This is a genomic window from Nonomuraea sp. NPDC049400, assembly GCF_044466425.1.
GTDB lineage: Bacteria > Actinomycetota > Actinomycetes > Streptosporangiales > Streptosporangiaceae > Nonomuraea.
Genome location: NZ_JBITMP010000034.1, coordinates 57,672 through 113,909, shown reverse-complemented (window position 1 = coordinate 113,909; position 56,238 = coordinate 57,672). Strand labels below are relative to the sequence as shown.

The window sequence follows — 56,238 nt, the reverse complement described above, 5'->3', positions numbered from 1 at the left end:
TGGGGCCGTACCTCTCGGATGACCTTGACCAGCTCCCCGGCCGCCTCGTCGAGGTCGGCGCGCCAGAATGCCTTCGGATGGTCGTTGGACGCCACCCCCATCATCCCGGAGTCGCGCCAGCGCCCGGGCGCGCCCAGGAATCGGTGGTCCTCGACGCCGAGCGCCTGGCAGGCGGCGGCGAGCTCACCGATCCGGTACGGCCCGAGCGCGTCGTCCTGGTCGGCGGCCAGATGGGCGAGGTCCTTGGGGATGATCTCGCCTTCCTCGCCGAGCGTGCAGGTCACCAGCGTGACGTGGGCGCCCTCGGCGACGTATTTGGCCATGGTCGCGCCGGTGCCGATCGACTCGTCGTCCGGATGGGCGTGCACGAGGAGAAGGCGTCGATCAGTCACAAGGCAAGAGGGTAACAGTGACTCCTCCGCTCGCTTGGAGGGAGCGGCTTCTCGCCAGACCACAGCTTCGCCCAGGCACGCCCTGCCCTCAGCATGTTGATCGCCGCGTTCGCATCGGTGGGTGTTGGCATGCCCGCACTCTGGGGGAGGCGGCACTCTCGCACTCTGGGTGAGGCGGCGGCATTCTCGCACTCTGGGTGAGGTGGTATGCCCGCACTCCGGGTGAGATTGTCACGTGGGCTGCCCCTGCATCCGGTTGTCCGACGGTCCCGTCCGCCTGAAGGTGCCTTCAGCGTGCCCAGGGCGAGGGCGGCGATGCCAAGGCCTGAGACGGCGGCGGCGCACAGGATAGACGCGGTGGACGGCGTGACGACGGTGATGCCCGCTAGGGCCAGCGCGGAGACGGCCACGGCCACGGTCACGTAGAGCCAGGTGGCCAGGCGTACCCAGCGGAGACGGGCGGCCTCCTGGAGCAAGGTGCGGGACAGGAGCCAGGACAGGGCAGGGAGGAGCAGGACGCCGTGCATGAACACGGCGTGTGCGGGCTTCAGCGTGGTGGCCACCGAGTACGCGAGCTGCTGGTTGCCCGTCACCACCTCGATGACCCCACGGGCGATCATGACGGCGCCGAAGGCCATGGCGGCGAGCAGGGTGGCGAAGCCGGCTCGTACGGCCAGGCGCATGCTCGGCGGCACGTCAGGATTGGGGCGGAATGCGGCGATTGTCATGGTGATCGCGATGGCGATGAGGACGCCGCCGCCTGCCGCCAGGGTCCTCGCGACAGTGGCGTCAAAGGCGGTCTCCATGTTGAAGTGCGACGGGACGCCCCGCCATGCCTGAACGGTGATCAGGGCCACCTCTAACGTGGACGCCCCGGCGAAGGCACCCAGCAGCAGCGGGCGGGCGCGGAGCCGCACGAACTGGGAGACCCACGTCAGGCTCAGGACGCTCAGCCCGAACGACACGCCGAACGTGAACGGCTTGCGCCACGACACCGCGCCCTCCCACGGCCCGCCGTCCACGACGAAGACGCCCAGGTGAACGAGGCCCGCGAGCACCAGCAGGACTCCGATGAGATACCAGAGGCGATTCATGGCGCCATGGTGGCAGGAGGGGGAGGGCCGGCGCGTCGGCCCAGGGTTTGGATCGTGTCTACAACTGTGGTCGTACGGTCAGGGTGGTGCGGCGCCGGCCCCACGTCGTCCGTCCCGGGCGACGGTCGGACCTGGATAGGTCGTACGGACGTTAATAGGTCGGTCGTACGTTCGTGCGTTCCGGAGTGCCTCCGGGGCGTGCCGGTTGTGGGCTTTGGGTGCCCGCAGATCGTGCCGGTTGTGCGTTCTGGGGGTGCCCTGCGGTTCGGGCCGGTTGTGCATTTCCAGGGGGGTGTTCGGGGCCGGCCGGTTGTGTGCTCTGGGGGGTGTGTTCAGGTCCGGTCGGTTATGCGTACCGGGGTGATCGGATCGGGGCGGTTGTGCGTTCTGAGGTGCGTTCGGGCCCGGCCGGTCATGCGTTCGGGGCGCATTCAGGCCGGGCCGATTGCCCGTTCCGGGATGTGTCCGGACCCAGGGCCTCGGTCAGGGGGTCAGCTTGAGGGCGTGGACGGCCGCCTTCTTGACCGACTCAGGCTTCGAGTACATCGGCAGCAGTTCGCCCCTCGCCCAGGCCGACGTCTGGTCCCAGTAGTTGTCGTGGAAGGCGTGCCCCGACGCGCCCGTCAGATTGATCCACTGGGACTTGTCCGGGTCAGACAGATCGACGATCATGCGCATCGACGGCACGGCGGTGATCTCGTACCCGCTCTGAACGTTCCAACCTGTGGCGTTGACGGCGTCCTTGCTCCCCGCCACTGCCAGCGGTCCCCGGTTGAACATCGCCTCCACCGGCCCTATCCCCGATGTCCCGAGCGAGCCGTTGACCAGTTCCAGCTGGTGCAGATCCCCCCAGCGCCAGGACTTGACCTCCGGTCCGAGCCGGTCGGACAGCTCCTGGTACGCCGAGGCCAGCGCCTGGCGGAGGATGTCGTCGCGAGTCTCCTTGCGGTTCTTCGTGGTCACGTCATCCCAGAAGGGGTCGTCCGGAAGTTCGAGCAGGCGCCCGACGACGTCATACCAGCGGTCCCCTCCGGCGGGCCTGGCGCCCTCCGGCAGTTCGTCGTTGAACGTCAGCACGAGCACCTGGCGCCATACGGCGTTGAAGTAGGCGGCGGGGGTGGAGTCGAGACCTTGCGTGCGGTCCCACGTTTTCAGCAGTTGCCTGGCCTCGCCGCTCGGGCCCGCGAGGTCGACCTGCATCAGGGCCGGGACCAGCGTGTCCGCGAAGCCGTTGTACGTGTCCTGCTGGATCGCCGACATGGTCGCCGCGTCGACCGGGCCCTTCTTGAGGGCTTCCTTGATGCGGTCGCGAATGCGCTGGGAGCGGTAGCCGTGCGCCCAGTCCTTGGTCAGCAGGGGTTTGTAGCGCTTCGGGTCGATGACGGCGTTGTTCGCCGTGACGATGAACCCGTCCGCCGGGTCCTCCACCGAAGGTAACTGGTCGTACGGGATGGGGGCCGCGTTCCAGTCGTACTCGCCCGTCCATCCCGAGACCGGCCAGGTGCCGTCGCCCTTCTCCCGTACGGGGATGCGCCCCGGAGCCTGGTAGCCGATCTTGCCCGTGGTGTCGGCATAAATCAGGTTCTGGGAGGGCACGTCGAACAGCGACGCCGCGGCCTTGAACTCCTCCCAGTCGCCCGCCTTGTTCAGCGCGAAGACGGCGTCGGCCGTCTTCCCCGGTGTCAGCGCCGTCCACTGCAGCGCCACCGCGTTGGCGTCGCCGCTGGGCCGGGCGTCGTCCATCACCTCGTTGATCAGCGGGCCGTGCCGGGTGCTCTTGACGGTGATCGTGACCGGGGCGCCGCCCGCCACCTTGATCTGCTCCTGCCTGGTCTCCAGCTTGACCTGCTGGCCCTTGTACAGGTACGTGTCGCCCTGCACCTTCTCCAGGAACAGATCCGCCACGTCGGGCCCCAGGTTGGTGAAGCCCCACGCGATCTTGTCCGTATGTCCGATGATCACGCCGGGAACGCCCGAGAAAGTGAACCCGGTCACGTCGTACGCGCAGTCCTCCGTGATCTTCCTGCAGTGCAGCCCGGCCTGGTACCAGACGGAGGGCATCTGCGGAGACAGGTGCGGGTCGTTGGCCAGCAGCGGCTTGCCGCTCGCGGTGTACTCGCCGGAGATCACCCACGAGTTGGATCCGATGCCCTCGCGCTCCTCGGTGCCCATCGTGCTCGGCACGGCGTCCAGGGTCTTGGCGGCCTGAGAAAGTGCTCGGGGGGCGCGGAGCCGCGGCTCGGCGCGTTGGTCGAAGCGGCCCTGGTCGACGGTGCCCTCGGTGACGATCGGGGAGTGGCGGTCGTACGGGTAGTCGGGGTAGAGCTGCTCGACCCGCTCCTTGGGCAGCTTGGTCAGCGCCAGCGAGCGGTCGATCTCGTCCTCCATGTTGGAGCGCAGGTCCCACGCCATGGCCTTCAACCAGGACACCGAGTCGGCGGCGGTCCACTTCTCCGGCTGGTACCCACCGTTCTGGATCTTCAGGATGGAGTACTCGAGGCTGCGGTCGGAGGCGTTCGGGTTGGCGCTGAGCCAGGCGTTCACGCCCTTCGCGTACGCGTTCAGGTAGTCCTGGGTCTGCTGGGACAGCTCGGACAGCTCCTGCTCGGCGACCCTGCGCCAGCCCATGGTCCTGATGGCCTTGTCGTTCTCGACCGTGGCCTTGCCGAAGAGCTCCGAGAGGCGGCCTGAGGTCAGGTGGCGGCGGAAGTCCATCTCGTAGAAGCGGTCCTGGGCGTGGACGAATCCCTGTGCCATGAACAGGTCGGCGGCGGTGTCGGCGTAGATGTGCGGGATTCCTGATTTATCCCGATAAATCTCCACATTCCCCTTCAGGCCCGGCAGCCGCAGCGACCCGTCCACCTGCGGGAACGACCTCCGCACCGTGTAGACGAGGACTCCTGCCAGCACCAGGACCAGTGTGACAAGAACGGCCAACACCCGAGTGAACCACCGCAACGGCCGCGGCATCCACGCATAGGGCCTCACCGACACCTCCATCTCCGCCGAACTGGCACTAAGTCTGTCAGTCCGGGATCACTCCTCCGGACGACTTCGCAAACCCCCGTCGAAGGACTTTTGGGGCGCTGGTTACGGTCGAGAACGACCACCTCACCCACCGCACCCGTCTTGCGGCGTGGGGTGGTGGGGTGGGATGCGGGCCGGGACTGTTCGCGGGCGCGGGGTGGCTCGCGCTCCTGGCGCGAGGGGCGTGCTGCGGGTGCGATGAGGGCGCGCCAGCCGGATGCTGCGGGTGTTGCGCGCGTGGTGTCGGCGCGGGGCATCGGGTGGGGCTGTGGCGAGCTTGGGTGCGCGTTGTGGGCCCGTCGGCTGGGTGCAGTGCGCGTTGTGGGCTCGTCGGCTGGGTGCTGTGGGCGTTGCGCCGGGCTGCTCTGTGCGTTGTGCCGGGCTGCGCCGTCCCGCGTCTAACCGACGCGGCGCGGCAGGCGGTGGTCGTGCCCGGGCGACGTGGCGTTGCGTCGGGGAAGCGGCGCAGGTCGCGCGTCGCCGGCGGTGCCTCACGGCGAGGCATCGCAAGCGGCGCAGGTCGTGCGTCGCCGGCGTGCCGCACAGCGAGGCGGGCGTCGTCAGGGTGAGGCGTCCGTCGCTGTGCGCTTCAAGCGGGCGGGTGTCAGGACCAGGTTTGGCCATCGGGGGTGTCCGAGACGCGGACCCCCATCTCCGCCAGCAAGTCCCGCAGCCGGTCCGACTCCCCCCAGTCGCCGGCCTCCCGCGCCCGGCCGCGCGCCTCCAGCAGCTCGCCGGCCCCCGGAGGCAGCACCCGCGCCTTGCCGATCTCCGTGGAGAGGTCCAGCCCCAGCACCTGGTCCACATGCAGGAACGTCTCGAACTTGGCGCCGGGCGCCACCGACGCGTCACGCTCCAGCTCCCGCAGGATCCGCAGGGCGGACGGCGTGTCCAGGTCGTCGTCGAAGGCCGACTCGACCCGCTGCGCGTACTCGGAGGCCATCGGCGCGCTGGGCGACTCCGACCACTCGGCGACCCGCGCCCGCCACCTCCGCACCGTACGGTCCGCGGCCCGCAACGTGTCCCACGTCAGGTTCATCTGCTGCCGGTACCGATGTTCGAGGAACGCCATCCGCACCGCGAGCGGGTCGAGACCGGCCGAGACCACATCCGACAGCAGCACCACGTTCCCCGTGGACTTCGCCATCTTGCGCCCGTCGAACAGCAGGTGCTCCCCGTGCACCCAGTGCTGGACGACCTCGTGCCCGGCAGCCGAGTTGGACTGTGCCCGTTCGTCCTCATGGTGCGGGAAACGCAGGTCGATCCCGCCGACGTGGACGTCGAAACGCGAGCCGAGAAAGCGCAGGGACATGGCCGAGCACTCGACGTGCCATCCGGGAAAGCCGCGGCCCCATGGCGAGTCCCACGTCAGCTCTCCGGAGAACGGCTTCCACAGCGCCCAGTCGGCGTGGAAACGCTTGCGGGGGTCCACGGCGTCGATGCGGTGGGCGGGCTTAAGTGAATCCAGGCGATTTCCGGAAATATCGCCGTAAGTGGGGAAAGTTCGTACATCGAAGAACACCGACCCGTCCGGCACCGCGTACGCGTGCCCACGCTCGATCAGCTTGGCGATCAGCTCGATCATCAGGTCGACGGTCTCGGTCGCCCGCGGCATGTGCTCCGGCGGGCGGATGTTGAGCGCCGCGGTGTCGTCCTTGAAGGCGTCCTCGTAGAAACGGGCCAGCTCACGCACCGAGCGCTCCTCGGCCCGCGCCTGCTCCAGGACCTTGTCGGCGCCCGAGTCGGTCAGGTGGCCGACGTCGGTGATGTTCTGGCAGGCCAGCACGCGTACCCGCCGCCGCTCGAGGACCCGCCTGATCAGGTCGGACAGCAGGTACGTACGGAGGTTGCCCACGTGCGCGTGGCGGTAGACCGTCGGACCGCACGTGTACATGCGCAACGCCCGCCCCACGCCGATCTCCTCGACCTGCCTGGCACGAGTGTCGTAGATCCGGAGCATCCTCCGAGCTTAACCGCCCAGGAAGAGCCGGACCGCCGACCACGAGCTCGACCGCCGACGAAGAGCTCGAGCGCCGTCCACGGGCTCGACCGCCGACGAAGAGCTCAACCGCCCAGGAAGCCGAGGATGTCCCGGTCGCCGCGCTCGCGCAGCCTGGCGAGCACCTCCTCGCGCGTGGCCGTGTCGGGCATCCCGATCCTCGCCCCGATCAGCCGCAACCCCTCCATCTCCGAGCTGATGGGAGCGGTGTAGCCGATGAGGTAGAGAGCCCGGTTCACCGGCGGCATCCCGACCGGCGCGGCAGGCAGGTAGCGGGTCAGCAGCTCGCCGCCGTCCGACACGGTCATGAACACGTGGTCGCCCTCGCTCGCCTTGAAGTCGGCCAGCACGTTGCGGATCGACCCCATGGTCGGCTGGTTGTGCCAGCTGATCACCACGTCCCCGGACGGGGTCGAGGCGGTGAGCTGCCCGCCGGGCGCCATTCCCAGGTACGCCGCGAAGCCGGTGGGCAGCGGCGAACCGGACCCGCGCAGGTGCTCGGCGTTGACGTCCACCCGGTGCCACCAGCGGCCGTCGCGGGAGCGGAAGCTGCGCCGCGTCTCCGACACGTCCTTACGCGGCTGGTACGGCTCCGCTTCCCCGCTCGGCGAGGTGCCCGCCACCCTGATCCAGCCCCGCTGGGTGCGCTCGAACCCGGGACCGCCCGAGTACGCCCGCACCGAGCTCTCGCTGACTTCGTACTTCGAGGTCAGGTTCGTCACGATCGTGCTCACCGAGGCCTCGCCGCCCGCCCGCTCGATCTCCCTGGCGATCATCTCCCTGATCCCCAGGTACTCGTCGCCGCCCCACCGCGTCAGGCCGTACTTGTTCCTGTCGACCCGGCGGAAGCGCTCGTCGGCGGTGAGCTGGTTGCGGATGCCGACCAGGCTGTAGTCCTCGCCGATGCGCTCCTGGATCTCCTCGGGAGACAGCGGCGTGCCCGCCACCGCCAGCACCGCCTCGGCCTTCTCGTTGATGCTGCGCGGCCACGGCACCACGTGCTGGCCGAGCACGCGCAGCTGCGGCACGGCCAGGATCCACCGCTCGGCCACGTCCTCGCGCACGCCGAGCTGGGCGACCATGGCCACCGCCTCGCCGAGCGGCCGCGGCCCGTCGGCGAACAGCTGCCGCGTCTTCTCCCTCAACTCGTCCGCGCCGCCCGCCACGAGCCACCCGTCGGCCTGCTCGTAACCGGTCAGCAGCGTACGTACGAACCGCCACGCCGGGATCCCCAGCGAGCGCAGCTCGGCGCGGTGCCACGGCACGGCGACCTGGAGATCGTCGGCCGGGACCGCGGACCCGAGCCGCCCACGCAGCCAGGTGACGTGCGCCATCAAAGCGGCGGCGTCCGGCTTGTTGAGCCAGGCGTCCACGTGATCGCGCAGGTCGCGCTCGATCTGCCTGATCCGCTCCCGCGTCACCGAGAAGCGCTGCGCCAGTTCGTCGAGCGTGGCCCGCTGCGCCGCGTAGAGCCGGTCGCGGGCGATGGCCCGCTGCCGGTCGTCAAACGCGCCGAAGAGGTCGTCGATCAACTCGGGCAGCGGCCTGTCCGCCCTGGACGGCGCGGGCACCGCCTCGGGCGCGGGTTCGAGCAGCCGCTCGAACACGCCGCTGAAGAGCTTCTGCACGACGTCCTTGCCGAGCATCTCCGGCGTCCGCTCGGACTCGGCGGGGTCGGAGAAGCGCAGCAACGGAAGGATGTCGCCGATCATCAGATGACCCCAGCAGGCCACGGCGAGGTCGGCCAGGTGGCCGGCCACGGTCTGCGTCCCGACGATGGCGCACGCGCGATCGAGAGGGATCGCCTGCCACCAGGCCTCGGGCAGCTGTGGCTCCTCCACGATCGGCGCGATTTGACCAGGGGGGGTCCATCGCAGGGGTGGCGCGAGGTCGCTCAGGCTGAGGTTCATTGAGGTCCAACCGGCAATGGGAAGATATATCCGCAGTTCAGACTATGTGATTAGAGTGACAAAAACGGGCTGCCTCTTCCGGAATGGGAGATATAGAGCATCGCCCGCGCACGTGTGCAGGCGACGAACAGTATGGACCGTTCACGCTGCAGGGCACGAGCCCTCGCGTCAGGCTCTTCCGGCGGCGGCTCGGGCACCACGCCCTCCGCCACGCCGATGAGCGCCACCCGCTCGAACTCCAGCCCCTTGAGATGCTGGAACGTCGACGCCTGCACGTCCAGTCCGTCCAGCACCTGCCTGGCCTGCCGGACCAGTCGCGAGTTGCGTGCGCCCACGGCGATCTCATCCGAGGGCACGCCGTCCGCCAGCCACGACTCGACCGTGCTGCGCAGCCCGGCCAGCTCCGACTCCGGCGTGTCGTACGCCCTGACGATCGGGCGCTCGCCGTTGCGCGTCGCGCGCAAGCCGTACATATCGGTCATGCCCTTGACCAGGCCGCTGGCCGGGCCGCCGCGCATCCGCATCGCGAACGACAGGAGTTCCTCGGGCATCCGGTAGGAGAGCCTGAGCGTGTGCTGCACGGCGGGGATGCCCACCGCGCTGAGCGTCACCCGCGTGTCGGTGACCCGCTGGTGCGGATCGCCGACCACGAACAGGTCATCGGGCGCCCGCGGCACAGCCGCGCGCAGCAGCCGCCACTGCGCCGGGCTGACGTCCTGCGCCTCGTCCACGACGATGTGACGGTACGGCTTGCGCCCGGGATCCACGTCGTCGAGCAGATCGCCCGTCGCCAGGGAGAGCAGCCTGAGCGCCTCGTCCGTCAGCTGGGCCAGCGTGCGCGCCCCGGGGCCGACCAGCGCCGGGCGGCGGCCCTCCGCGTCGGCCACGATGCGCAGGGCCAGGCGTTCGGCGTTGTCCACTTCGACCCGCTTGCGGATGACCTCGTCCTCGATCAGCAGGTCCAGCTTCGCCGACAGGTCCTCGGCCAGCCCCTGCGTGAACGTCACCAGCAGCACAGGGCCCGACCCGTGCGCGGCCAGATGGGCGGCCCGCTGCAGGGCGACGACCGTCTTGCCGGTGCCCGCCCCGCCCACGACCAGCACCGGGTGCTCGTACCGGCCGGCCCTGGCCAGCCGGTTCTGCGGCGGCTGCAGGAACGTGCACCATTCGGGGGCGTCGAGCGCCCGGTCCAGCTCCATCTTGTCGGTGACGAACACCGCCCTGTCGGGGCTGCGCCGCAGTGCCGCGTGCAGGTCCTCGGGGTCGATCGGGCCGGGCTCCTCGTCGGTCGCGCGCCAGGCGTCCAGCTCACGCCACGCCTCGGAGAGCGTGCCGCCCCTGGCGAGCACGGCGAGCGGGCCGTGCTGGGTGGGCGGGAGGAGCGGTTCGAGCGCGGCCACGTCGGCCTCGGTCGTGATCAGCCGGAACAGCGGCAGCGCGTGCACGTCCAGGCCGAGTCCCAGCAGGTCGCCGTCGCAGATCGGGTCGAACAGCCCGGCGGACCTGGCCGACCTGCGTAACGCCGGCTCGACGCGTTCGAGCGCCTCGGCGTCCCACTCCTCGACGACGCCGAGCACCGGGTTGACGCCGTACCTGTGGCGGCGGGCGTACGACCAGGCGTCGGGGTCGGGCAGCACCGTGCGCAGCCAGTACACGTCCCGCTGCCGCACCACCACCCCGCGGTGCCCCCCGGCGAGCCGCAGGGTCGCGACCCTCGGGTCCCGGCCGCCCCTGACCCGCTCGGGGTGCGGGGCGCCGGCCACGTTCAGCAGGAACCGGCGCAGTGCGACCACGGCGTCCCTGCGCACCGGCTGGGCCAGTGCGCTGAGCTCCCTGGGAAACTCAGGGCCGATCGCGAGCCGCGGCACCGGCTCAGTCCAGGAGTTCGAGCAGATCGCGGTCCCCGCGTTCGCGGAGCCTGGTGAGCAGGTCGGGGAGTGCGACCGGTCCGGTCATGCCGATCCTCGTGGCGATCACCCTGGCCGCCTGATCTCGGGTGCCTCCCGGAGCCGTGTAGCCGACCAGGCGTAGCGCCTTGGTGATCTTCTCGGCGCCCTGCGCGGCGACCGGGAGGTGCCTGGCCCTCAGCACGCCCTCGTCCGACAGCGTCAGGAACAGGTGGCCGCCCTCGCGCGCGCCCACGTCCACCAGGAGGCGCTCGATGGACTCGAGCACCGGTCTGCCGTGCCACGCCATGGTCAGCTCGCCGGCTGCGCTCCTGACCGTCCTGCTCTCGCCGGGCGAGAGGCCCAGGTACGACGCGAACCCCGTCGGCAGCGCGCACTCGCCCCCGGCCAGTTGCTCGGCGGTCACGTCGATGCGCAGCCACCACCGGCCGTCGGGCTGCCTGAAGCAGCGCATGGTCTGGGAGACGTCCTTGGGCGGCTGGTGCGGCTCGTGCTCCCCTGAGTTGCCGTTGGCCTCCTCCGGCGCGGGGGCGGCCGGGGCGAACGCCTGGAACTGCGGCGGGCCCGGGGGCGGGGACTGCACCTGGACCTGGCCGAACGCCGACTGCGGCTGGAGCTGGAGCTGTGGCTCCCGCCGGGGCGCGAGCGTGGCCAGCACGAACTGCCAGGCGGGGACCTCCAGGGCGCGGATCTCCACGTTGTGCCAGTCGGCCGCGCCGATGAGCTGCTCCTTGCGGACGGCCGGGCCCAGGGTTTCGCGCAGCTCGTCCAGATGCGCCCGGTACGGGGCCGCCTCTTCGCTCGCCAGCCAGTGGTCGAGGCGGGTGCGGAACTCGTCCTCGGTCGCGGAGATCTCGGCCGGGGGGACGGCGAAGAGCTTGGCCAGCTGGTCCACGGCGGAGGGCTCGTCGGTGAAGACCCGGTTCTGCGCGACGGCCCAGCTCTTGTCGTCGAGCCCGGCGAACGCGGCCTCGATGAGCTCCGGCAACCCCTGCTCCTGCCCGACCGGCTCCTGCACCGGGGCCGGCTCCGGCACCGAGGCGGACTCCTGCGCTGCGGCGGGCTCCTGCTCGGGGGTGGACTCTTGCGCTGCGGCGGGGTCGTGCGCTGGGGCAGGCTCCTGCGCGGGGGCGGGGTCCTGCCCTGCGGCGAGCTCTTGGGCTGCGGCCGGCTCCTGCTCCGGAGCCATCGCCTGGGCGGGCTCCGGCTGGGAGGCCGGTGCCTCGGAGGGCTCCGCTTCCTCGGCCGCGCTCTCGGCCTCCAGGGCCGACGCCTCCTCGGCCGCCGGCTCGGGGGCGGGCTCCTCGGCGGCGTCGAGCACGGGCTGCGGCTCGGGCTCGCGTCCTTCGTCGGAGACCGGCTCGGCGTCGGCGTCCAGCACCGACTCGGGAACCGCCGGCTCGCCTTCGCGATGCGCGGCGGCCTCTTCGCGAAGTGCGGCGGCCTCTTCGTGATGTGCGGCGGCCTCGTGGGGCTCGTCGGCCACGGGCTCGCCCTCGCCGGTCTCGCCGGTCTCGCCGGTCTCAGGCGCGCCCTCGTGGGACGCCGCGACCTCATCGTGCACAGGTCGCTCCGCCTCGACGGCGTGCTCGGCCCCGTCGCGCTCCGGGGCCGCGGCGGGCTCGGGAGCCGCGGCGGCGTGCCGGGGCTCGGCGGGCTCCGGGCTGTCGGCGGCGTGCTGGGCCGCGGCGGGCTCCGGAACCGGGGCGGCGTGCCGGGGCTCGGCTGGCTCCTGGGTCCCGGCGGTGTGCCGGACCTCGGCGGCCTCCGGGGTCCCGGCGGTGTGCTGCGCCGCCTCCTCGGCCGCGCTCGCCACGGGCTCGGGGTCGTCGATGACGGAACCGGCGGGGGAGAAGTGGGCGGCGGGCTCGGGGTCGTCGATGACCGACCCCGTGGCGGCGAACCGGACCACGGGGTCGGGCTCCTCCACCGGCTCAGGCGCGGACTCGGCCGCGACCGGCTCAGGGGCCGCCTCGTGGGCCTCGATCGGCTCAGGTGCCGCCCCGTGCGCCACGGCCGCGTGGGCCGCCTCGTCGGCGCTCTGCTCGCGCTCTTCGGCGGCGTGCGACGGCTCCACAGCCGCACGTGGCTCGGCGGCGTGCGCGCCGGCGGGCGCAGGGTGGGCCGGCTCGGCCACCTGCGGGTGCGCGAGACGTCCCAGGGCCGCCGAGAACAGTGTGTTCAGCACCGGCCGCGCCTGGATGAACGGCTGGTCCACCAGCTCCCTGCTGGTCAGCGTCAGCAGCCCGGCCCACGATCCGGCCCGGTCGAGGGCGATCGCGACGGCGGGCTCGTCGGCCTCATCAGGGTCGAGCACGTACAGCGCAGGCAGTACGTCGCCCACCGCGGCAGCGGGCCAGTGCTCCAGGGCGATCTCCGTCAGCAGCTCGCCCAACGCCTCGGGGCCGATCGCCGTGAGGACGTGCGGCATGGGCAGGCTGCGCCACCACGCGTCCGGCAGATCCGGCTGCCCCGTGAGCAGCGTGATCGTCGAGGCGTCGCTCCACCTCAACGGTGGTACGAGGTCGCTCAGGCAGAAGTTCATCCCGTTCCGTTCACCAGCCCCTCACGCCGCCGCAGCGGTGCAGCCTAATCTCGCCGCCTCGGAAAAGACCATAGTCCGGCAAAACAGCCCTACGCATCATGTACAACGCATCAACGCCGAACAGCGGCAAAGCGTAGGCGCACGTAGTCGGCCATCCAGCCAGTCTCCCTGCGGAGCGCGGGCGCGGCCAACTCGTTCACGCGATGGAGCAGGGGCTCCACGATCTCCGGCGGGAGCCCTTCGAGCACTGACGCGGCGAACATGCGCACCCAGTCGGCGGCCCCTCCGGGGCACTCGTCGAGCGGGGTCGGCCGGTCGAAGTATTCAAGCAACCGCACCACGAACCCCTCCTGCTCGAGGCGCCGGGCGTACTCGGCGGGGGTGGGGAAGTACCAGGGCAGGTCGGGTTCGCGCAGGCCGTACTCGCGCCAGGCCGTCAGCATCGCGGCGGTCAGCTCGGCGCAGTTGCCCGCCCCGCCCAGCTCGGCGACGAAGCGCCCGCCGGGCGTCAGCGCCTCGCGCACGCTGGCGATCACGGCGCTGGGGTCGCGGCTCATCCAGTGCAGCGCCGCGTTGGAGAAGACCGCGTCGTACGGGTCTACCACGGTGAAGTCGTGCCCGTCGCCGACGGCGAACGTGATCCCCGGATACTGCGCGATGGCCTTCTCGATCATCACGCGCGAGCCGTCGATGCCCAGCACGTCCGCGCCCCTGAAGGCGATCTGCGCGGTGAGCACGCCCGTGCCGCAGCCGAGGTCGAGCACGCGCTCTCCGGGCCGCGGATCCAGCAGATCGACCAGCGGCGCGCCCTGCGTCGAGACGTAGCCGAAGCTGCTGTCGTAGGCGCGACTGTTCCACCGCTCCAAGCTCGGTGTGTCATATCGCAAGACGATCAGCTCACATTCGATCAGACATCGGGCCCCCCTGGCCGTGCTGTCTGCTCACTTTAGAGCCTGAACGTCCCTACGACATATCAAGTCACATCGGACTCATCCGACACTCTTCGTCCATTCCTGCTTGAGATACGCCTTCGCCGCGTCTGCCTGCGGAATCGTCATGAGCACAGGACGGCCCGGCGCCTTGGGAAGTTTCGCGGCCTGCTCCGAGTCGAGCGTGCCCTTCATGAGCATCGCCTCGCCGCGCGCGGGGCGGGCGAAGCCCTTCTGGAGCAGGTTCTGGCCCTCGTCCGAGAACACGAACTCCTGCCAGAGGCGGGCCGCGGCCGGGTGCGGGGCCGCCTTGTTGATGGCCTGCATGTGGTAGTCGCCGAGCGGGGCGTCCCGCGGGATCGTCACCCGCCAGGCGTCGGGGTGGGCGGCGCTGCGGGCCGCGTTGAGGTGGTCCCAGGCCACGACCACGTTGGCCTTGGTCAGATCGGTGAGCCGCCCGGCCTGCTTGAGCCTGGCGAACAGCGCCACCCCCTGCTCCGGCCGCGGCGCCCCTGCCTGCATGGAGGCGGCCATCACGCCGTCGAACGCCCCCTCCGAGCGCAGCGGGTCACCGTCGAGCGCGACCCGGTACTCGGGCTTGAGCAGGTCGGCGAAGGAGGCGGGAGGCTTGACCGCGCGCGGATCGTACCCGATGGACATGTAGCCGCCGTAGGCGGCGTACCAGGCGCCGGCGGGATCCTTGACGTGGTCGGGCAGGTCCTGCCAGCCCTGCACCTTGTACCGGGCGAACCGGTCGGCTCCGGAGACGGCCACGTCCATGGTCAGGTCGAACACGTCGGGCTTGAGCTGCGCGGCGGCGTCCAGTTCGCGCTTGCTGCTCGCGCCCGGCTCCAGCTCGTTGACCTTGATCCCGTACTTGTCGGAGAACGTGTCGATGACCTCGCCGTAGTTGACCCAGTCGCGGGGCAGCCCGATCACGTTGAGCTGGCCCTCGCGCTTGGCGGCCTCGACGAGCCGGTCGATGTTGGTGAAGCCGGCCTTCATCGAGTCCGCCTGGACGTTGACCGGCGGCAGGCTCTTCGGCTGGGTCGAGCTGTGGTCTGTGGACGACGCGCCACATCCGGCGCTGGCGAGGATGGCTGCTGCGGCGGCGGCGCAGGTACGTACAGTCACAGTACGAATACTTACTGTTGCATCCGCCCAGGTCGAGGAGGCGCGGCCGGAACGACCTTGGCCGCCACCAGTGTCTCTTCAGGGATCTCCACTACCGTGCCGTCCTTTTTGCGAACTTTTAGAAGTCCGTCCTCCCACGACACGAGGATGCCCACAGCGTCGCGAAATCCCCCTGGAACGCGCCTACGGGTGGTGATCCGTGCACCTATATCCTGACTTGTGATCGCGATGACGAGGCGTGCGGCCACGACTTTGCCACCCTCCGTTTCGGCCAGCTGGCAAGCACGGCAATACTAGGGCGTAGCAAACCGCGGTCAGAGTCATGCCATGGTGCTGGAGAAGAAGGAGCTCGAGGTGACCTACGTCATCGCGCAGCCTTGCGTGGACGTCCTGGACAAGGCGTGCATCGAGGAATGCCCCGTCGATTGCATCTACGAGGGCGAGCGCATGCTTTACATCCACCCCGACGAGTGCGTGGACTGCGGCGCGTGTGAGCCTGTATGCCCCGTCGAGGCGATTTTCTATGAGGACGACCTTCCCGAGCAGTGGAAGGACTTCTACAAGGCGAACGTGGACTTCTTCGAAGACCTCGGCTCGCCGGGTGGCGCTTCGAAGGTCGGGAAGATAGACAAGGACCACCCGGTGGTGGCCGCGCTGCCGCCGCAGGGCGAGGACCACTAGCCGGTCCCGGTCTACGCCGCACGGGGAGCATCCGGGCGCGGATGCGCCCCGTTGGCGTGCGCTTTTTTAGTACGGCAACACACAAGCCCTGGAGAACCGTGAACAAGCTGCCCGACTTCCCCTGGGACCGTTTGGAGCCGTACAAGGAACGCGCGCTCGCACATCCCGACGGCATCGTCGACCTCTCGATCGGCACTCCGGTCGATCCCGTGCCGCAGATCGTTCAGGACGCCCTCGTACGGGCGGCCGACAGCCCCGGCTATCCCTTCACCCACGGCACCAAGGCGCTGCGCGAGGCCGCGGCCGGGTGGCTGCGGCGCAGGCACGGCGTCACCGTCGACCAGCAGGACGTGCTCCCGCTGATCGGCTCGAAGGAGTTCGTCGCCTGGCTGCCCACCTACCTGGGCGCCGGGCGGGTCGTCTTCCCCGAGCTGGCCTACCCCACCTACGACGTGGGCGCCCGGCTGGCCGGGGCGGTGGGCACGGCCTCCGACAGCACGCTCGCGCTCGGCCCCGAACGCGTGGACCTGCTCTGGGTCAACTCGCCGGGCAACCCCACGGGCCGGGTGCTGCCCGCCGAGCACCTGCGCAAGGTGGTGTCCTGGGCGCGCGAGCGCGGCACGGTCGTGGCCTCCGACGAGTGCTACATCGAGCTCGGCTGGGAAGAGGAGCCGGTCTCGATCCTCCATCCCGACGTCTGCGGCGGCTCCCACGAGGGGCTGCTCGCGGTCCACTCGCTCTCCAAGCGCTCCAACCTGGCCGGCTACCGCGCCGGGTTCGTGACGGGCGACCCCGTTCTGGTCAAGCGGCTGCTGGAGACGCGCAAGCACGCCGGCATGATCATGCCTCAGCCCGTGCAGGCCGCCATGACCGTCGCCTTCGGCGACGACGAGCACGCCGACCGGCAGCGCGAGCGGTACGCCGCCCGCCGCGCCCTGCTGCGGCCCGCGCTCGAGCAGGCGGGGTGGCGCATCGACCATTCGACGGCCGGACTGTACTTCTGGGCATCGAACGGGCAGAACGCCTGGGATCAGGTAGCCAAGCTCTCCGAAATCGGTATTTTGGCCGCACCGGGAGATTTCTACGGATCGGCAGGTGAGCGGCACATCCGCATCGCCGTTACGGCGACTGATGAGCGGATCGCTGCGGCGGTGCGCCGCCTCCAGTAGGATCGCCCGTCATAAGCCAGCCGTACGGGCTTGATCACATAAATCGATAAGGGCTTTTGCCGAGACAGACCGCGAGTGGAGCGAGCTGATCGATGAGCATGACCTCCATGGTCGTACTCGGGCTGAGCATCGCCACCGTCCTGCTGCTGCTCGGGGCCTTCCTGGCCACCCTGCGGCGCGACGGGAAGGGCCGCGCGAGCGCGCCGCCGGCTGAGGTCGCTCCCGTCGAGACCCCGCTACCGGCGCCGGTGAGCGCGCCCGGGCAGGCCGGCACCGACTACATCGACCCTCGCACCATCCGGGTCGGCGACCGGATCGAGGTGCACGGGTCTCCCGCACGGGTGCTCGGTGCGATGCACATCTCGTGGCAGGGACATGAGTGGACCGAATACCTCCTTCGGGACCGCGCGCGCCGCTTCCAGTGGCTGTCCGTGGAGCTGCACGCCGGTGATCCGCCGCACCTGGAGGTGAAGCTCTGGACCGACGTGCCCACGCAGGGCATGGTGCCGGCCAAGAGCATGCTGATCATGGAGGGCGTGGAGTTCTTCCCCGTCGAGCGGGGGACCGCGGCCTTCCGGAGTGAGGGCGACACGGGCCACCCTGAGCGGGGACTGCTGGACTTCGCCGACTACCGCGCCCTGGACGGGCGGCTGCTGTCGTTCGAACGCATCCAGGGTCAGTCCTGGACGGCCAGCTACGCCCAGCCCCTGGCACCCGGCTCCATCACCATCGTCCGCCGCGCCTCCTGACCCCGGCGGGCGGGCGTCAGGAGAGCTCCACCCGGGTGGCGGTGGCCTTGCCGCCCGTCTGCCAGCCCTCGAGGTTCATGTCGTTCGACCATGTCGCCCCCGCGTACCCCACGCGCCGCAGCGCGTACTTCTCGGCGTGGGCCACCGACCAGGCGGCGATCAGCCACCCGCGTTTCTTCGTGGTGATGGCCGTGCTCCCGAGCGCCCTGGCCAGCTGCTTGCGCGCCTCTTCCGCACGGGGCTGCGGCGCAGGGGTCTGCTTGCCCGGCGGGTACCAGCAGTGGACGGCCTGGGGGACACGCCCGGTGAAGGCCGCGGCGAGGATTTTGGCGTCCCCCTCGTGCTGCGCGTACGCGTAGCCGCCCGCCGAGCGCTGCACCGCCTGCGCCGCGTCCGCCAGCGCCATCTTGCGGTAGCCCTTCACCTTGACCAGTGCGGCGAAGAACTTGTTCGTGGCATAGACGGGGTCCATGAGCTGCTTCTTGGCGCCCCAACCCTGCGACTCCCGCTGCTGGAACACGCCCACCGAGTCGCGGTCGCCGTAGGCGAGGTTGTAGAGCTTCGACTCCTGCAGAGCCGTGCCGTACGCGATCACCACGGCCCGCTCGGGCAGCCGGCGGCGCGCCGCGACGGCCGCGATGGTGGCGGAGATCTGCGCCTGCTCGGGGTAGAGGTAGAGCTCGCCGTCAGGGGTGCGCACGGTGCAGTGGGCCTCGGGCACCGCCAGTGGCTTGGTCTTCTTCAGCAGGTGGAAGAGGCCCACGGAGATGCCGACGGCGAGCACGATCACGATGATCGCGATGGTGATGACTCCACGGGAGAAGCGCAGGCGCACCCTGAAAAACCTACCCGGCCGGATAAGCTCCGTGGCCATGAGTGACCTGAGCACCTCCTCGCCCATATCCGCGGTGGTGGACGAGTTGTGGGAGCGCCGTGCGGAGCTGTCGCCTGCCGATGTGGAGGCACGCCGGCTGATCGTCGGCGCGGTGGACCTGCTGGACAAGGGTGAGGCCAGGGCCGCGCGCCTGGTGGGCGGCGAGGTGGTCGTGGACGAGCGGGCCAAGCGGGCCATCCTGCTCGGCTTCAAGGTGCTCGGCATGGCGCGTTCGCAGGTGGGCGACTTCCAGCACCACGACAGGATCCCGCTCAAGAGCTCGTTCGACGGGGTGCGCGTGGTGCCGGGTGCGATCGCCCGCTGGGGCGCGTATCTGGCGCCCGGCGTGGTGCTGATGCCGTCGTTCACGAACATCGGTGCGTACGTTGACGAAGGGACCATGGTGGACACCTGGGCCACGGTCGGCTCGTGCGCTCAGATCGGGAAAAATGTGCATCTGTCGGGTGGGGTGGGCATCGGCGGCGTGCTGGAGCCGCCGAACGCGGTGCCGGTCGTGGTCGAGGACGGCGCGCTGATCGGCAGCCGGTCGATGATCGTCGAGGGCGCCCGGGTGGGTGAGGGCGCGGTCGTCGGCGCCGGCACGATCCTGTCCGCCTCGATCCCGGTGATCGACGTGCAGACCGGCGAGGAGCTGGCCCGCGGCCACATCCCCGCCTGGTCCGTGGCCGTCGGCGGCACGCGGCAGAAGGAGTTCCCCGGCGGCACGTTCGGCCTGCCGTGCGTGCTGGTGCTCAAGCGGCTGGAGCCGGGGCAGCGACACGACAAGGCGGCGCTCAACGAGGTGCTGCGCGAACACGGAGTGAACACCTGATGCTTGACCTGACGCAGGACGTACGCGCGCTGACCGCCGCGATCGTGGACATCGAGTCGGTGAGCGGCGGCGAACGGGCGCTGGCCGACGCGGTGGAGCGGGCGCTGTCCGCGCTGCCGTACCTGAAGGTGGACAGGTCGGGCGAGACGGTCGTCGCCCGCACCGAGCTGGGCCGCTCCGAGCGCGTGCTGATCGCCGGGCACCTCGACACCGTTCCCGTCGCGGACAACCTGCCGAGCCGGGTGGAGGGCGACCTGCTGTACGGGTGCGGCACGTCCGACATGAAGGCCGGCGTGGCGGTCGCGCTCAAGCTGGCGGCCACCGTGCCCGCGCCCGGCAAGGACGTCACATACGTCTTCTACGACTGCGAGGAGGTCGAGGCCGAGCGCAACGGGCTCAACCGCGTGGCCAGGGACCACCCCGACTGGCTGGCGGCCGACTTCGCGGTGCTGATGGAGCCGACCGACGGCGTGATCGAGGGCGGCTGCCAGGGCACGCTGCGCGCCGAGATCACGGTGCGGGGCAAGCGGGCACACAGCGCCAGGTCGTGGTTCGGGGTCAACGCCATCCACGGGATCGAGCCGGTGCTGGCCAGGCTGAACGCGTACGAGGCGCGGCTGCCGGTGGTCGACGGGCTCGAATACCACGAGGGGCTGAACGCGGTCGGCGTCCGGGGCGGCGTGGCCGGCAACGTCATCCCGGACTTGTGCGTGGTGACCGTCAACTACCGCTTCGCGCCCGACCTGTCGGTCGAGCAGGCGCAGGAGCATGTGCGCGAGGTGTTCGACGGGTTCGAGGTGAGCTTCGTCGACGCCGCGCCGGGGGCCAGGCCGGGGCTGACGCATCCGGTGGCGGCGGCCTTCACCGCAGCCGTCGGCGGCACGCCCCGCGCCAAGCTGGGCTGGACGGACGTCGCCCGCTTCTCCGCGCTCGGGGTGCCCGCCGTGAACTACGGTCCCGGGGATCCGAATCTGGCGCACCAACAGGGCGAGTACGTGTCGCTGTCGAAGATCGTCGAGAGCGAGCGGGCCATGCTCGACTGGCTCACAAGATGAAAGTGGCTTTCCTCGCCGGCCATTTGGCGGGGAAAGCCACTTTCAGTCCCGAGCAGCACCCTCGGCAGTTAGACGCAGGGCAGTCGAAATCCGGTTCCCTAGTTTTTCAAAGATTTTTCCGCACACTTCTTCAGGCGTCTGACCTGGGGTTTCATGCTCGTAACGCTTACCGTGCGCAAGGGGACTACCGTGGCGAGCATGAAACAGTCACGTCCTGAACGCCGTCAGGGTCAGGCGGTCGTCCGCGGTCACCTCGTCCCCAGCTCCACGCACGACCAGCGCCTGCTCGCCCGCCAGGGGCCGTCCGACTGGGTCCACATGGACCCGTGGCGGGTGCTGCGGATCCAGGCCGAGTTCGTGGAGGGGTTCGGCCAGCTCGCGGAGCTGCCTCAGGCGGTGACGGTCTTCGGCTCCGCGCGCACACCCGAGGGGACGCCCGAATACCAGATGGGCCGTGAGCTCGGCCGGGCGCTGGCCGAGGCGGGCTACGCGGTGATCACGGGCGGCGGACCGGGCGTCATGGAGTCCGCCAACCGCGGCGCGAGCGAGGTGGACGGCGCCATGTCGGTCGGGCTCGGCATCGAGCTGCCGTTCGAGCAGCGCATGAACGACTACGTCGACCTGGGCATCGAGTTCCGCTACTTCTTCGTGCGCAAGACGATGTTCGTCAAGTACTCGTGCGGCTTCATCACGCTGCCCGGCGGCTTCGGCACGCTCGACGAGCTGTTCGAGGCGCTGACCCTGGTGCAGACCCGCAAGGTCACGTCCTTCCCCGTGGTGCTGATGGGCAGCGAGTTCTGGGGCGGGCTGCTCGACTGGATCAAGGGCACCCTGCTCAGCACCGGCAAGATCGCTCCCCAGGACCTCGACCTCATCACCGTCACCGACGACGTGGACGAGGCCGTGCGCATCATCGTGGACGCCGACCTGGCCCGATCCAGGCAGCGCGAGGAGGAGCTGGAGGCCGCCGAGGCCCAGTACGCCGAGCCCCAATAGGCTTCCTCGATGTGAACATCTGCGTCTTCTGTGCCTCCAGCCTGAACATCGACGACAAGTACATCGACCTGGCCGCACACGTGGGTGCCGAGCTCGCGAAGCGGGGCCACACCCTGGTGAGCGGCGGCGCCACGGTCTCCTGCATGGGCGCCGTGACCGCGGCAGTCCGCGCGGGCGGCGGGCGCACGATAGGCGTGATCCCGCAGGTGCTGGTGGACGTCGAAGTCGCGGACGACGAGTCGGACGAGCTGATCGTCACCGCCGACATGCGCGAGCGCAAGGGGATCATGGACTCCCGCTCCGACGCGTTCCTCGTGCTGCCTGGCGGCATCGGCACCCTGGAGGAGCTCTTCGAGATCTGGACTGCGCGGGTGCTCGGCATCCACGACCGCCCGTTGGTGATCCTCGACCCCTGGGGCCTGTACGACCCGCTCAGGCAGCTGATGAACCACCTGTACGACGAGGGCTTCACCCGGGCCGCCGTCTTCGACGCGATCTCCTGGACCACCACCGTGGACGAGGCGTTCGCCCACCTCGAGTCGCGCGGGCAGCCGGTCCGGCCCAGCGTCGCCGAGCTGGGCGAAGCCGCCGGCTGACCGGCGCGCACCGCCACATCGCCCGGGGAGACACGAGCTGCGGCAAGTGCGGAGCTGATGCCCTGATCGTAAGTACGGAATGCGCCACTTGTCGCGGACCGCTGAACGCGGTCCGCCATGTGAGTACGATGCCAATGTGCTGGTCATACTCGCCATCGCCGCCATCGCCATACTGGCCTGCGTGGTCCTGGTCTCCATCGGCAGGGGCGGTGAGCTGACCGAGTTCCCGCCCGATGTCCCGCCGCTCGACCTGCCCGAGCCCGGGCAGCTCACCGCGGTCGACTTCATGGCGCTCCAACTACCGGTCAACCTGGTCGGCTACCACACGGCGAGCGTCGACGAGACCCTGCGCAGGGCCGCCAACGCCATCAGCGCGCGGGACACCAGGATCGCGGTGCTGGAGCAGCGGGTCTCGGAGCTGCTGGCCAGCCGGCTGCACGCGCGCCAGGAGGTCTACGCGGCGCCGGGGGCAGGTCCCCGCACCGAGCACTCGCCGGAGCCGCCGGCTGTCGCCCGCGAGCTGCCGGAGTCGGGCGACCCCGTGTCGTCCAGCGGGGCCACGATCTCCTGGGACGGCACCGCCGACCTGCGACGCCCGCCGGAGGACCCGGAGTGGCGGATCCCGCAGGGCGACGACGCGACCGCCCAGGAGGAGGCAGAGGCGAGCGAGCTCACCGACGCGGAGGCTCCCGCCGAGGAGGCCGCCGCCGCGGAGGCTCCCGCCGAGGAGGCCGCCGCCGCGGAGGTTCCCGCCGAGGAGGCCGCCGCCGCGGAGGTTCCCGCAGAGGAGGCTGCCGCCGATGAGCCTGCCGCTGACGCGGAGGCTCCCGTTGACGAGTCCGCCGCCGTCGGGTCCTCCGACGACGAGCACGGCGACCAGGGTGACCGTGGCGTTGGTGAGCCCGAGGACGAGCTCAAGCCCGACGAGTCCGTCGACGACGATCCCGACGAAGTGCAGAGCGGCGAGAACGACCGCAAGACGGCGGACGAGCCTCAGGACGCCGGGGAGGCCGTACCCGTCGCGCAGGGCAAGGACGGGGACGAACGCCCGTGACCGAGCCGATCCGATGCACCTGGACCGGCATGGCGGCGGACCCGATGTACATCGCCTACCACGACGAGGAGTGGGGCCGCCCGGTCAGAGGCGATGACGCGGTCTTCGAGCGCGTGGCGCTGGAGGGGTTCCAGTCGGGCCTGTCGTGGCTGACAATCCTCCGCAAGCGGGACAATTTCCGCGCCGCCTTCGACCGCTTCTCCATCCCCAAGGTCGCGTCCTACACCGAGCAGGACGTGGAGCGCCTGCTCGGCGACGCGGGAATCGTACGCAACCGGGCCAAGATCGAGGCCGCGATCAGCAACGCCAGGGCCGCCATGGACCTGCCGGAGGGCCTGTCGGACCTGGTGTGGCGCTTCGCCGACCCCGACGCGCCCGTGCCGAGCACGATGGCCGACGTGCCCGCGACCACGCCGGGCTCCAAGGCGCTGGCCAAGGAGCTGAAGAAGCGCGGCTTCAGGTTCGTCGGCCCGACCACGGTCTATGCGTTGATGCAGGCCATCGGCCTGGTCAATGACCATATCGAGGGCTGCGTGGCTCGTTCACGCTGAGCTCGGCCGTGTGGGTCCGCCCGAGCGACCCGCCGAGCTCGACGGTGACGGCGGGCCGGCGCCCGGGCCGCACCGAGACGGTGCCGTCCGCCCTGACGACGCCGCGTGCCGGGCGGTCCAGCGTCAGCGTCACCGTGTCCACGGTCCTGCTGGGATCGGCCACGGCCAGGAAGACCCGCCCACCGGCCCGCCGTACGAGCACCGCGCAGGGCGCGTCCGCGCTGACGCCCTCGACGGCGCCCGCCGCCCAGAACGTGGCCGCCACCAGCTCCCGGTTCCGTACGGCCTGCACCAGGGGCGTGTTGGCCACCACCCGCACGGGACGCGAGCCGCGGAACCTCCGCGTCCGCTCGCGTGAGGCCCCGGGCAGCACCACGTAGGCGTAGGAGGCGTTCACGGGGTCCACGCCGTGGTCGAACCAGAAGGTCACGTACCGCCGCGTGACGGGGTCGGCCGCGCCGCATGTGTCGTCGCCCTGGTTGATCTCGCGCCACGTGCCGGTACGCGTCTCCACGAGGCTCATCGCCCCATCCATCACGTAGCCGCCGACGCCCGGCAGGTGCGCCCAGCCGTCCCCCAGGTACGGCTCCGCGTCCGTGGCCCGGTTCTCCACCACGGACTCGACCACGCTGCCGTCGGAGCCGGTGATGCCGCTGCCCAGCGCCACCACGGCCGTGTCCAGGCAGAACCACGACTTGCGGGCCCGCGGGCCGCCTCCGTCGCCGGCCAGCTCCATGGCGGCGGCGCCGTACCGGCCGTCGAGGACCGCCCCGCCCGCCCACGCGTTGGCCGGGCAGTAGGCGCTGAAGGACAGGTCCTCGCGGTCGCGGGTGCCGACGGTGATGCCCGGCAGCCGGTACGGGTCCACCGTCGGCCAGAAGTCCTCGCCGAACTGGCCCAGATCGCCCGTGTAGAGGTAGGTCATGCCGTCGCCGGTGTACCAGCCGCGCAGGTTCTCCCAGTTGATCGCCTCGTACGCGGCGACGCGCCGCGACGAGAGGCTGATCGCGAACGACCAGCCGGGCCGCCGGTGCACCACCCGGTCCATCGACGGGAACACGAAGTGCCCGACCGGTCCCGTCGCCGCCTCGATGGTCTGGTCGTCCAGCACCGCGACCGCCCGCCGGGTCTCCGGCACGTCCGCGTGCTCCAGGTAGGGGCGGTTCGTGCCGCGCTCGATCCACCCTTTGGCCAGCTCGCGGAACCGGCGCGCGTACGGCTCTGGCGCGCTCCGCGCGAGCAGCAGGACGGCCCCGATCGCGCCATGACCGGCCACGGCGTCGGAGCAGGCCTGCCGCGTGGCCGCTCGCCCCCTCACGGTGTCCATCAGCAGCCCGTCGTGCACGAACGGGGCGAAGGACCCCTCGACCGCGTCCAGCACCACGCGCCGCCCTGGATCGTCCACCCCCCAGGGCGAGCCGTCGAGCAGCGCGAGCGTCTCGGCGACCGCGATGAGCAGCGACAGGCCGTAGGAGCCGGTGTAGGCGACGCACTCGTGCTGGATGAACGACCCGTCGCGGTAGAAGCCGTCACCGGACTCGGCGTAGCCGAACACGCTGCGGCGCCCGCCGTCCCGCGCGCCCGACAGGCCGTCGCGGGCCAGCGCCAGCTTGGCCGCGCTGCGCCCGGCGATCCCGCGGAAGGCGACGATGGACGCCTTGTCCGCCCGGTTCGCACCGCTCTCGGACACCTCGGGATGACGGGTACGGCGGTCGGCGTCCGGGCAGAACCGGTCGATCGCCCGCAGGTACGCCTCCAGCCTGGCCGCGTCGAGCCGCTCCCCGAGCAGCACGCACGTTCGGCTCAGGTGGGCCGGCGTGCCGATCTCCCAGAACCACCAGTTGCCCGTCTCGGGCAACTGCTCGTTGTAGTGGCGCTCGTAGAGCACGTCGAGCGCGTCCACCACTCGCGCCGCGACGGCGTCGTCGCCGTGCTGTGCGGTGCCCGGCGTGGCCCAGGCTGTGGCGATCCGGCGGAGGCGGCCGTAGCTGCCAGTCACGTCCCCAGGACGGCCGTCCAGCGGCAGGTCCGGCCAGAGCGGGCCGGCTCCTCTCCCGGCTCCTCCACCGGGCGACATCGAGGCCAGCCAGCCGCCTGCCGCCTCGCTCAACCTGGCCAGCGGTCCGGCGTAGACCGGGTCGCAGGCGTCGATGTCGCCACCGGTGAGCAGGCCGAGCGCGGTCGCCCGGAGCCCCTCGAAGGCGCCCGCCGGAGGCACGGAGCCGGACGCGGCGGCTGGAGGCGCCGCGCCGGGTCCGGCGGCCTGCTGCGCCGCCGGGTCTGGCGTGGACGTCACTCGGCGCGGAACGTCGGGCGTTCCTTGGCGAGGAAGGCGCGGGTGGCGTTCTGGTGGTCCTGGGTGGCGGCGCATTCGTCCTGGAGGTCGGCCTCCATGGCCAGCGAGTCGGAGAGCGAGTGCGTCGCGGCGTAGGCCAGCGCCCGCTTGGTGGCGGCGTAGGCCAGGGTGGCGCCGTGCGCGAGGCGTGCGGCGAGCTCCTGGGCGGTCTTCAGCACGTCGTCAGCGGGGACCACGCGCGTGACCAGGCCCAGCTCCAGGGCGCGGGCCGCGTCGAGCGGCTCGCCGAGCAGCATCAGCTCGGCCGCGCGACCCCGGCCCACCAGCCGCTGCAGCGTCCACGAGGCGCCCGAGTCGGGGGCCAGGCCGATGCCGGAGAAGGCCAGTGCGAACTTTGCCTTCTCCGAGGCCACCCGCAGGTCGCAGGCGAAGGCCAGGGACGCGCCCGCCCCGGCCGCGACGCCGTTGACCGCGGCCACCACCGGCTTGGGCATGGTGGTGATCAGCTCGACGATCGGGTTGTAGTGCACGCGCACGGTGTCGGCCAGGCCGCGGCCCGCCTCCAGGTTGTCCGCGTGCTCGCGCAGGTCCTGGCCCGCGCAGAAGGCGCGCCCCGAGCCGGTGAGCAGCACGGCCCTGACCTCGCGATCCTGCGCCGCCTCGCGCAGGGCGGCGAGGAGGCGGTCCTTGGTCTCGGCGGTCAGCGAGTTCATCGCTTCCGGTCGGTCGAGTGTGATGGTGGCGACGGCGTCGGCCACGTCATAGCGGATCAAATCAACTCCCTGTCGACGAACGCGGCGGCTGCGGGCAGCAGCCGGGCGGCCTCCTGCTCGAAGTAGGCCCTGGCCTTCTCACCCGGCCAGCCCGCCGGCAGCAACTCGGCCGGCAGACCCGGGTCACGGAACAGGAAGTTGCGCCAGCCGTGCACGAGCCTGCTCCTGGTGGCGAAGACCTGGTCCGCGGGAGCCCCATCGGGCAGCGTGCTGATCAGCGTGACAGCCTCCGTCAGCCATTGCTCGTACGCCTCGCCGATGGCGTCCAGATCCCATGCCCTGGCCACCAGCTCGCGCGGGTCGCCCTCGAGCGCCGAGTCGAACCGGTCGGCCCGCACGCCCTCGCTTTCCAGCAAGTTGTCCAGCTCTATCGAGGACCGTGGACCGAGCCACGTGGTCTCCGACAGCGACGCGTACCCGAGGAACGCCAGATCGGCCCTGAGCCGCTCCCTGCGCGGCCGCTCCTTGACCGGCCCGAAGACGATCAGATGCCACCGGCCGTGCCACTGCAATGTCCCGGCTCGGTAAATTCTCAGCGCGGCCTCGTCCAGGCGCCTGACGCACTTCGGCGTGAGCCCGTAGCCGGCTCCCTGCGGCAGCCTGATCGGTTTCAGCCACCCTTGACGCACCATGCGCGAAACGGCGGTGCGGACGGCGGGAGCCGCTATATCCAGGGGTTTCATGAGCCTCACGAGCGCGGCGACGGACGCCTGTCCACCGCGCGAGCGCAGGTGGTCTCCGTAGAGATCGAACAGAGCGGCGCGAGCGTGCACGAAGTCCAGTTTGGACGTCAACGCACGTCTCGACAACGCATTCTGGGAGGAGATCGTTACCCATGAGCGCTCTCGATGCGGGAGAATAGGACATCACAGAAGACGTGAATGCGCCGACCACCCCCCATGGGCGGTCGGAAATCGCGGGCCGCGGGAGCCCAAGGCAGGAAGGGATGCACGCATGGCGGCGATGAAGCCGCGGACCGGCGATGGTCCGCTCGAGGTCACCAAGGAAGGGCGCGGCATTGTCATGCGGGTCCCCCTCGAGGGTGGCGGCCGGCTCGTCGTGGAGATTTCCGCCGACGAGGCAAAGGCGCTCGGCGAGGCGTTGAAAAACGTCGTCGGCTGAGAGCTCCCGTTCGACAGTTTGGTCCACGACCCTGGCGTAATCCGGCGCCAGGGTCGCTGACGTTTGAGGAGAGATCCCGTGCCCATTGAGACCACTGCGTCGGTGGTCGCCGAGGTTCCCGACGGCGCCGAGTTCCTGGCCGTCCCCTACGCCTCCGACCTCAGCCCGGAGGTCGAGCTGCACCTGCCGGTGACCGATCTGCTGGCCCACTACGAGGCCAAGGGCGAGGCGGGGGAGATCGTCGAGGTTCCCGTGGCACGGGCCGGCGGCGTCGGCCGTGTTCTGCTCTACGGCGTCGGCGACGGCACGCCGCGTGCCCTGCGCAAGGCCGGCGCCGCGCTGGCCCGCAGAGCCAAGGGCAGGGACACGCTGACCGTGGTGGCGCCCGAGGGTGACGTGGCGGCGTTCGCCGAGGCGGCGTTGCTGGCGGCGTACTCGTTCAAGATCGGTAGTGAGGGCAAGAAGCCGGTGCGGGCGCTGGCGTTCGCGGGCGCCGACGCGGAGCAGGTGCGGCGCGCGCAGGTCGTGGCGCGGGCGGTGGCGCTCGCGCGCGACCTGGCCAACACGCCCTCGTCCGTCAAGAACCCCGCCTGGCTGGCCGAGCAGGCCGCCGAGCGCGGGGTGCCCGTGCGGGTCTGGGACGAGGAGCAGCTCCAGGCCGACGGGTTCGGCGGCATCCTCGCCGTCGGGAGGGGCTCGGCCAGCCCGCCCAGGCTCATCCAGCTCTCCTACACGCCCGCCGAGCCGGCCGACCGGCACGTGGTGCTGGTCGGCAAGGGGATCACGTTCGACTCGGGCGGGTTGTCGCTCAAGCCGACCGAGAACATGAAGACCCAGAAGACCGACATGGCGGGCGGCGCCGTCGTGATCGCCGTGCTCGGCGCGCTGGCCGAGCTGGGCGCCCCCGTACGGGTCACCGGGCTGATCGCCTCCGCTGAGAACATGCCTTCCGGCACGGCCCAGCGGCCCAGCGACGTGATCAAGCACTACGGCGGGCGCACGGTCGAGGTGCTCAACACCGACGCCGAGGGGCGGCTGGTGCTGGCCGACGCGCTCGCCTACGCAGACGCCGTGCTCGACCCCGACGCGGTGGTGGACATCGCCACCCTCACCGGGGCGATCACGGTGGCGCTCGGCCGCAACGTGGGCGCCGTCTACGCCTCCGACGACGTGCTGGCCAAGCAGCTGCTCGAGGCCGCGGAGACCAGCGACGACCGGCTGTGGCGGATGCCGCTGATCGAGGAGTACAAGCCCGCGCTGGACTCGTCGATCGCCGACCTGGCCAACGTCGAGTCGGGGTCGAGGTTCGGAGCCGGGTCGATCACGGCGGCGCTGTTCCTCCGGGAGTTCGCGGGGCGGCGTCCGTGGGCGCACCTCGACATCGCCGGCGTCGGGCGCAGCACGGTGGACGAGGGCACGCTCACCAAGGGCGCCACCGGGTTCGGCGTACGCCTCCTCCTGGAGTGGCTCACCCGCGCCTAGTCGGCGATCTTGATCGCGGCGAGCAGGCCGTCGCCCAGCGGCATGAGCACCGAGCGCAGGCGGTCGTCCGACTGCACCAGCTTGCCCACCTCGCGCAGCGCCACCGTGTCGGTGTCGCGCTGCGCCGGGTCGGCCACCCGGTTGCGCCACAACATGTTGCCGAAGGCCAGGATGCCGCCCACGCGGAGCAGGCGGATCGCCTCTGCCAGGTAGTCGGTGTACTCCTGCTTCGCGCCGTCGGCGAACACCAGGTCGTAGCCGCCGTCCGACAGCCGCGGCAGCACGTCGAGCGCCCGGCCCGAGATGAGCCGCACCCGCCCGCCGGAGAAGCCCGCCTCGGCGAACGCCTGTCTGGCCAGCCGCTGATGCTCCGGCTCGACGTCGACGCTCGTCAGCGTGCCGTCCGTACGCATGCCGCGTAGCAGCCACAGGCCCGAGACGCCGCAGCCCGTGCCGATCTCGACGACCGACTTGGCGTTGACGGCGGTGGCGAGGAAGCACAGAGCCGCCCCGCCTCCAGGAAGAATGGGTGTGGCCCCCATCTCCAGCCCGCGCTGTCGCGCGGCATGCAGGATCTCATCTTCCTGATGGAACTGCTCCGCATAGGCCAGAGTGGCCTCCACCGGACTGGTCATCGGCCGCCTCCCCCCACTTTCGTGCGATTGGTCCACGTGATTGGCACCGATCGCAGCCTAGGGGAGACGCGCCGGGACGGGAACTCAGGAGGCTCCTAAGGCGTTGCAGGTTTAGACGGGCTTTGCCGGTCCAAGGCAGCAGTACGCACGAAGGGACGAAACCAGGCACTATGGCGGTAGCGGTGGTCCCAGAGAGAGGAGTTCTGGTGGACGAAAGCGACCACCAGGCGGATACTCCCGTGTCGTCTGACTGGACTCCCCCCACGTGGGAGGAGGTCGTGCGGACGCATTCCGCGCGCGTGTATCGGCTGGCGTACCGGCTGACCGGCAACGTCCACGATGCCGAAGACCTGACCCAGGAGGTCTTCGTCCGGGTCTTCAGGTCGTTGTCGAGCTACACCCCCGGCACGTTCGAGGGGTGGCTGCACCGGATCACGACCAACCTGTTCCTCGACATGGCGCGGCGCAAGCAGCGCATCAGGTTCGAGGGGCTGGCCGACGACGCCGCCGAGCGGCTGCGCGGTCGCGAGCCGTCTCCGGCGCAGGCGTTCGACGACGCCCACCTGGAGCCCGACATCCAGGCCGCCCTTGACGCGCTCGCACCGGAGTTCCGGGCCGCGATCGTGCTGTGTGACATCGAGGGCCTGTCTTATGAGGAGATCGCGGCCACGCTCGGCGTCAAGCTGGGTACGGTCCGAAGCCGTATTCACCGTGGCCGGGCGCAGTTGCGGGAAGCACTCGATCATCGAGCCCCCCGTAATTCCCAACTCCCCCCGACCGTGATCCGTGGGGAGGACTTCTGATGGCTCATCTTGGAGAACGCGTTTCGGCGCTGGTGGACGGCGAGCTCAACCACACCGAACGCGAACGCGCGCTGGCTCACCTGACCTTCTGTGCTGACTGCAGGCGAGAGGTCGAGTCGATGCGGGCGCTGAAGTCGCGCCTGCGTTCGCTGGAAGGGCCGGCGATGCCGGCCGACCTGACGATGTCCCTGCTCCGGATGGCGGAGCCGGGAGGGCCGCTGCCACCGAGGGAGCGCCCTTTTCCTTCCCGCACGTTCGGCGGAGTGCCCATTCCTGGGCCGCACACCATCGCTCCGCTGGACAACCGCCCGCGCAGGGACGCCACTGGTGGGGGTTCGGGTCCGGGCCGCGGTAGGCGGCGCTCGACCTACGTGGCGGTCGGGGTGGTCTCGGCGGCCGTCGCGCTCGGCACCTTCTTCGCGGCCACCGGTGTCGGGCAGAACAACCCGGCGCCCCCGGTGGAGCTGTTCCAGCAGCCGCGGACCACACCGGCGAGCGCGCCTTCGACCGCCACGCCTTGACCTGCGCCTATGGCTGACAGGCCAGGACTTGGCGTACTCGGCGACGCATGGGGCATACGATCTGGTTTCGGGATTTGTTACAAGGTGTTCGTGACAAATGCTTTATAACCCTCGTATGCCGCAAGAGCGAGGATTGCGGTGGCCGAGCCAAGGAGTGGTGACATTAGATGACCGACGAGACGCGCCCCACCGAAGGACGCACGCCGTCGGACTCCCCCGAACCACAGGGGCGGCCGGACTTCCTGCCCGCGGACGATTCGCCTGAACAACAGGATCGGCGGCCGGAGCCGCCCGCCTCGTTCGGCACCTCTTGGGGCGATCCGTCGGGCCGCCCCGCCTCTGGGGTGCCGCCTTACGGCGGTTCGCCACCAAGCGGCCCTTCCTACGGCGCCCCGCCGTTCACCAGCCCTTCGTTCAGCGCCCCGACCTCTTACGAGAGCCCCTCGTACGGCGGTTCCTACGAGAGCCCCTCGTACGGAGGCGGAGGCTCTTACGAAAGCGGCGCATCCTTCGTCGGCGGCCCGGACAACGGGACGCGCGCCTACGAGGCCCCGCTGTTCGGCGGCCCGCCTCCGTCCGGTCCCTCAGGTGGCGGCACGCCTCCGCCACCGCCGCGACAGGCGCTCCCCATGGGCGCGGGCTGGGCGCCGCCGCCCCCGGGCATGCAGGGCTCTCCAGGGCCCAGGCGCGCGCCGAGCACCGTCCTGCTCGTCTCGACCGCCCTGACCATCGCGCTGGTGGCCTCGCTGCTCGGCAGCGTCGGCACCTACCTGCTCACCAGGTCGAGCGACGGCAACGACCCCTCCTACAGCCTCGGCCCCCTGCCGACGACCGGCGCGACGAACCGGGAGCCGGGCTCGGTGGCGGGCGTGGCCGCGCGGGTGTTGCCCAGCGTGGTCTCGATCGAGGCCGGCACGACCACCGAGGGCGCGTCCGGATCCGGCTTCCTGATCAAGAACGGCTACGTGGTGACCAACAACCACGTCGTCGCGCTGGCCGCCAAGGGCGGCGAGATCCGGATCATGTTCAACAACCGGAAGACCACCTCGGCCCGCATCGTGGGCCGCGACCCCGGCTCCGACCTGGCCGTGGTGAAGCCGGAGGACACGTTCGGGACGCCGGAGATCACCCTCGGCAACTCCGACCAGGTCGTGGTCGGCGACCCGGTGATCGCGATCGGCTCCCCGCTGGGCCTGACGGGCACGGTGACGACCGGCATCGTCAGCTCGCTCAACCGTCCGGTCATCGCGGGCGACGAGTCCGGTGCCAGCGCCGAGGAGACCGCGTACATCAGCGCCATCCAGACCGACGCCGCCATCAACCCCGGCAACTCGGGCGGGCCGCTGGTGAACGGCAAGGGCGAGGTCGTCGGCGTGAACTCGGCCATCGCCACCCTCGGCCGTTCTGAGGCCAGCCAGAGCGGCAGCATCGGCCTGGGCTTCGCGATCCCGGTCAACCAGACGCGGCGCGTGGCCGAGGAACTGATCACGACGGGTAAGGCCAAGCGCCCCAAGATCGGCGTCGTCCTGGACAAGGACTACAAGGGTCAGGGTGTGAAGATCGCCTCGGGGCCGAGTGGGGGACGCCAGCCGGTGGACGCCAACGGGCCTGCCGACAAGGCCGGTCTGAAGGCGGGCGACGTGATTCTGGAGATCGACGGGCTGACCCTGCAGGACGGGAACGAGCTGATCGCCCTGATCCGCAGCAAGGCGCCGGGCTCCAAGATCACCATCAAGTACCAGCGCGCCGGCCAGGACCGCACCGCCACCCTGACCGTTATGGCCGAGGACGAGCCGACCCCGACCCCGTCTTGATCCTTCTTGCGACTGCGGCGCTCGCGCCGCAGTCGCCCGGCAGGGTGTATGACGGGAATGTCGGCGATATGACCGGAGGGGACTGACCGACCTACCCAGAGAAGCCCTTAGTCTGTGGATAGGCCGGGGGTGTCCTCGGAAGGCTGGACTGCGGTAGGAGCTCACGGTGTTCGGACTCGGGTGGATGGAGATCGGAGCGCTGATCGTCATCGCGCTGCTCGTCTTCGGTCCCGACAAGTTGCCTCAGGCCGCCTCGCAGGCAGGCAAGACGCTGCGCAATCTGCGCCGGATGGCCAACAACGCACGTGACGACCTGAGGACCGGTCTGGGCCCGGAGTTCGCCAACTTCGACCCCGCCGACCTCAACCCGCGAAACTTCGTCCGCAAGCACCTCCTCGACGACCTCGAGGACGACTGGAACAACAAGCCCCGTGAGCTGGAGCCCGCCACGACGGCTCCGTACGTCCCCGAGCCGGTGGACGAGCTGGGTTACGGCGAAGTGCCCCCATACGACGCAGAAGCGACCTGACGCCGACTCTTGGCGCCCACCTACCCACCGACCCTCAAACCCGCCCATATGGCCTTCTGAGGCCCTCAGGGCCCTCTACAGCGGCCCGGCGCCCCCGGTGGAAGGGGCCGGCGGGTGGGTGCCCGCCGTGCGCGGCCGTAGAGGACCCTGACGGGGGACGTCAGCGGGGGGCGAGGCCCAGGTGGAGGCCCTTGAGGCTGGTGGAGCGCTTGCTCAGGCTCGAGGCGATCTTCCGGAGCTCGGTGGCGGCGGGGGAGTCGGGCTCGGTCAGGACCAGGGGCTTGCCCTCGTCGCCGCCCTCGCGGAGCCGGAGGTCGATCGGGACCTGGCCCAGCAGCGGGACGCGCGCTCCCAGCGTGCGGGTCAGCGCGTCGGCGACCGTCTGGCCACCGCCCTCGCCGAACACCGCGATGCGCTCGTCGCAGTGAGGACACGGCAGCCAGGCCATGTTCTCGATGACGCCGGCGATCTGCTGGTGCGTCTGCGCGGCGATGGAGCCCGCCCGCTCGGCCACCTCCGCGGCGGCCATCTGCGGCGTCGTCACGACCAGGATCTCCGCGGTCGGCAGCCGCTGCGCCACCGAGATCGCGATGTCGCCGGTGCCCGGAGGCAGGTCGAGGAGGAGTACGTCGAGGTCGCCCCAGTAGACGTCGGCCAGGAACTGGTGGAGCGCCCGGTCGAGCATCGGCCCGCGCCAGACCACCGGCGTGTTGCCCTCCGGCTTGAACATCCCGACCGAGATGACCTTGATGTCATGGGCCACCGGCGGCATGATCATGTCCTCGACCTTGGTGGGCCGCTCGTCGGCGCCCAGCATGCGAGGGATGCTGTGGCCGTAGATGTCGGCGTCGACGATGCCGACCTTCATGCCGTTGGCGGCCATCGCGGCGGCCAGGTTGACCGTCACGGAGGACTTGCCGACCCCGCCCTTGCCGCTGGCCACCGCGAACACGCGGGTCAGCGAGCCCGGCTGGTTGAACGGGATCTCCTTCTCCGGCCCGCGGTTGCCCCGCAGCTTGGTCTGGAGAGCCTTGCGCTGCTCGGTGCTCATGACGTCGAGCTCGATCTGAACGCCCGTCACGCCGTCCAGCTTGGCGACGGCGTTAGTGACGTCACGGCGGATGGTGTCCTTCAGCGGACACCCCGCCACGGTCAGGAAGACGCCCACGCGCACCACGCCGTCGGGAGCGATATCGATGCTCTTGACCATGTCGAGGTCCGTGATCGGCCGACGGATCTCGGGGTCGATGACGGTGGCGAGGGCGGCCGTCACCTGTTCCTGGGTTAGTGCCATCGAAGTCTCGGCACGAGGGAGTGCCGTCCCTCCTTTGTAGGTATATGTGTGACAGGCGCGGGACGCCAGTGAGGATGCCCCTCCATGGTATGAACCGAAGGCCTCGCTGAGTTAATCCGTGCTGTTAGATGTCTGTGCAACAACGTCTTAAGGTTACTCCGTGACTCTCCTGCGCGACGAGGGCCTGACCGCCGAGGAGCTGGCGGTCTGGCGGATGTTGCAGCGCGCCCAGGTGCGCATCACCCGCCACCTGGAGGGCGAGCTGCTCGTCGCCCACGACCTGCCGCTGGCCTCGTACGAGGTGCTCATGCAGCTGGCCGAGGCGCCCGGGCGGCGGCTGCGCATGAACGACCTCGCCGACCGCGTCCTGCTCTCCCGCAGCGGCCTGACCAGGCTGATCGACCGGTTGCAGCGCGACGGGCTGGTCTCGCGCGAGGCGTGCGCCGACGACGCCCGCGGGCTGTTCGCCGTGCTGACGGAGCACGGCGCGGCGCGGCTGGCCGAGGCGACGCCGACCTACCTGCGCGGCGTCAGGACCCAGTTCCTCGACCTGCTGGGCGCCGAGGAGCTCTCCCGCGTCCGGTCGATGGTCGCCAAGCTCGACGTCACCGGCGCTCCTTGAGCTCCTCCAGGAGCCGCCCGAGCTCCGCGCGCAGGTAGTCGCGCGTGGCCACCTCGTTCAGCGCCAGCCGCAGCCCCGCGATCTCCCTCGTCAGATACTCGATCTCGGCCTGGTTGCGCTCGGCGGCCTCGCGGTCCTGCTCGTACTGGATGCGGTCGCGGTCGCTCTGCCTGTTCTGGGCGAGCAGGATCAGCGGCGCGGCGTAGCTGGCCTGCAGCGACAACATCAGCGTGAGGAAGATGAAGGGGTACGGGTCGAACTTGAGGTTCGGCGGGGCGAGGACGTTCCAGGTCACCCAGACCCCCACGAACACGGTCATGTAGACGATGAATCGCGCGGTGCCGAGGAAGCGGGCGATCTGCTCAGAAAGGCGGCCGAACGCCTCGGGGTCGTAGTGCGGCCGCAGCGTGCGGCGCAGGGCGCGCGGCTGGTCCAGTCGTTCAGACGTCACGGTCGGCCCTCTCGCGCCAGTCCTCGGGAAGCATGTGGTCGAGCACGTCGTCGACCGTCACCGCGCCGACGAGCCGGCCAAGCTCGTCCACGACGGGGGCGGCGACGAGGTTGTAGTTGGCCAGGTAGTAGGTGACGTCGCGGAGCGAGAAGTCCGGCCTGATCGGGTCGATCGACGGGTCGATCACGCCGCCGAGCAGGGTGGACGGCGGCTCGCGCAGCAGCCGCTGGAAGTGTGAGACGCCCAGGTACGTGCCCGTCGGCGTCTCCGTGGGCGGCCGGGTCACGTAGACCTGGGCGGCGATGGCGGGCGTCAGATCCTGCTGCCTGATGTGGGCCAGCGCCTCGGCCACCGTGGCGGTGGGCGGCAGGATCACCGGCTCGCTGGTCATCACGCCGCCCGCGCTGGTCTCCGGGTAGGTCAGCAGGCGCCGGACCGGCTCCGCCTCGTCGGGCTCCATCAGCGCCAGCAGCCTGGCCGCCTGCTCCTCCGGCAGGTCGTGCAGCAGGTCGGCGGCGTCGTCGGGCCCCATCTCCTCCAGCACGTCGGCCGCCCGCTCGGGCTCCAGCGTGCCGAGGATGCCGATCTGGTCGTCGGGCGGCAGCTCCTCCAGCACGTCGGCCAGCCGGACGTCGTTCAGGGCGCGGGCGATCTCGATGCGCCGCTTGCTGGGCAGTTCGTGCAGCGCGCTGGCCATGTCGGCGGCCCGCAGCGACTCGAACGCGGCGATCAGCCGGGCGGCGCCCTGGTCCTGCTGCAGCTTGTCGAACCCGGACACCTCCTGCCAGCCGACGATCCGGGGCTCGCGCCGCCGGCCCTTGTAGAGAGCGACCTTGGTGATCTCCCAGGCGGACGGCTTGATCTCGTCCATGGCCACGTCGTAGACGGTCATGGGCTCGCCGTCGACCTCGACGGTCAGGTCCAGCATCTCGCCGACCACCAGCGTCTCGGTGGCGCGCTGCTCGAACCTGCGCATGTTGATCCGCCCGGTGAAGACCACGGCCCCCGCCTCGATGCGGCGTACCCGGGTGATGGGCAGGAACACCCTGCGGCGCGGCTGCACCTCCACGACCAGGCCGTGCACGGTGGGCCTGCGGCCGATGCGCAGGCCGACCACGACGTCCCTGACTCGGCCGATCTGGTCGCCAGCGGGGTCGAAGACCGGGGTCCCCGGCAGCCGGCCCACGAAGATCTGCACGTGGCCAGGCTAACAGTGCTCCTCCATTGCGCCCTTAACGCCTCACATGTCAGTATCCAACGTGCTTAACGGTGATTACTGGCCAGGTGGTGGGCTATGAGGTATGCCGGGCTCGGGCTCGCGTTCGTGTCCTCGTGGTGTTTCGCGTTCTCGGGGCCGATGGCCAGGTACCTCATCACGGCCGGGCTGGCGCCGATCGAGGCCGTCTGGACGCGGATGGCGGGCGCGGGGCTGCTGCTGGTCGCCGTGCTGGCCGTGGTCAAGCCGCGGGCGCTGCGGATCCCGAGATCGAGGCTGCCGTTCTTCGGGCTGTACGCGGTGATGGCGGTGGCCGGGGTGCAGTCGCTGTACTTCGTGGCGATCACCCGGCTGCCGGTGGGGATCGCGCTGCTGCTGGAGTTCATGGCGCCGGTGATGGTGGTGGCCTGGGTGCGGTTCGTACGGAAGGTACGGCTCGCGCGCGCCGCCTACATCGGGGCGGTCGTGGCCGTCGTGGGCCTCGGGATCGTCGTCGAGGCCTGGCAGGGGATGCGGCTGGACACGCTGGGCCTGCTGCTCGGGTTGCTGGCCGGGGCCTGCTGCGCCGGATATTTCCTGATGAACGATAGCTTCGGCGACGACGTGGACCCGCTCGGCCTGATCGCCTGGGGGATGGCGGGTGCGGCCGTGGTGCTGATCCCGTTCGCCCGGCCCTGGGACATCCCCTGGGACGCCTTCACGGCCACCGCCACGCCGGACGGCGGCCGGACGCTGCCGGTGCTGGGGGCGTACCTGTGGATGGTGCTGGTCGCGACCGTGATCGCGTACATCCTGGGGGTGAACGCCGTGCGGCGGCTGTCGGCCGCGGTGGGGGCCACGGTCGCGTCGCTGGAGGTGATCGGCGGCGCGGTGGTGGCCTGGGCGCTGGTCGGCGAGACGCTGGGCGTCTTCCAGATCGTGGGCGGCCTGCTCGTGCTGTCCGGCGCGCTGCTCTCCCAGACCGCGACCGCGAGCGCCCAGCCGTCACCGGCGGTGGAGCCCGGAGCGCGGCCCCTCGGCGTCGGCGGCTGAGACGCGCGACTCAGGTGGCCGGGACAGCCGGGGTCAGGCGCAGGACGGTGGAGTCGCGGGCCCAGCGCTCGGTCAGGTGCTCGCTGTCGCGGGCGTTGAGCCGCTCCTTGGCCAGCACCGCCACGGCGTCGGCCGCCGCGGCCTGGTCGACGACCGACACCGCCGCGTCGAACTCCACCAGCCGGGCGCCGTTGTCCTTGCTGCGCAGCGTGACGTGGACCTGGTCGAGGGCCTCCAGGCCGGGCAACTGCTGCTCCTCGCCCCCCGTCACCAGGTAGATCGCGCCGTCGTGCCAGGCGTGCCAGGCCAGGCGGGGGCGGTCGAGCGTGAGCCAGAGGATGCCGGACTTCTTGGCGCCCTCCTCGATGGCCGCGGCGTTGTCGGTCACATTCCCGACTGTAGCCCTCGCCGCCACCCGCCGCACTTCGGTGGAGGCCCTTGGGGGCGAGTGACGGGGACGGCGCTAGCGTGAGCGCATGCGTTCACGTCGTTCGGTGCTCGCCGTGCCAGGCAGCAACCCCCGGTTCCTCGAGAAGGCCCAGACCCTGCCCGTGGACGAGGTCTTCCTCGACCTGGAGGACTCCGTCGCGCCGCTGGCCAAGGAGCAGGCGCGCAAGAACATCGTGACGGCGCTGCGCGAGGGCGACTGGGCCGGCAAGACGCGCGTGGTCAGGGTCAACGACCTCACGACGCAGTGGACGTACCGGGACGTGATCGAGGTCGTCGAGGGGGCCGGGGAGTTCCTCGACTGCGTGATGCTGCCGAAGGTGCAGGACGCCACCGAGGTGGTCTGGCTCGACACGCTGCTCACCCAGATCGAGAAGACCATGGGGTACGAGGTCGGCCGCATCGGCATCGAGGCGCAGATCGAGAACGCCCGCGGCCTGGTGAACGCCGACGCCATCGCGGGTTCGTCCAGGCGCCTGGAGACCCTGGTGTTCGGCCCTGCCGACTTCATGGCGTCGATCAACATGCGCACGCTGGTCGTCGGCGAGCAGCCGCCCGGCTACGTCGAGGGCGACGCCTACCACTACATCCTCATGCGCCTGCTCATGGCGGCCAGGATGCACGACCTGCAGGTCATCGACGGCCCTTACCTGCAGATCAAGGACGTCGAGGGCTTCAGGCGGGCCGCCAGGAGATCGGCCGCGCTCGGGTTCGACGGCAAGTGGGTGCTCCATCCCTCCCAGGTGGACGCGGCCAACGAGGTGTTCTCGCCGGCGCAGGAGGACTATGACCACGCCGAGCTCATCCTGGAGGCGTACGAGTACTACACCTCGGTCGAGAAGCGCGGCGCGGTCATGCTGGGCGACGAGATGATCGACGAGGCCTCGCGCAAGATGGCGCTCGTCGTGGCGGCCAAGGGGCGGGCCGCCGGGCTCAGGCGTACGAAGAGCTTCACACCTTGAGCCCGATGGCGGTGAAGAACCAGAACGACGACGTCAGCCAGATCCCGATCAGCGCGGTGAACGCCAGCCCGCCGAGCACCGGCAGCGTCCAGCCGGGCACGTCCCGCTTGGGCAGCGCCAGCATCTTCGCGGTGAACACGCCGTAGAAGAAGCAGCCGAGCAGGGAGTGCGCGAGCACCCGCGGCACGTCGTACTGCAGGCCCAGGGCGTAGAGGCAGTGGAAGGCGACGGGGATCGTGAGCAGGAACGCCAGCCGCCCGGACCAGCGGTGCACGGCGGGCGGGATGGTGATCCCGAGCTTGCCCCACATCGACAGGGCCGAGACGACCTGCACGATCGCCAGGACGAACGCGCCCGTCGTCAGCCACGCCTTCATCGGCAGCGCGGCGGAGAACCCGGCCACGCCCACAGCGAACCCGGTGGGCGTGTGCACCCGCCCGTAGACGCCGAGCGCGAGCGCCGCGAGGCCGCCGGCCAGCAGCGGCACGAGGAGCGGGGTGAGGCTGCGTGATGGCTGGGGTACGGCGGTCATTGCATCTCCTCGATGAAGCCGTCCACGTCCTTCGGGTAGAGCGTGGTGCTGTTGACCGTCACGGGCGCCGTGGGCCGCTCGCCCGGCAACTGCGGGATCGGCACCTGCGTGTCGCCCTCGAACGCGGCGCCGACCTGGGTGAAGCCGCCCTGCGGGCTCTTGAGCACGATCCAGCCGGCCCTGAGCTTGGCGCCCCTGACGACCGCGGTGGCCCGGTACAGACCCGACGGCTTGACCACAGTGGGCGCGACGAAGCTCCACTTCTTGCCCCCGACCGCGACCCAGCCCTTGGCCTGGCCGCCGTCCAGCGCGGCCGTGACCTTGGCGCTGCCGAACCCGGCCAGCCGCAGGTCGCCGTCCGACTCCGTGCCCTTGAACCAGGCCTCGGCCTTGCCGTCGCAGAAGTAGCCGACGGCCTTGCCGTCCCTGATCGAGATCGCGATGAGGCCGCCGTTGCCCTTGACGTAACCTCCGTAGTCCGCCTTGGCGATCTTCTTCGGTGCTGCCTGTTCCGCCTCGCCTGAGGGGGACGGAGCCGCGGTGCTCTCCTGGGCGGGCGGTGCTTCCGCGGCGCTGTTGGCGGCCTCGTTTCTGGCCGCCGGTGTCGCGATGACGCTGGCGACACCCAGCCCCACGGCGAGCACTGCCCCCGCCGTGAGGGTGATGACAGGTCCCAGCCTTGACATGGACTACTCCCGGGGTCGAAATGCCGTACGACTCCGAGCATCCGCCTAAATGGCCGGACCGTCTGTGAACTTTTGCGCACCAGGCGGACAGAATGGATGCGTGCAGGAGAATCATCCAGGGCAGTGGCCTCCCTACGGCTACGGTCCTCAGCCGCCGGTCCACCCGTACCAACCGCCGTCCTGGTACCTGCCGACACCTCGTGGGGCGCGTTACGACCACCTCGCCAGGACCGCCGCCGCGAAGCCGTGGCGGGCGATCGTGGGCACGCTGATCATCGCCGCGGGATTCGTGCTGCTCAGCGCGGTGATGGTGTGGGTGGGCCTGGTGGCGGCGACCATCCTGGGCATCCCGGCGCCGCTCGACGTCGGGGACCGGTTGTTCAGTGATCCGGTGCTCTGGCTGGTCGTGCTGTTGCTGTCGCTGGCGCCCGTGCTCCTCGTCGTGCAGGGCACGGCGGCGCTCGTCCAGCGCAGACGCCCCGGCACGCTCTCGTCCGTGGCCGGGCGGCTGCGCCTGCCCTGGCTGCTGAGCTGCCTCGGGGTGGCCGTCCTCGCGATCGTGCTCGGGCAGGGCACGCAGGCGCTCGTGCTGACGCTGTCCGGCGAGGACGCCGACCTGTTCGGCTGGGCGGGGTGGTCCGGGTTCCTGCCCGCGCTCATCGTGATAGTCCTGCTGGTGCCGTTCCAGGCGGCTGCCGAGGAGTACGTCTTCCGCGGGTGGCTGGTGCAGGCGATCGGGGCGCACGTGCGAAATCCGGCCTGGTCCATCGTGCTCGGATCCGCGCTGTTCATGTCGTTGCACGGGTATTCGTGGGCCGGGCTGATCGACGTGTTCGGGTTCGGGGTCGTCATGGGCTGGCTGACGGTGCGGACCGGCGGGCTGGAGGCGGGGGTCGCCCTGCACGTCCTGAACAACCTGGCGGCCTTCGGGCTCGCCGCCGCGGCGGGGCGTCTGGAGGAGGCGCTGGCCCAGGGAGAGGTGCCCGTGCCCTGGCAGGCGTTGTCGGGAACGCTGGTGCAGCTCGGGGTGTATGCGTTTGGTGTGTTGTATCTAGCCAAAAGGCGGGCACTCAATAACGTTTCCGGATAAATCGGGCGTGAGGTGCCGGGAATCTCGCTAGAGAGGTCTCGCTATTCCGGCTGAGTCATGCTGGTCTGGTTCCTGTGGAACGGACCAGCGTCCTGATTCCACGTACGACGAGTTCGACCAATAGGAGGTACGGCGCGTGGCCTCCGGCCCCAGCGAACCGCCTCGGCGACCGCCGGGTGACGACGACCCGCGTCCCCAGGACGCGTCTGAACCGCAATCCTCGCAAGAGCCGAGGATCAGCCATTCGCCGCCGGGTCCGACCGACGATCGGGCGCGGGGTTTACCGCTGACCTCGCCCTGGGGCATGCCGCCCTTCGCCGCCCCCGTGCCGGAGGACGAGCCTCAGGAGCCGCCCAAGGGGCGCATGCCGTACAGCTCGCCCACAGCCGAGCCGGAGGCCGAGCCGCGCCGTCGCCCACGCCGCATCGTCAACCGGCCCGACAAGCTCGTGGCCGGCGCCCCCGTCCATCCCCCTCAGGAGAGGTCCCGTCCCGGCGAGCGGCAGGCGGAACCCGAGGCTGCTCCCGAGCATGAGCCTCCCGCCGAGTCCGAGCTTTCCCCTGAGCCCGGGCCTTCTCCTGAGCCCGGGTCATCTCCTGAGCCCGGGGAACGGAAGTCCGCGCCCCGTAGTGAGCCCCCGTACCGGCTGGTTTACCCGGTCGAGCGGCCGGCTCCCGAGCAGGACGAGGAGCCGGCCGAGCCCGAGCAACGGCACGACGAGGACGGCGAGCCCGAGGTACGGCGGGTCGGGCGGCCGCCGGCCGGCCGTCCCACGCGGCCCGACCTCCTCGTCGCCACCGGGCAGCCGCGCCCGCAGGGCTCGAGCGGCAGGCACCACAGAGGCCCGGCCCCCGCCGCCGTCCGCAGGTCCAGCCCCGTACGCCACCGCAGCAGGACCGTTCCCGTCGTCCTGTCGCTGGCCATGGCGGTCCTGGTGGCCGCGGGCGTGCTCGTCTGGCAGTGGACCGAGGACGAGGCGTCCGGCCTGCGGCTGGAGGCGGGCACCGGGCGGTCGGGAGACGACCTGTTCACCGTCCCCGCGGCCGGCGACGGCGCCAACCAGAAGCTCAACGACATGACGTCCGTCGGCCGCGCGGTGGTGGCGGTCGGCAGCGACACGACGAACCCGACACCGCGCCCGCTCTTCCTGTTCTCGCCGGACGGCGGCAAGAACTGGCAGCTCGGTCAGGTCAACGGCGCCTCCACCCCCACGGTCCAGCGAGTCGTCGGCGGCAACGGGCGCTGGCTGGCCGCCGGCGGAGACGGGGTGTCCGAGCGCGGCCTGTGGACCAGCACTGACGGGTACAGCTGGACGGCGGTGGAGGAGTCAGGGCTGGCCGCGTTCAGGCCCGGTGACCAGATCCACGACATCGCGAGGACGGCGTCCGGATTCGTGGCGGTGGGCCGTACGACGGGAGACGACGGCGGGACGGGCCCGGCGGCCTGGCGCTCCGCCGACGGCAGGGCCTGGGAGCGGATCGAGACCAGGGAGCTGGAAGTAAGCGAGATCAAGGCGGTCGTCGCCAAGGGCGACACGGTCGTGGCCATCGGAGTCCCCGCGGTCGGCGAGGGATCGCGGGTGCTCCGTTCGGCCGACGGCGGGCGTCACTGGCAGGCGACCGGCTTCCAGCTCCCGGAGGCCATGCCGCGTGCCGGGACGGTGGCCGTGCTGCCGAAGGGGTTCGTGCTGGTGCCGTGGCGCAAGCGCGTGATCACAGGGGACGTGCGCGTCTACTGCTCCCCGACCGGGGCACAGTGGTCGCAGTGCGGCTCCATCGGCGGCCTGAGCGGCGAGAGCCCCGGCGTCGAGTCGCTGATCTCCTATCCCTCGGGCGTCGCGGCGATCGCGCAGACCAGCCTCGGCCGGTACTCCGTGCTGACCAGCGCCGACGGGCGCCAGTGGGCCAGGCGGACCGACTTCGGCAACCTGCCGGGCGCGACGCTGCGCGGGTTCACGATCGCCGACGGCGGCACCCTGTTCGCGGGCGGCGACCAGGCGGCCTCCGACGTCGACAACCAGCTCGTGCTGATGACCGCGCCCCCGCGCGGCAACGCCTCGCGTGTGCAGCTCGGCCAGGTCGAGGGCCTGACCAGGATCGCGCGCGAGACCACCGCGCTGGCCGGCTTCGCCGGCAGGTACGTCGCCGTCGGCTCGGCCTCCGGCGACGCGGGCCTGTGGACGATCAGAGACTGGCAGAGCTGGAAGTCCATGAGCCTCGGCGGTCCCGGCCGGCAGAGGCTGGAGGACGTGGCACACGGCGGCCGCGGCTGGCTCGCCGTCGGCTCCACCGAGACGAACGTGGCCGTCACCGACCCCCTCCTCGTCACCTCCGGCGACGGCGAGAACTGGCGGAAGGTGAGCGTCTCCGGCGACCTGGCCCGCAGCCCGAACGACCCCTACCTGGGGACCCACGTGGTGACGGCGGGCAAGAAGGGGTACGTGCTGGCGGGCGAGTCCAGGGACCAGGCGGGCACGGCTGTGGCCGCCATGTGGTTCACGCCTGACCTGCGCAAGTTCACCAGGTCGAAGAAGCTGCCGCAGGGCGGCTCCGGGGTGCGGATCTACGACGCCGTCGCCGGCGGGGACGGCTACGTGGCGGTGGGCGGCTCCGGCGGCGCCGGCCAGGAGAGCAGCGTGGTCTGGTACTCCCCGGACGGCGTGAACTGGAGCTCGCGCAAGCGCGTGACCCCGCCAGACGCCACCTCGGCCGGACTCCGACGGATCATGACCTATCAGGACAAGCTGGTGGCCATCGGCACGGCCGTGACGGGCGGCTCCCGGCGCGCCTTCGCGGCCGTCTCGGACGACGACGGCACGAGCTGGCAGACGGCCTGGCTGCCCGCGGAGCAGGCGGCGGCGGTGTACGACCTGGCGGCGGCGGAGGAGGGCCTGGTGGCGGTGGGCTGGCACGGCGTTCCCGGCGAGGGCGACAGCGCGGCCTGGACCTCGCAGGACGGCCTTTCGTGGACCCGCATGGTGCTGACGAAGGACCGGCTGGCCGGGCAGGGTGCGCAGTCGCTGACGGCCGTGGCGGTGTCGGGGTCGGAGGTCGTGGCGCTCGGCCGGTCCACGACGTACAACGCCGACCACCTGATCCTGTGGACCTCCAGCCTCACCTCGAACAGGTAGTCAGCGGGGCAGCACGCCCCAGCCGGTCAGCGACTCGAGGAGCCCTTCGGAGAGCGGCAGCCGTACCAGCTCCTCGTTGTCGCACCAGCGCACGTCGGCGGCGTCGTCCCCGGCGGCCGGCACGCCACCCGTGACGCTGGCGAGGTAGTCGCGGATGACGTACGTGTCCCCGCCGAGACCGGGGCGGTCCACCGTGCCGGCCAGGCGGCCCACCTCGACCTGCAGCCCGGTCTCCTCCAGGACCTCGCGCCGCACCCCGTCGGCGTCGCTCTCCCCGGGCTCCAGCCGGCCGCCGGGAATGGACCACAACCCCACGCCGGGCGGACGTCCTCGCTTGATGAGAAGCAGCCGGTCGGAGGCATCGAAAATAATCGCGCCGACACAATTTACGCGCACATGACCAAGATTACGACGGGACAACGGGAAGCACCCTTGACGGGCCGGTGCCGGAGAAAGCACCGTGGGTAGTTGTGAGAGCGGCTCCTACCTGTCCACGGTGTTTTGGCCCGCTTCACGGGCCGAGTGCGTGGTCGAGCGCGTTTCGATGTGACACGCACGGTGATGTCCTGCCGTATCAGCCTCCTTGGCCGCCGACCAGTACGGCGCTGGAGGCCATACGCAAGAGCGCCGTGGTGCCCGTGTGGCTGCCATGGCCGTTGCCCGCCGGCTGGCTGGTGACCGGATTCGGCGAGGTGGGCGACCAGCGCACCGGCGCCCGCGCCAGCGTGGTCGCACTGGCAGGGCCGTCGCTCATGGAGGGACCCGCCGATCTGCTCGTCATCGCGGAGGAGCCCGGCATCGGGCTCGGCGCGGCGTTCGCGGGGCTCGACGGTCCTGACCCGGGCGAGGGGTTCGACTCGGGACCGCCGAACGCCAAGATCGACGTGCTCGGGCATCCGACCGCGCTCTGGTGCGTGGGCGCCGCCGACGACCGGGCCGTCTACGCGGGCGAGGCGCTGGGCAACTGGCTGTGGGCCATCGCCTGGCCGGCCGACGCCGGATGCATGATCGCGCTCGCCGAGCTCTCGCTGCTCGACGCGCGGGATCACGAGCTGGATGTGCCGTTCGGCGCGTTCTCCCCGAGACTCGAGGACTGAGCTCGATTCGCGCTCTGAGGCAGACGGACTAGAGTTCGGAGACGTGACAGCGCGTATCGAGCGAGTGGTGACCGAGGGCGTCGTCGAGATCGACGGCACCGAGCACAAGGTCGAGAACAACACCTGGATCATCGGCGACGACGACGAAGTGATCGTCATCGACGCGGCGCGTGACGCTGAGAAGATCCTGGAGCAGGTCGGCGAGCGGGAAGTGCTCGCCGTCATCTGCACGGCGGGGCTGCCTGACCACGTCGGGGCCGCCATCGAGGTGGCCAGCAGAGACGAGGCCATCGTCGCCCTGCACCCCAAGGACAAGCCCCTGTGGCGGGAGACCTGGCGCGAGACCTGGCCCGACATCGACATGGAGGACGACGGCATCTTCGAGGTGGCCGACGTCCAGCTCGATGTCCTGGAGACGCCCGGCGTCACGCCCGGCGGCGTCTCGCTCTACTGCGAGGCGCTCTCTGCCGTCTTCACCGGCAAGGCCCTCCAGGCCGACGGCCCCGGGAAGCTGGGCGGCGACTATCCCGCCCTGGCCGACCAGCTGACCTCGATCGGCGGGCGGCTGTTCACGCTGCCCGGCGACACGCGGGTGCTGGCCGTCCACGGCGACGAGGTCACGATCGGCGACCTGGAGCCGCACTTCGACGACTGGGTGTCGGGCTCGCTGACCCGTGGCGACTCCGGCGAGGAGGGCCCGCTCACCGACGGCACCAAGCTCTCCGGGATCAAGCTCGACCCGAGCGACGACTAGGGTGCGAGGGAGCGCCGTTGCCTGGACTGCGAGGGAGCGCCGTTGCCTGGACTGAGGAGCGGCGGGAGCGGAGCGACCAGAGCGACGAGGGAAGGCAACGGCTCCCCAGCGACCGAGCCGCCTCCACGGAGTGGAGGCCATGAACACTGCGAGGGAGCGCCGTTGCCTGGACTGAGGAGCGGCGGGAGCGGAGCGACCAGAGCGACGAGGGAAGGCAACGGCTCCCCAGCGACCGAGCCCGGCTCACGGAGTGAGGCAATGAGCAGGGAGCGCGGGCAGCGGAGCGACCGGAGTGACGAAGGAAGGCGGCGGCTCCCCGGCGACCGAGCCGCCTCCACGGAGTGGAGGCCATGAACATGCAGCTTCCGCTGGACGGGATGCCGCGGCGGCTCTATTCGTGCACGCCGTCGCGGTTGAACGCCTGGCTCGACTGCCGGCGCCGCTACCGGTTCAGCTACCTGGACCGGCCACAGCCGTCCAAGGGGCCCGCCTGGGCGCACAACAGCGTCGGGGCGAGCGTGCACAACGCACTTGCGGGGTGGTGGCGGGAGCCGTACGAGCGCAGGACGCCGCTGACGGCCGCCATCCTGCTCACGAACGGATGGATCACGGAGGGGTTCAGGGACGCCGAGCAGTCGGGGCACTGGCTGGGCCGCGCCCGCGACCTCGTGTCCGGATATGTCGCGACATTAGACCCGAGTGACGACCCTGTGGGCGTCGAGCGCACGGTCGCCACCCGTACCAAGGTCATCGCCTTGTCCGGCCGCATCGACCGCCTGGACCGGCGCGGGGACGAGCTGGTCGTGGTCGACTACAAGACCGGCCGCCGCCCGCTCACCCAGGACGACGCCCGCTCGTCGCTCGCCCTGGCCGTGTACGCGGTCGCCGCCTCCACGATGATGCGCACGCCCTGCCGTTCGGTCGAGCTCCACCACCTGCCCACCGGCGAGATCGTGGAGTGGCGGCACACCGAGGAGTCGCTCGCCCGCCACCTGGGGCGCGCAGAGGAACTCGCGACCGAGGCGTCGGAGGCCGACGAACGCTACCGCACCCTCGTCAAGCCACCCGCCAAGGGCGCCACCACCTCGCGCTCGGGGCGGGGAGCGGCCGCGCCGGGGGCCTCGCGCCCAGGGCCGGGGACCTCCGCGCCGGGGGCCTCGCGCTCAGGGCCGGGGACCTCCGCGCCAGGGGAGCGGCAGTTCGTCGGGCCGACACCGGTGCCGGACGAGATCGACGAGCTGTTCGCGCCCAGTCCCGGGCCGATCTGCTCCTGGTGCGACTTCCGCCGCCACTGCCCCGAGGGCCAGGCCGCCGCCCCCGACCGACGCCCCTGGGACGCCCTCGCCGAGTGACGCACCGCCCGGCCCGCCCCACCGGCGGGCCTCGGCGCGCGGCTCCGAAGGACAGCGAGGACCCTCATGGAAGATCGCCATATGTCGGGATACTTCCTACTCTTCACGCCATCCATGATCCCCGCACGCTAGGGTGATCCACATAAATCGCGCAACCCGGGGGTAGGTCGATCCGGCAGGTTGCGCAGCGGGCTAGTTTCCACGCCGAAACAATGGTTATGACCGCAAAGTGGCTCACGTGGGGCGGTTGCCGGCGGCGGTGGCGCTGGGATCGTTGTTCAACCCGCTGAACTCCTCCATGATCGCCGTGGCCCTGGCCCACATCGAGGCCGAGTTCCACGTCGGCATCGCGGCCGTGACCTGGCTGGCCGCCGGGTTCTACCTGACCGGCATCATGGTCCCGCCCGTGATGGGCACGCTGGCGGACCGGCTGGGGCCCAGGCTGGTGTTCTGTGCCGGGCTGGTGACGATGGCCGTCACGGGCGTGCTGGCCGCGCTGGCCCCTTCCTTCCCGGCGCTGGTCGTGGTCAGGCTGCTGCAGGCGTTCGGGAGTTGCGCGACGATGCCCGCCGGGATGGCGATCGTGCAGGCGGCGATGCCGGGCGAGGACGGCAGGCCGCCGCCCCGGCTGATCGCGACCATCTCCATGGTGCTCACCGCCAGCGCCGCCGCCGGTCCGGTGCTCGGCGGATTTCTGGTCTCGTTGTGGGGCTGGCGGGCGATCTTCCTGGTCAACGTCCCGCTCGCGGCGGTCGCGCTGGTCGCGGCCCTGCGCTGGCTGCCCAAGGTACGCGTGGACGGCCGGAGCCGGGCCCTGCTGCCCCGCCTGAGGCCCCAGCTGCTGGCGACCTGCGGCCAGTTCGCCCTGGTCAACGTGGTCTTCTACTCGGCGTTCTTCGTGGTGCCGCTGTGGGCGCAGCGCTCGGCGGGAGTGCCCGCGCACATCGCGGGGCTGCTCGTGCTGCCCATGGCCGGGCTGGCGATCGTCATGACGCCGGTCGCGGTGGCGCTGGCCGCCCGGGCAGGGTTGCGGACGGTGCTGGTGGCCAGTGCGACGCTGCTGCTCGGCGGCTCCTGCCTGCTGCTCGGCGTGGGGCCCGTCTGGCTGGTGCTGGTGGCGGCGGCGCTGCTCGGGGTGGCGTCGGCGCTCAGCCAGTTCGGGCTCAACTCGCTGGTCTTCGTACACGCCGACCGGCGCGAGACGGGGGTCGCGGTGGGCTTCTTCCAGTCGTCCAGGTACGTCGGCGCCGCGACCGCGTCCTCCCTGCTCGGTGTGCTGTTCGACGGCAGGGGCATGAGCGGCAGCGGATGGACGATGACGGGCGTGTCAGCTGTCGTGCTGGTGGCCGGGACGCTCCTGCCGGTCAGGCGGCCAGTGCCGTCGGCCAGCGACGGGGATCGGTCAGGCCCTTGAGACCCTTGCTCACGTCGTAACCCGCCGCGCCGAGTCGCTCCCTGGACGCCCGCAGCATCTCTCTCGTGGCCGGCATGAACGCCCGGTCGTGCATCGGCTCCGGCAACGAGTTCAGGCCCAGCCTGAACGCCTTCAGCGCGGCCGTGACGGTCGCGCGAGGAACCTCCGGCAGCGCCCCGTACATCCGCCTGGCCCACTCCGGCAGCGTGTAGTAGCACAGCGCGCCGAACGGGAAGTAGGCGGGCTTGCCGGGGGACAGCAGCCTCAGCTCGTGCGGCAGCCTCGGCCACATCAGGAACCGCACGGTCGAGGCCGCCTCCTCCGTCACGCGCAGGCTGGGGCGTGCCTGCTTGAAGTAGGCGTCCATCTCCGCGCAGGAGCCGGGCACGTCCTCGAGGTGCAGGCCGACGTACGTGGCGCTCTTGCGCTGCTCGTACAGGTAGCGGTCGGCCTGGCGCTCGGTGAGGCCGAGCCCGCCGAGCCTGGCCACCTCCAGGTACGACGACACCTCCGCGCAGTGCACCCACAGCAGCAGCTCGGGGTCGTCCACCCGGTGCGTCCTGCCGGTGTCGGGATCATGGATGCGCAGCGCCTTGTGGATGCCGCGCACCCGCCGGCCGATCTCGTCCGCCTCCGCCGGGCTGCCGAACGTCACCCGCCCGACGAAGTCGGCCGTGCGGCGCAGCCGGCCGAACGGGTCCTCCTGGAAGTTGGAGTTCTGCCAGACGCCGCGCATGGCCAGCGGGTGCAGCGCCTGCAGCATGAGACCGCGTACGCCGCCCACCCACATCGAACGGTCGAGATGCACCAGCCACGTCACGCTCTGCGGCGGCTGGACGACGAGGTCTTCGATGTTCGCCATAGTAAGTGGATAATTACATGACATTAGACCTTATGTCCAAATAGTGCTTCTCGGCTGCGTTCCAGAATCGCACGAGCGCCGCCGCCGTCGTCTCCGGCGCCTCGACGTTCGGGGAGTGCACGGCGCCGGGCACGACCACGCACTCGGCCCCGAGCCTGGCCGCCATCTCCGACTGCATCTCGGGCGGCCACCCGTCGTCATGCTCGCCGTACAGCACGAGCGTCGGCACCTCGATCTGGCGCAGCTCGTCGGTACGGTCATGCATGGACAGCACCTGCTGCGCCATGCACGCCAGCCCGATTGGCGAGTTGGTGAGCAGGCGCTTGCGCAGGAACACCAGGATCTCGTCGGACACGTCGCCGGCCAGCGCCTCGGGCTCGAGCCTGTGGTGCCACACGTGCTCCAGGCCGAACGCGTGCACCTCTTCCATGAGCTTCATGCCGTTGATCGCCCGCCTGCCCTCGATGGCCGCCGGACCCGAGCCCATCAGCGTGAACGACGCGAAATGCGTGCGCCCGTCGATCACCGCCTCCCTGGCCACCAGCCCGCCGAACGAGTGGCCCACCAGGTGAACGGGGTCTCCGCCGCCGATGACCTGGGCGAGCGCGTCGACGTCGGCGCCGAGCGACGGACAGGTGTAGGCGGCCGGGTCGTCGGGGCCCGGCGTCTCGTACTGGCCGCGCAGGTCGACGGCCACCACCCTGCGCCCCGACTGAGCCAGGGTCATCAGGATCGCGATGAAGTCCTCCTTGCTGCCCGTCAGACCGGGGACCAGCAGCGCGGGCCAGCGCTCAACCACACCACTGACCGGTCGCGCGTCCAGGGCCGCGAACGTGCCCTGCGGCGTTTCGATCTTCTGTGGTGCGACGCCAGGAGGCAGATCGAGGAATCGCGGCGTACTCACGTGGGGCAACAATACCCAGAGGTCAGCGGCTCGACACCGTGGAGGGGTCCACCTGGGCGAAAGGGCGCGCACCCGGCCTGGGTGCGCGCCCTTCTCAGACGGTGCTCAGCCCGCGCGGCGGCGGTTGCCGCCGCCCCCGCCCCTGGACTGGCGGCGCTGCTGCTTGCGCTCGGTGGCGGCGGACGGGGCGATGTCGTCGTCGTCCGTGGCCAGGTCGGGTGACTGGAAGATCACCGCGAACGGGCTCGGCGGGATGATCCGCTCCGGCTCCTTGCGCACCGGCGGTGGCGGGGTCGCGAGGAAGGACGGCTCCGGCTCCGCAACAGTCGCGGGCTCCGCGACGGCCGCTGGCTTCGCGACGGTCGTGGGCTCCGCGACGGCCGCCGGCTTCGCGACGGTCTCGGACTCGACGATGGCGGCGGCGGGCTTGGTGGCGGTGCGGCGAGAGCGGGTGCTCTTCACCGGCGCCTCCTCGGCAACCACCGGCGCGTCAGCCTCGGGAGCTGCGTCGGCGCGCCGGCGCGACCTCGTGGCCTTGACCGGTGCCTCGGGGGCCTCGGCGAGCGCCTGCTCGATCGCAGACGAAGCCGCCCCCCTCCGCGTACGCGTCCGCTTCGGCCCGGCGGCCGCCTTGATCTCGTCCGCTGAGAAGATCGCGGGAGTCTCCTCCGCCTTGGCATCCACGAGCTCGACCTCCGGAGTCTCGACGGCTGCGGTCTCCGCCAGCTCCTTGCCGCCACGGGTGCGGCGGCGCTGGCGTGGCGTACGGGCAGGGCGCTCCTCGCGCTCCTCGCGCTCGTCGCGGCGACGGCCGCCACGACCGCGAGTCCTGCCGGTCTCTCCGAGATCCTCGATGCGCTCCGCGGACAGCCCGGCACGCGAGCGGTTCGCGTGGGGCAGGACGCCCTTGGTGCCCTCGGGGATGTTCAGCTCGGAGTAGACGTGGGGCGAGGTGGAGTAGGTCTCCTCGGGCTCGGCGAAGTCGAGCCCGAGCATCTGGTTGATCATCTTCCAGCGGGTCAGCTCCTCCCACTCCACGAACGTGACCGAGATGCCCGTGCGCCCGGCCCGGCCGGTGCGGCCGATGCGGTGCACGTACGTCTTGTCGTCCGTGGGGCAGTCGTAGTTGACCACGTGGGTGACGTCGTCGATGTCGATGCCGCGGGCCGCCACGTCGGTGGCCACCAGCACGTCGATCTTGCCGTTGCGGAACGCGCGCAGTGCCTGCTCGCGCTGGCCCTGGCCGAGGTCGCCGTGCACGGCCGCGACCGCGAAGCCACGGGTGTCGAGCTGCTCGGCGACCATGTCGCAGGCCCGCTTGGTCTCGCAGAAGACCATGGTGAGCCCGCGGCCCTCGGCCTGCAGCAGCCGCGCGACGATCTCGATCTTGTCCATCCGGTGCGCGCGCCACACGATCTGGCGAACCTGCGGCGTGGTCTCGCCCTCGCCGCTTTCGTGCTCGGCTCGCACGTGCGTCGGACGGTTGAGGTATTTGCGCGACAACGCGACGATCTCGCCCGGCATGGTCGCCGAGAACAGCATCGTCTGCCGCTGCGCGGGGATCAGCTTGAAGATCCGCTCGATGTCGGGAAGGAAGCCCAGGTCGAGCATGCGGTCGGCCTCGTCGAGCACGAGGGTCGTGACCTGGCTCAGGTCGAGGTGCTTCTGCTTGACCAGGTCGAGCAGACGCCCGGGGGTGCCGACGATGACGTCGACGCCGGCCTTTAGCGCCTCGATCTGCGGCTCGTACGCGCGCCCGCCGTACACGGTCAGGACCCGGGAGCCGAGCTTGCCTGCGGCGGTGACGAGGTCCTCACTGACCTGCACAGCCAGCTCGCGGGTCGGCACGACGACGAGGCCGCGGGGCTTCTTGCGGTTTTTGCGCGGCTTGCCGATGCTCTGCAGCATGGCGATGCCGAACGCGTAGGTCTTGCCCGTGCCCGTGCGTGCCTGGCCGATCAGGTCCTGGCCGGTCAGGGCGAGCGGGAGGGCCATCTCTTGGATGGGGAACGGTGTGACGATGCCCTCGGTCTCGAGGGCATCGGCGATCTCTGGTGTGACTCCGAGGTCTCGGAAAGTCGTCAGCGTGGCCTGCCTCAGTTCTCAAATGAAGGCGGGCCTGCCGGGACCGACGGGCGTGAAACAGCCCCCGTTGCGTGGGTCCTCGCGGTAGAGCCAGCCCTCTCGCGTCATCAGCGACCGCGCACCCAGAAGTGGGGGTATTCGGGGGAAACCCTCGAATTTACACAGTGCGGTCGCACTTTCACAGAGCAGTGTACTCGATACCACAACGCAGACCGAGCTTGCGTATGTTCCCGCAGATTTCGCGAAGTACGCTGCCTGTCATGAAGGAGTCTCCAGGAGTCGTCGACCTTCTCGGTGTGCTCGCCTATGCGGAGCTCAGCGCGTACGCGCGGATGACGGAGGACGCCGCCACGCTGGCGCCCACGCTGGCCGACCGCGCGGCGCTGAGCGAGCTGGCCGTGACCGAGTACGCCCATTTCCGTCTGCTGCGCGACCGGCTGGCCGAGCTCGGGGCCGATCCCGACGAGGCCATGGCGCCGTTCGTCGGCGCGCTGGACGCCTGGCACGCGCAGACCAAGCCGGCCGACTGGTTGCAGGCGCTGATCAAGACGTACGTGGGGGACGGCATCGCGCTCGACTTCTACCGCGAGGCGGCCAGGCATCTCGATCCCTCGATCGCCGAGCTGGTGGACGAGGTGCTGGTGGACGAGGGGCGCTCGCAGTTCGCGGTCGAGCGGGTCAGAGCCGGGATCGAGGCCGCGCCCACGGAGGCCGGGCGGCTGGCGCTGTGGGCCCGGCGGCTCGTCGGCGAGGCGCTCAGCCAGGGGCAGCAGGTGGCCTCGGCGCGGCCCGAGCTGGCGTTGCTGCTGGTCTCGGCGGAGGGTGCTGCCGATATTTCCCGACTTTTCGCGACACTGACGGAGGCGCACAACAAGCGCATGGCCACCCTGGGCATCTGAGCGGCCGCGGCTGCGGAAGTCACGGGTCTGTCTATCGAGCGGCGCGAGGGCGCGGAACGGTTGTACCGTGCCAGACATGAGGGCCTCGCGCCGCTACGGCAGTTCCTTGACGACGAGATGTGCGCCGAACCGCTGGACCTCGCGCCCTGCGCTGTGGAGGGAGAGCGCGCGCTGCCCGACCGCGGAGCCTGGGCACCGCGTCACCATCCGCCCTCGCCCACCCCGCGCCTGCCTCCTCGGAACTCCCCGCTGACCGGACCCACCGCCCGCCGATAGCGGCACACAGCCGTGGTCGCGATGCATCACGCACACACAGCTGTGGTGGCGATGCAGCGTGGGCACACGGGCGTGGCCGCGATGCATCGCGCGCACCACGGCGGGCGCAGCAGGCGCGGTCCCCACGAACGAGGGCGGCGGCCTCCGGGAGAGCGCACGCCCCGGCGACGTTGCCCGCCGCACCACGGGCGCGGCGCAGTACGCCGACAAGGCAGGGCGCCCGGGGGAGGGGTACGGCGGGTGAGCCGTACCCCCAGGTCAGGAGCCTTAGAGGGTGCCGCCGAACCCGACGGGCCTGGCATCGTCCTCGCCGATCTCCACGAAACCGAGCGACGACACCGGCACCACGACCCGCCTGCCCTTGACGTCGGTCAGGGCGAACACGCCACGCTCGACCGACAACGCGCTTCTGAGCTCCTCTTCGACCTGCTCAGGGGTGAGATCGGTCTCGACAATGAGTTCGCGGTGTACGGAGCGTACGCCGATCTTGACTTCCATCGTGGCTCCTTAGTCGATGGGCTGGCTCACTCCCATCGTGGCGGCTCGTACCCGCGAACGGCGCGAATGATCGCGGCCAGCGAACGGGTTATGCCGTACGCGGAAAACCGCTGATGCCGCGCCAGGCCAGCCGCGCCATGAGCTGCTCGGCCGCGTCCTTCGGGATCGAGCCGTGCGTGGTCACCCAGTAGCGGGCGCTCACCTCGGCCATGCCGACCAGGCCTATGCCGAGCAGGTGCGCCTCGTCGCTGGTGCACCCGGTGTCCTCCTGGATGACCGCGCTGACCATCTCCGCGCACTCCTGCAACGAGCGCTCCACGCGCTGCCGCACCGGGGCGACGTTGCGCAGGTCGGACTCGAACACGAGCCGGAACGCCTCGCCCTGCGTGGAGACGAAGTCGAAGAACGCGCTGAACGTGGCCTGCACGCGCAGTTTGTTCTCGTTGGTGGAGGCCAGCGCATCCCGGCACCGGTTGACCATGTCGTCGACGTGGAGGTCGAGCAGTGCCAGGTAGAGCTCCAGCTTGCCGGGGAAGTGCTGGTAGAGCACCGGCTTGCTGACCCCTGCGCGGTCGGCGATCTCGTCCATGGCGGCCGCGTGATAGCCGTTCTCCACGAACACTTCCTGCGCGGCGCTCAGCAGCTGCCGGCGGCGCGCCAGTCGGGGCAGGCGGGTGCCCCGGGGCTTCGCATCCGGGGTTGCGGTCACACGGATCTCCATAGGTCTCTCAGCGGGCTGTGCGGACATCCTACGTGCGAGTAGGCCAGTCGTATCGGCCTCACTCCGTGAGGCGGGCTCGGTCGCCCAGATGCCGAGTCAGCCGAGTCTGCCGAGTCGTCGCGGAGCCGTAGTCAGCGATATTCGTCGTCGTCGAGGTCCACGACGCGGTGCTGATCGGCCGCGTCGGCGGGATCGACGTCGAGCGGCAGCTCGAAGCGGAGCCTGCCGGCGCTCTCGCGTATCTCGTGATGCTGGTCGGCGGCATCGGCCTCGGGCGTCTCGATCGACAGCTCCGCCTCCTCTTCCACGTCGTAGGAGAGCTCGTCCCCGCGTATGTCCATCTCCGACATCTTCTGGTCCCCCTTAAGGTGCGGACGGAACCAGCCTACGCCCGGCTGAAAAGGTCGCCGCGCTTCTCCACTCTGGCGAGTACGTCCGGCGCCGT

54 protein-coding genes (2 of these 54 running past the window's edge) are annotated in these 56,238 nt (G+C 70.7%); 26 read left to right on the top strand and 28 right to left on the bottom strand.

Going from position 1 to position 56,238, the window contains the following annotated elements:
* From mshB to ACIBVN_RS39860, 9 genes are all read right to left on the bottom strand, one after another.
* Window positions 1-392 carry the start of an N-acetyl-1-D-myo-inositol-2-amino-2-deoxy-alpha-D-glucopyranoside deacetylase gene (gene mshB, locus ACIBVN_RS39900; protein WP_397145480.1) on the bottom strand. It extends 514 nt beyond the left edge of the window, so only the first 392 of its 906 coding nucleotides appear in the window; it begins with the start codon at window positions 390-392; its stop codon lies beyond the left edge, outside the window.
* Window positions 389-1,486: a hypothetical protein gene (locus tag ACIBVN_RS39895; RefSeq protein ID WP_397145479.1), complete on the bottom strand. Its 1,098-nt coding sequence runs from the start codon at window positions 1,484-1,486 to the stop codon at window positions 389-391. The genes mshB and ACIBVN_RS39895 overlap by 4 nt, the downstream gene beginning before the upstream one ends.
* Before the next feature lie 483 nt (window positions 1,487-1,969).
* A complete protein-coding gene (locus tag ACIBVN_RS39890; protein ID WP_397145493.1) occupies window positions 1,970-4,456 on the bottom strand; it encodes a penicillin acylase family protein in 2,487 nt (828 codons plus the stop codon).
* A 661-nt stretch (window positions 4,457-5,117) separates the two neighbouring features.
* Window positions 5,118-6,473: a cysteine--tRNA ligase gene (gene cysS / locus ACIBVN_RS39885; protein WP_397145478.1), complete on the bottom strand. Its 1,356-nt coding sequence runs from the start codon at window positions 6,471-6,473 to the stop codon at window positions 5,118-5,120.
* A 104-nt stretch (window positions 6,474-6,577) separates the two neighbouring features.
* On the bottom strand, window positions 6,578-8,353 hold the full coding sequence (locus ACIBVN_RS39880; protein WP_397145477.1) for a sigma factor-like helix-turn-helix DNA-binding protein: 1,776 nt from the start codon (window positions 8,351-8,353) through the stop codon (window positions 6,578-6,580).
* A 119-nt stretch (window positions 8,354-8,472) separates the two neighbouring features.
* A complete protein-coding gene (locus tag ACIBVN_RS39875; protein ID WP_397145476.1) occupies window positions 8,473-10,290 on the bottom strand; it encodes a UvrD-helicase domain-containing protein in 1,818 nt (605 codons plus the stop codon).
* 4 nt (window positions 10,291-10,294) lie between these two features.
* On the bottom strand, window positions 10,295-12,874 hold the full coding sequence (locus ACIBVN_RS39870) for a hypothetical protein (protein ID WP_397145475.1): 2,580 nt from the start codon (window positions 12,872-12,874) through the stop codon (window positions 10,295-10,297).
* Window positions 12,875-12,984: 110 nt separating this feature from the next.
* Window positions 12,985-13,761, bottom strand: a complete 777-nt coding sequence (locus tag ACIBVN_RS39865) for a class I SAM-dependent methyltransferase (protein ID WP_397145474.1) — start codon at window positions 13,759-13,761, stop codon at window positions 12,985-12,987.
* 102 nt (window positions 13,762-13,863) lie between these two features.
* Window positions 13,864-14,937, bottom strand: coding sequence for an ABC transporter substrate-binding protein (locus ACIBVN_RS39860; RefSeq protein ID WP_397145473.1), 1,074 nt, complete (start codon window positions 14,935-14,937; stop codon window positions 13,864-13,866).
* A gap of 354 nt (window positions 14,938-15,291) precedes the next feature.
* Here ACIBVN_RS39860 and fdxA point away from each other — a divergent pair, with 354 nt between their 5' ends.
* From fdxA to ACIBVN_RS39845, 3 genes are all read left to right on the top strand, one after another.
* Complete coding sequence (gene fdxA, locus ACIBVN_RS39855; protein ID WP_080047500.1) at window positions 15,292-15,618, top strand: ferredoxin; 327 nt, start codon at window positions 15,292-15,294, stop codon at window positions 15,616-15,618.
* Between the two features lie 98 nt (window positions 15,619-15,716).
* On the top strand, window positions 15,717-16,787 hold the full coding sequence (dapC, locus tag ACIBVN_RS39850) for a succinyldiaminopimelate transaminase (RefSeq protein ID WP_397145472.1): 1,071 nt from the start codon (window positions 15,717-15,719) through the stop codon (window positions 16,785-16,787).
* A 92-nt stretch (window positions 16,788-16,879) separates the two neighbouring features.
* On the top strand, window positions 16,880-17,536 hold the full coding sequence (locus ACIBVN_RS39845) for a DUF4178 domain-containing protein (RefSeq protein WP_397145471.1): 657 nt from the start codon (window positions 16,880-16,882) through the stop codon (window positions 17,534-17,536).
* Between the two features lie 16 nt (window positions 17,537-17,552).
* On the opposite strand, the gene ACIBVN_RS39840 is transcribed toward ACIBVN_RS39845, so the two are convergent.
* The gene (locus ACIBVN_RS39840; RefSeq protein ID WP_397145470.1) at window positions 17,553-18,371 is read right to left on the bottom strand and encodes a hypothetical protein; all 819 of its coding nucleotides are present in this window, start codon (window positions 18,369-18,371) and stop codon (window positions 17,553-17,555) included.
* A 37-nt stretch (window positions 18,372-18,408) separates the two neighbouring features.
* Between ACIBVN_RS39840 and ACIBVN_RS39835 the strand changes: the two genes are divergently transcribed.
* The 6 genes from ACIBVN_RS39835 (at window position 18,409) to ACIBVN_RS39810 (ending at window position 23,494) form a co-directional block, all read left to right on the top strand.
* Window positions 18,409-19,242, top strand: a complete 834-nt coding sequence (locus ACIBVN_RS39835) for a 2,3,4,5-tetrahydropyridine-2,6-dicarboxylate N-succinyltransferase (RefSeq protein WP_397145469.1) — start codon at window positions 18,409-18,411, stop codon at window positions 19,240-19,242.
* A complete protein-coding gene (gene dapE / locus ACIBVN_RS39830; RefSeq protein ID WP_397145468.1) occupies window positions 19,242-20,297 on the top strand; it encodes a succinyl-diaminopimelate desuccinylase in 1,056 nt (351 codons plus the stop codon). The genes ACIBVN_RS39835 and dapE overlap by 1 nt, the downstream gene beginning before the upstream one ends.
* Before the next feature lie 198 nt (window positions 20,298-20,495).
* Window positions 20,496-21,293 (top strand): TIGR00730 family Rossman fold protein, encoded by a 798-nt coding sequence (locus tag ACIBVN_RS39825; protein WP_397145467.1) that lies wholly within the window; start codon window positions 20,496-20,498, stop codon window positions 21,291-21,293.
* Window positions 21,294-21,304: 11 nt separating this feature from the next.
* On the top strand, window positions 21,305-21,889 hold the full coding sequence (locus tag ACIBVN_RS39820) for a TIGR00730 family Rossman fold protein (RefSeq protein WP_397145466.1): 585 nt from the start codon (window positions 21,305-21,307) through the stop codon (window positions 21,887-21,889).
* A 136-nt stretch (window positions 21,890-22,025) separates the two neighbouring features.
* Window positions 22,026-22,943 carry a hypothetical protein gene (locus ACIBVN_RS39815; protein ID WP_397145465.1) on the top strand — a complete coding sequence of 306 codons (918 nt, stop codon included), beginning with the start codon at window positions 22,026-22,028 and terminating at the stop codon, window positions 22,941-22,943.
* 29 nt (window positions 22,944-22,972) lie between these two features.
* Window positions 22,973-23,494: a DNA-3-methyladenine glycosylase I gene (locus tag ACIBVN_RS39810; protein ID WP_397145492.1), complete on the top strand. Its 522-nt coding sequence runs from the start codon at window positions 22,973-22,975 to the stop codon at window positions 23,492-23,494.
* Here the strand turns inward: ACIBVN_RS39810 and ACIBVN_RS39805 are convergent.
* From ACIBVN_RS39805 to ACIBVN_RS39795, 3 genes are read right to left on the bottom strand one after another with little or no spacing between them, the layout of a single operon-like run.
* Window positions 23,454-25,790 carry a polysaccharide lyase 8 family protein gene (locus ACIBVN_RS39805; RefSeq protein WP_397145464.1) on the bottom strand — a complete coding sequence of 779 codons (2,337 nt, stop codon included), beginning with the start codon at window positions 25,788-25,790 and terminating at the stop codon, window positions 23,454-23,456. The genes ACIBVN_RS39810 and ACIBVN_RS39805 overlap by 41 nt on opposite strands.
* The gene (locus ACIBVN_RS39800; protein ID WP_397145463.1) at window positions 25,787-26,563 is read right to left on the bottom strand and encodes an enoyl-CoA hydratase/isomerase family protein; all 777 of its coding nucleotides are present in this window, start codon (window positions 26,561-26,563) and stop codon (window positions 25,787-25,789) included. Before ACIBVN_RS39800 ends, ACIBVN_RS39805 begins: the two co-directional genes overlap by 4 nt.
* Window positions 26,560-27,336, bottom strand: coding sequence for a PaaX family transcriptional regulator C-terminal domain-containing protein (locus tag ACIBVN_RS39795; protein WP_397145462.1), 777 nt, complete (start codon window positions 27,334-27,336; stop codon window positions 26,560-26,562). The genes ACIBVN_RS39800 and ACIBVN_RS39795 overlap by 4 nt, the downstream gene beginning before the upstream one ends.
* A gap of 181 nt (window positions 27,337-27,517) precedes the next feature.
* Here ACIBVN_RS39795 and ACIBVN_RS39790 point away from each other — a divergent pair, with 181 nt between their 5' ends.
* Window positions 27,518-27,685, top strand: a complete 168-nt coding sequence (locus ACIBVN_RS39790) for a DUF3117 domain-containing protein (RefSeq protein ID WP_020545024.1) — start codon at window positions 27,518-27,520, stop codon at window positions 27,683-27,685.
* A 78-nt stretch (window positions 27,686-27,763) separates the two neighbouring features.
* Window positions 27,764-29,167: a leucyl aminopeptidase gene (locus tag ACIBVN_RS39785; RefSeq protein ID WP_397145461.1), complete on the top strand. Its 1,404-nt coding sequence runs from the start codon at window positions 27,764-27,766 to the stop codon at window positions 29,165-29,167.
* On the opposite strand, the gene ACIBVN_RS39780 is transcribed toward ACIBVN_RS39785, so the two are convergent.
* On the bottom strand, window positions 29,164-29,802 hold the full coding sequence (locus ACIBVN_RS39780; RefSeq protein ID WP_397145460.1) for an O-methyltransferase: 639 nt from the start codon (window positions 29,800-29,802) through the stop codon (window positions 29,164-29,166). The two genes, ACIBVN_RS39785 and ACIBVN_RS39780, sit on opposite strands and share 4 nt — an antisense overlap.
* Window positions 29,803-29,972: 170 nt before the next feature.
* On the opposite strand from ACIBVN_RS39780, the gene sigE reads away from it, so the two are divergent.
* The 4 genes from sigE (at window position 29,973) to ACIBVN_RS39760 (ending at window position 33,469) form a co-directional block, all read left to right on the top strand.
* Window positions 29,973-30,605, top strand: a complete 633-nt coding sequence (gene sigE, locus ACIBVN_RS39775) for an RNA polymerase sigma factor SigE (protein WP_349448542.1) — start codon at window positions 29,973-29,975, stop codon at window positions 30,603-30,605.
* On the top strand, window positions 30,605-31,126 hold the full coding sequence (locus ACIBVN_RS39770) for an anti-sigma factor family protein (protein WP_397145459.1): 522 nt from the start codon (window positions 30,605-30,607) through the stop codon (window positions 31,124-31,126). The genes sigE and ACIBVN_RS39770 overlap by 1 nt, the downstream gene beginning before the upstream one ends.
* 167 nt (window positions 31,127-31,293) lie before the next feature.
* Window positions 31,294-32,940 (top strand): trypsin-like peptidase domain-containing protein, encoded by a 1,647-nt coding sequence (locus ACIBVN_RS39765; RefSeq protein WP_397145458.1) that lies wholly within the window; start codon window positions 31,294-31,296, stop codon window positions 32,938-32,940.
* A gap of 166 nt (window positions 32,941-33,106) precedes the next feature.
* Window positions 33,107-33,469 (top strand): sec-independent translocase, encoded by a 363-nt coding sequence (locus ACIBVN_RS39760; RefSeq protein WP_397145457.1) that lies wholly within the window; start codon window positions 33,107-33,109, stop codon window positions 33,467-33,469.
* Between the two features lie 160 nt (window positions 33,470-33,629).
* Here ACIBVN_RS39760 and ACIBVN_RS39755 read toward each other — a convergent pair whose 3' ends face one another.
* Window positions 33,630-34,763: an Mrp/NBP35 family ATP-binding protein gene (locus tag ACIBVN_RS39755; protein WP_397145456.1), complete on the bottom strand. Its 1,134-nt coding sequence runs from the start codon at window positions 34,761-34,763 to the stop codon at window positions 33,630-33,632.
* A 160-nt stretch (window positions 34,764-34,923) separates the two neighbouring features.
* Between ACIBVN_RS39755 and ACIBVN_RS39750 the strand changes: the two genes are divergently transcribed.
* Window positions 34,924-35,385 (top strand): MarR family winged helix-turn-helix transcriptional regulator, encoded by a 462-nt coding sequence (locus ACIBVN_RS39750; protein ID WP_397145455.1) that lies wholly within the window; start codon window positions 34,924-34,926, stop codon window positions 35,383-35,385.
* On the opposite strand, the gene ACIBVN_RS39745 is transcribed toward ACIBVN_RS39750, so the two are convergent.
* A complete protein-coding gene (locus ACIBVN_RS39745) occupies window positions 35,369-35,836 on the bottom strand; it encodes a DUF1003 domain-containing protein (RefSeq protein WP_397145454.1) in 468 nt (155 codons plus the stop codon). The genes ACIBVN_RS39750 and ACIBVN_RS39745 overlap by 17 nt on opposite strands.
* Window positions 35,826-37,034 carry a magnesium transporter MgtE N-terminal domain-containing protein gene (locus ACIBVN_RS39740; RefSeq protein WP_397145453.1) on the bottom strand — a complete coding sequence of 403 codons (1,209 nt, stop codon included), beginning with the start codon at window positions 37,032-37,034 and terminating at the stop codon, window positions 35,826-35,828. The genes ACIBVN_RS39745 and ACIBVN_RS39740 overlap by 11 nt, the downstream gene beginning before the upstream one ends.
* Before the next feature lie 96 nt (window positions 37,035-37,130).
* On the opposite strand from ACIBVN_RS39740, the gene ACIBVN_RS39735 reads away from it, so the two are divergent.
* Window positions 37,131-38,084 (top strand): EamA family transporter, encoded by a 954-nt coding sequence (locus ACIBVN_RS39735; protein ID WP_397145452.1) that lies wholly within the window; start codon window positions 37,131-37,133, stop codon window positions 38,082-38,084.
* A 10-nt stretch (window positions 38,085-38,094) separates the two neighbouring features.
* Here the strand turns inward: ACIBVN_RS39735 and ACIBVN_RS39730 are convergent, their stop codons facing one another.
* A complete protein-coding gene (locus ACIBVN_RS39730; protein WP_349448551.1) occupies window positions 38,095-38,472 on the bottom strand; it encodes a hypothetical protein in 378 nt (125 codons plus the stop codon).
* Between the two features lie 88 nt (window positions 38,473-38,560).
* Between ACIBVN_RS39730 and ACIBVN_RS39725 the strand changes: the two genes are divergently transcribed.
* Window positions 38,561-39,493: an HpcH/HpaI aldolase/citrate lyase family protein gene (locus ACIBVN_RS39725; RefSeq protein ID WP_397145451.1), complete on the top strand. Its 933-nt coding sequence runs from the start codon at window positions 38,561-38,563 to the stop codon at window positions 39,491-39,493.
* Here the strand turns inward: ACIBVN_RS39725 and ACIBVN_RS39720 are convergent.
* Both ACIBVN_RS39720 and ACIBVN_RS39715 read right to left on the bottom strand, forming a co-directional pair.
* Window positions 39,483-40,025 (bottom strand): DUF6529 family protein, encoded by a 543-nt coding sequence (locus ACIBVN_RS39720; RefSeq protein ID WP_397145450.1) that lies wholly within the window; start codon window positions 40,023-40,025, stop codon window positions 39,483-39,485. The genes ACIBVN_RS39725 and ACIBVN_RS39720 overlap by 11 nt on opposite strands.
* On the bottom strand, window positions 40,022-40,711 hold the full coding sequence (locus tag ACIBVN_RS39715) for a hypothetical protein (protein ID WP_397145449.1): 690 nt from the start codon (window positions 40,709-40,711) through the stop codon (window positions 40,022-40,024). The genes ACIBVN_RS39720 and ACIBVN_RS39715 overlap by 4 nt, the downstream gene beginning before the upstream one ends.
* 100 nt (window positions 40,712-40,811) lie before the next feature.
* Between ACIBVN_RS39715 and ACIBVN_RS39710 the strand changes: the two genes are divergently transcribed.
* Window positions 40,812-41,801, top strand: a complete 990-nt coding sequence (locus tag ACIBVN_RS39710; protein WP_397145448.1) for a lysostaphin resistance A-like protein — start codon at window positions 40,812-40,814, stop codon at window positions 41,799-41,801.
* A gap of 304 nt (window positions 41,802-42,105) precedes the next feature.
* Window positions 42,106-44,931, top strand: coding sequence for a hypothetical protein (locus ACIBVN_RS39705; protein WP_397145447.1), 2,826 nt, complete (start codon window positions 42,106-42,108; stop codon window positions 44,929-44,931).
* Here the strand turns inward: ACIBVN_RS39705 and ACIBVN_RS39700 are convergent, their stop codons facing one another.
* Window positions 44,932-45,327, bottom strand: coding sequence for an NUDIX hydrolase (locus tag ACIBVN_RS39700; protein WP_397145446.1), 396 nt, complete (start codon window positions 45,325-45,327; stop codon window positions 44,932-44,934).
* A 47-nt stretch (window positions 45,328-45,374) separates the two neighbouring features.
* On the opposite strand from ACIBVN_RS39700, the gene ACIBVN_RS39695 reads away from it, so the two are divergent.
* The 4 genes from ACIBVN_RS39695 (at window position 45,375) to ACIBVN_RS39680 (ending at window position 49,548) form a co-directional block, all read left to right on the top strand.
* Window positions 45,375-46,028, top strand: a complete 654-nt coding sequence (locus tag ACIBVN_RS39695; RefSeq protein WP_397145445.1) for a DUF6758 family protein — start codon at window positions 45,375-45,377, stop codon at window positions 46,026-46,028.
* 43 nt (window positions 46,029-46,071) lie between these two features.
* Window positions 46,072-46,782: an MBL fold metallo-hydrolase gene (locus tag ACIBVN_RS39690; RefSeq protein WP_397145444.1), complete on the top strand. Its 711-nt coding sequence runs from the start codon at window positions 46,072-46,074 to the stop codon at window positions 46,780-46,782.
* Window positions 46,783-47,132: 350 nt separating this feature from the next.
* Window positions 47,133-48,134, top strand: a complete 1,002-nt coding sequence (locus tag ACIBVN_RS39685) for a RecB family exonuclease (protein ID WP_397145443.1) — start codon at window positions 47,133-47,135, stop codon at window positions 48,132-48,134.
* A gap of 238 nt (window positions 48,135-48,372) precedes the next feature.
* Window positions 48,373-49,548, top strand: coding sequence for an MFS transporter (locus ACIBVN_RS39680; RefSeq protein ID WP_397145442.1), 1,176 nt, complete (start codon window positions 48,373-48,375; stop codon window positions 49,546-49,548).
* Here the strand turns inward: ACIBVN_RS39680 and ACIBVN_RS39675 are convergent.
* From ACIBVN_RS39675 to ACIBVN_RS39665, 3 genes are all read right to left on the bottom strand, one after another.
* Window positions 49,499-50,410: an oxygenase MpaB family protein gene (locus ACIBVN_RS39675; protein WP_397145441.1), complete on the bottom strand. Its 912-nt coding sequence runs from the start codon at window positions 50,408-50,410 to the stop codon at window positions 49,499-49,501. The genes ACIBVN_RS39680 and ACIBVN_RS39675 overlap by 50 nt on opposite strands.
* Before the next feature lie 13 nt (window positions 50,411-50,423).
* Window positions 50,424-51,314 carry an alpha/beta fold hydrolase gene (locus ACIBVN_RS39670; protein ID WP_397145440.1) on the bottom strand — a complete coding sequence of 297 codons (891 nt, stop codon included), beginning with the start codon at window positions 51,312-51,314 and terminating at the stop codon, window positions 50,424-50,426.
* A gap of 105 nt (window positions 51,315-51,419) precedes the next feature.
* A complete protein-coding gene (locus ACIBVN_RS39665; protein WP_397145439.1) occupies window positions 51,420-53,309 on the bottom strand; it encodes a DEAD/DEAH box helicase in 1,890 nt (629 codons plus the stop codon).
* Between the two features lie 350 nt (window positions 53,310-53,659).
* On the opposite strand from ACIBVN_RS39665, the gene ACIBVN_RS39660 reads away from it, so the two are divergent.
* Both ACIBVN_RS39660 and ACIBVN_RS39655 read left to right on the top strand, forming a co-directional pair.
* Window positions 53,660-54,298 (top strand): ferritin-like fold-containing protein, encoded by a 639-nt coding sequence (locus tag ACIBVN_RS39660; RefSeq protein ID WP_397145438.1) that lies wholly within the window; start codon window positions 53,660-53,662, stop codon window positions 54,296-54,298.
* Window positions 54,299-54,632: 334 nt separating this feature from the next.
* Window positions 54,633-54,818: a hypothetical protein gene (locus ACIBVN_RS39655; protein WP_397145437.1), complete on the top strand. Its 186-nt coding sequence runs from the start codon at window positions 54,633-54,635 to the stop codon at window positions 54,816-54,818.
* 23 nt (window positions 54,819-54,841) lie between these two features.
* On the opposite strand, the gene ACIBVN_RS39650 is transcribed toward ACIBVN_RS39655, so the two are convergent.
* From ACIBVN_RS39650 to ligD, 4 genes are all read right to left on the bottom strand, one after another.
* Window positions 54,842-55,072: a DUF3107 domain-containing protein gene (locus ACIBVN_RS39650; protein WP_349448567.1), complete on the bottom strand. Its 231-nt coding sequence runs from the start codon at window positions 55,070-55,072 to the stop codon at window positions 54,842-54,844.
* Between the two features lie 88 nt (window positions 55,073-55,160).
* Window positions 55,161-55,781, bottom strand: coding sequence for a TetR/AcrR family transcriptional regulator (locus ACIBVN_RS39645; protein WP_397145436.1), 621 nt, complete (start codon window positions 55,779-55,781; stop codon window positions 55,161-55,163).
* Between the two features lie 143 nt (window positions 55,782-55,924).
* On the bottom strand, window positions 55,925-56,134 hold the full coding sequence (locus tag ACIBVN_RS39640) for a hypothetical protein (RefSeq protein WP_349448569.1): 210 nt from the start codon (window positions 56,132-56,134) through the stop codon (window positions 55,925-55,927).
* A gap of 44 nt (window positions 56,135-56,178) precedes the next feature.
* Window positions 56,179-56,238: the 3' portion of a non-homologous end-joining DNA ligase gene (gene ligD / locus ACIBVN_RS39635; protein ID WP_397145435.1), read on the bottom strand. 813 nt of this gene lie beyond the right edge of the window; the window shows 60 of its 873 coding nt (coding positions 814-873); its start codon lies off the right edge, out of view; the stop codon is at window positions 56,179-56,181.

What these genes read in the sequence shown, in the direction of transcription:
- ACIBVN_RS39640 (WP_349448569.1), bottom strand. Translation starts at nt 56,134, where the DNA reads ATGGACATACGCGGGGACGAGCTCTCCTACGACGTGGAAGAGGAGGCG.
- ACIBVN_RS39675 (WP_397145441.1), bottom strand. Translation starts at nt 50,410, where the DNA reads ATGGCGAACATCGAAGACCTCGTCGTCCAGCCGCCGCAGAGCGTGACG.
- ACIBVN_RS39835 (WP_397145469.1), top strand. Translation starts at nt 18,409, where the DNA reads ATGAGTGACCTGAGCACCTCCTCGCCCATATCCGCGGTGGTGGACGAG.
- ACIBVN_RS39650 (WP_349448567.1), bottom strand. Translation starts at nt 55,072, where the DNA reads ATGGAAGTCAAGATCGGCGTACGCTCCGTACACCGCGAACTCATTGTC.
- ACIBVN_RS39895 (WP_397145479.1), bottom strand. Translation starts at nt 1,486, where the DNA reads ATGAATCGCCTCTGGTATCTCATCGGAGTCCTGCTGGTGCTCGCGGGC.
- ACIBVN_RS39770 (WP_397145459.1), top strand. Translation starts at nt 30,605, where the DNA reads ATGGCTCATCTTGGAGAACGCGTTTCGGCGCTGGTGGACGGCGAGCTC.
- ACIBVN_RS39715 (WP_397145449.1), bottom strand. Translation starts at nt 40,711, where the DNA reads ATGTCAAGGCTGGGACCTGTCATCACCCTCACGGCGGGGGCAGTGCTC.
- ACIBVN_RS39660 (WP_397145438.1), top strand. Translation starts at nt 53,660, where the DNA reads ATGAAGGAGTCTCCAGGAGTCGTCGACCTTCTCGGTGTGCTCGCCTAT.
- ACIBVN_RS39725 (WP_397145451.1), top strand. Translation starts at nt 38,561, where the DNA reads ATGCGTTCACGTCGTTCGGTGCTCGCCGTGCCAGGCAGCAACCCCCGG.
- ACIBVN_RS39890 (WP_397145493.1), bottom strand. Translation starts at nt 4,456, where the DNA reads ATGCCGCGGCCGTTGCGGTGGTTCACTCGGGTGTTGGCCGTTCTTGTC.
- cysS (WP_397145478.1), bottom strand. Translation starts at nt 6,473, where the DNA reads ATGCTCCGGATCTACGACACTCGTGCCAGGCAGGTCGAGGAGATCGGC.
- ACIBVN_RS39825 (WP_397145467.1), top strand. Translation starts at nt 20,496, where the DNA reads ATGAAACAGTCACGTCCTGAACGCCGTCAGGGTCAGGCGGTCGTCCGC.
- ACIBVN_RS39870 (WP_397145475.1), bottom strand. Translation starts at nt 12,874, where the DNA reads ATGAACTTCTGCCTGAGCGACCTCGTACCACCGTTGAGGTGGAGCGAC.
- dapE (WP_397145468.1), top strand. Translation starts at nt 19,242, where the DNA reads ATGCTTGACCTGACGCAGGACGTACGCGCGCTGACCGCCGCGATCGTG.
- ACIBVN_RS39735 (WP_397145452.1), top strand. Translation starts at nt 37,131, where the DNA reads ATGAGGTATGCCGGGCTCGGGCTCGCGTTCGTGTCCTCGTGGTGTTTC.
- ACIBVN_RS39780 (WP_397145460.1), bottom strand. Translation starts at nt 29,802, where the DNA reads ATGACCAGTCCGGTGGAGGCCACTCTGGCCTATGCGGAGCAGTTCCAT.
- ACIBVN_RS39810 (WP_397145492.1), top strand. Translation starts at nt 22,973, where the DNA reads ATGGCGGCGGACCCGATGTACATCGCCTACCACGACGAGGAGTGGGGC.
- ACIBVN_RS39720 (WP_397145450.1), bottom strand. Translation starts at nt 40,025, where the DNA reads ATGACCGCCGTACCCCAGCCATCACGCAGCCTCACCCCGCTCCTCGTG.
- ACIBVN_RS39790 (WP_020545024.1), top strand. Translation starts at nt 27,518, where the DNA reads ATGGCGGCGATGAAGCCGCGGACCGGCGATGGTCCGCTCGAGGTCACC.
- ACIBVN_RS39705 (WP_397145447.1), top strand. Translation starts at nt 42,106, where the DNA reads ATGCCGCCCTTCGCCGCCCCCGTGCCGGAGGACGAGCCTCAGGAGCCG.
- ACIBVN_RS39765 (WP_397145458.1), top strand. Translation starts at nt 31,294, where the DNA reads ATGACCGACGAGACGCGCCCCACCGAAGGACGCACGCCGTCGGACTCC.
- ACIBVN_RS39755 (WP_397145456.1), bottom strand. Translation starts at nt 34,763, where the DNA reads ATGGCACTAACCCAGGAACAGGTGACGGCCGCCCTCGCCACCGTCATC.
- ACIBVN_RS39685 (WP_397145443.1), top strand. Translation starts at nt 47,133, where the DNA reads ATGAACATGCAGCTTCCGCTGGACGGGATGCCGCGGCGGCTCTATTCG.
- ACIBVN_RS39845 (WP_397145471.1), top strand. Translation starts at nt 16,880, where the DNA reads ATGAGCATGACCTCCATGGTCGTACTCGGGCTGAGCATCGCCACCGTC.
- sigE (WP_349448542.1), top strand. Translation starts at nt 29,973, where the DNA reads ATGGCGGTAGCGGTGGTCCCAGAGAGAGGAGTTCTGGTGGACGAAAGC.
- ACIBVN_RS39665 (WP_397145439.1), bottom strand. Translation starts at nt 53,309, where the DNA reads ATGGCCCTCCCGCTCGCCCTGACCGGCCAGGACCTGATCGGCCAGGCA.